Origin of the sequence: Janthinobacterium sp. HH106, assembly GCF_001758725.1 — a bacterium.
Taxonomy (GTDB): Bacteria; Pseudomonadota; Gammaproteobacteria; order Burkholderiales; family Burkholderiaceae_D; genus Janthinobacterium.
Map to the genome: position 1 here is coordinate 1 of NZ_LRIC01000003.1, position 57,671 is coordinate 57,671.

47 protein-coding genes (1 of these 47 running past the window's edge) are annotated in these 57,671 nt (G+C 63.0%); 21 read left to right on the top strand and 26 right to left on the bottom strand.

Annotation, left to right across the window (positions count from 1 at the left end; all coding sequences use genetic code 11):
* The coding region (locus tag JAB8_RS03640; protein WP_139142929.1) for a PAS domain-containing protein at positions 1-2,212 on the bottom strand (2,212 nt) is incomplete at its 3' end.
* On the opposite strand from JAB8_RS03640, the gene JAB8_RS03645 reads away from it, so the two are divergent.
* A complete protein-coding gene (locus JAB8_RS03645; protein WP_070218162.1) occupies positions 2,211-2,420 on the top strand; it encodes a hypothetical protein in 210 nt (69 codons plus the stop codon). The two genes, JAB8_RS03640 and JAB8_RS03645, sit on opposite strands and share 2 nt — an antisense overlap.
* 307 nt (positions 2,421-2,727) lie before the next feature.
* On the top strand, positions 2,728-4,959 hold the full coding sequence (locus tag JAB8_RS03650; RefSeq protein WP_070288569.1) for a TonB-dependent receptor: 2,232 nt from the start codon (positions 2,728-2,730) through the stop codon (positions 4,957-4,959).
* A gap of 192 nt (positions 4,960-5,151) precedes the next feature.
* Here the strand turns inward: JAB8_RS03650 and gluQRS are convergent, their stop codons facing one another.
* From gluQRS to JAB8_RS03685, 9 genes are all read right to left on the bottom strand, one after another.
* Positions 5,152-6,081: a tRNA glutamyl-Q(34) synthetase GluQRS gene (gluQRS, locus tag JAB8_RS03655; protein ID WP_070288570.1), complete on the bottom strand. Its 930-nt coding sequence runs from the start codon at positions 6,079-6,081 to the stop codon at positions 5,152-5,154.
* A gap of 126 nt (positions 6,082-6,207) precedes the next feature.
* The gene (locus tag JAB8_RS28820) at positions 6,208-7,059 is read right to left on the bottom strand and encodes a hypothetical protein (protein ID WP_139142930.1); all 852 of its coding nucleotides are present in this window, start codon (positions 7,057-7,059) and stop codon (positions 6,208-6,210) included.
* Positions 7,060-7,172: 113 nt separating this feature from the next.
* Positions 7,173-7,661, bottom strand: a complete 489-nt coding sequence (locus JAB8_RS28825; RefSeq protein WP_139142931.1) for a hypothetical protein — start codon at positions 7,659-7,661, stop codon at positions 7,173-7,175.
* Positions 7,658-12,667 carry an RHS repeat-associated core domain-containing protein gene (locus JAB8_RS03660; protein WP_070288571.1) on the bottom strand — a complete coding sequence of 1,670 codons (5,010 nt, stop codon included), beginning with the start codon at positions 12,665-12,667 and terminating at the stop codon, positions 7,658-7,660. The genes JAB8_RS28825 and JAB8_RS03660 overlap by 4 nt, the downstream gene beginning before the upstream one ends.
* Entirely contained in the window at positions 12,657-13,961 is a 1,305-nt protein-coding gene (locus JAB8_RS03665; RefSeq protein ID WP_070288572.1) for a DUF2169 domain-containing protein, read from the bottom strand. Before JAB8_RS03665 ends, JAB8_RS03660 begins: the two co-directional genes overlap by 11 nt.
* 2 nt (positions 13,962-13,963) lie before the next feature.
* Positions 13,964-16,105 carry a type VI secretion system tip protein TssI/VgrG gene (gene tssI, locus JAB8_RS03670; protein ID WP_070288573.1) on the bottom strand — a complete coding sequence of 714 codons (2,142 nt, stop codon included), beginning with the start codon at positions 16,103-16,105 and terminating at the stop codon, positions 13,964-13,966.
* Positions 16,106-16,183: 78 nt separating this feature from the next.
* On the bottom strand, positions 16,184-17,224 hold the full coding sequence (tssG, locus tag JAB8_RS03675; protein WP_070288574.1) for a type VI secretion system baseplate subunit TssG: 1,041 nt from the start codon (positions 17,222-17,224) through the stop codon (positions 16,184-16,186).
* Positions 17,188-19,029, bottom strand: coding sequence for a type VI secretion system baseplate subunit TssF (tssF, locus tag JAB8_RS03680; protein WP_070288575.1), 1,842 nt, complete (start codon positions 19,027-19,029; stop codon positions 17,188-17,190). Before tssF ends, tssG begins: the two co-directional genes overlap by 37 nt.
* Before the next feature lie 78 nt (positions 19,030-19,107).
* Entirely contained in the window at positions 19,108-19,947 is an 840-nt protein-coding gene (locus tag JAB8_RS03685) for an outer envelope protein (RefSeq protein WP_227742111.1), read from the bottom strand.
* 424 nt (positions 19,948-20,371) lie between these two features.
* On the opposite strand from JAB8_RS03685, the gene JAB8_RS03690 reads away from it, so the two are divergent.
* The 6 genes from JAB8_RS03690 to JAB8_RS03715 all read left to right on the top strand — a co-directional run bounded on the left by JAB8_RS03690 (position 20,372) and on the right by JAB8_RS03715 (position 27,702).
* On the top strand, positions 20,372-21,886 hold the full coding sequence (locus JAB8_RS03690) for an ABC transporter ATP-binding protein (protein WP_070288576.1): 1,515 nt from the start codon (positions 20,372-20,374) through the stop codon (positions 21,884-21,886).
* Positions 21,879-22,955, top strand: a complete 1,077-nt coding sequence (locus JAB8_RS03695; protein ID WP_070288577.1) for an ABC transporter permease — start codon at positions 21,879-21,881, stop codon at positions 22,953-22,955. Before JAB8_RS03690 ends, JAB8_RS03695 begins: the two co-directional genes overlap by 8 nt.
* The gene (locus JAB8_RS03700) at positions 22,948-23,877 is read left to right on the top strand and encodes an ABC transporter permease (RefSeq protein ID WP_070288578.1); all 930 of its coding nucleotides are present in this window, start codon (positions 22,948-22,950) and stop codon (positions 23,875-23,877) included. The genes JAB8_RS03695 and JAB8_RS03700 overlap by 8 nt, the downstream gene beginning before the upstream one ends.
* Before the next feature lie 21 nt (positions 23,878-23,898).
* A complete protein-coding gene (locus JAB8_RS03705) occupies positions 23,899-24,984 on the top strand; it encodes a BMP family ABC transporter substrate-binding protein (protein ID WP_070218150.1) in 1,086 nt (361 codons plus the stop codon).
* A 120-nt stretch (positions 24,985-25,104) separates the two neighbouring features.
* Complete coding sequence (locus tag JAB8_RS03710; protein WP_070218149.1) at positions 25,105-25,941, top strand: HDOD domain-containing protein; 837 nt, start codon at positions 25,105-25,107, stop codon at positions 25,939-25,941.
* 135 nt (positions 25,942-26,076) lie between these two features.
* Entirely contained in the window at positions 26,077-27,702 is a 1,626-nt protein-coding gene (locus JAB8_RS03715) for a M28 family peptidase (RefSeq protein ID WP_070288579.1), read from the top strand.
* A gap of 162 nt (positions 27,703-27,864) precedes the next feature.
* Here JAB8_RS03715 and JAB8_RS03720 read toward each other — a convergent pair whose 3' ends face one another.
* Both JAB8_RS03720 and JAB8_RS03725 read right to left on the bottom strand, forming a co-directional pair.
* Positions 27,865-29,079 (bottom strand): MFS transporter, encoded by a 1,215-nt coding sequence (locus JAB8_RS03720; protein WP_070288580.1) that lies wholly within the window; start codon positions 29,077-29,079, stop codon positions 27,865-27,867.
* A 171-nt stretch (positions 29,080-29,250) separates the two neighbouring features.
* Positions 29,251-30,249 carry an LLM class flavin-dependent oxidoreductase gene (locus JAB8_RS03725; protein WP_070288581.1) on the bottom strand — a complete coding sequence of 333 codons (999 nt, stop codon included), beginning with the start codon at positions 30,247-30,249 and terminating at the stop codon, positions 29,251-29,253.
* 261 nt (positions 30,250-30,510) lie between these two features.
* Here JAB8_RS03725 and galT point away from each other — a divergent pair, with 261 nt between their 5' ends.
* From galT to JAB8_RS03750, 6 genes are all read left to right on the top strand, one after another.
* Complete coding sequence (gene galT, locus JAB8_RS03730) at positions 30,511-31,614, top strand: galactose-1-phosphate uridylyltransferase (RefSeq protein WP_070288582.1); 1,104 nt, start codon at positions 30,511-30,513, stop codon at positions 31,612-31,614.
* A complete protein-coding gene (locus JAB8_RS03735; protein WP_070218144.1) occupies positions 31,611-32,717 on the top strand; it encodes a M24 family metallopeptidase in 1,107 nt (368 codons plus the stop codon). The genes galT and JAB8_RS03735 overlap by 4 nt, the downstream gene beginning before the upstream one ends.
* Complete coding sequence (galK, locus tag JAB8_RS03740) at positions 32,714-33,781, top strand: galactokinase (RefSeq protein WP_070288583.1); 1,068 nt, start codon at positions 32,714-32,716, stop codon at positions 33,779-33,781. Before JAB8_RS03735 ends, galK begins: the two co-directional genes overlap by 4 nt.
* 66 nt (positions 33,782-33,847) lie before the next feature.
* Positions 33,848-35,695, top strand: a complete 1,848-nt coding sequence (locus JAB8_RS03745) for a glycoside hydrolase family 2 TIM barrel-domain containing protein (RefSeq protein WP_343216096.1) — start codon at positions 33,848-33,850, stop codon at positions 35,693-35,695.
* A 54-nt stretch (positions 35,696-35,749) separates the two neighbouring features.
* On the top strand, positions 35,750-36,214 hold the full coding sequence (locus JAB8_RS29670; RefSeq protein ID WP_217494196.1) for a hypothetical protein: 465 nt from the start codon (positions 35,750-35,752) through the stop codon (positions 36,212-36,214).
* The gene (locus tag JAB8_RS03750) at positions 36,145-39,555 is read left to right on the top strand and encodes an NAD(P)-binding protein (protein ID WP_254679440.1); all 3,411 of its coding nucleotides are present in this window, start codon (positions 36,145-36,147) and stop codon (positions 39,553-39,555) included. Before JAB8_RS29670 ends, JAB8_RS03750 begins: the two co-directional genes overlap by 70 nt.
* A gap of 306 nt (positions 39,556-39,861) precedes the next feature.
* On the opposite strand, the gene JAB8_RS03755 is transcribed toward JAB8_RS03750, so the two are convergent.
* A complete protein-coding gene (locus JAB8_RS03755; RefSeq protein ID WP_139142932.1) occupies positions 39,862-40,377 on the bottom strand; it encodes a hypothetical protein in 516 nt (171 codons plus the stop codon).
* Between the two features lie 264 nt (positions 40,378-40,641).
* Between JAB8_RS03755 and JAB8_RS03760 the strand changes: the two genes are divergently transcribed.
* Positions 40,642-40,941, top strand: coding sequence for a hypothetical protein (locus tag JAB8_RS03760; RefSeq protein WP_070218140.1), 300 nt, complete (start codon positions 40,642-40,644; stop codon positions 40,939-40,941).
* On the opposite strand, the gene JAB8_RS03765 is transcribed toward JAB8_RS03760, so the two are convergent.
* The 5 genes from JAB8_RS03765 to JAB8_RS03785 all read right to left on the bottom strand — a co-directional run bounded on the left by JAB8_RS03765 (position 40,942) and on the right by JAB8_RS03785 (position 44,704).
* Positions 40,942-41,355 (bottom strand): VanZ family protein, encoded by a 414-nt coding sequence (locus tag JAB8_RS03765; RefSeq protein WP_070288585.1) that lies wholly within the window; start codon positions 41,353-41,355, stop codon positions 40,942-40,944. It abuts the gene before it with no gap.
* A gap of 542 nt (positions 41,356-41,897) precedes the next feature.
* Entirely contained in the window at positions 41,898-42,662 is a 765-nt protein-coding gene (locus JAB8_RS03770) for an SDR family oxidoreductase (protein WP_035825332.1), read from the bottom strand.
* 71 nt (positions 42,663-42,733) lie between these two features.
* Positions 42,734-43,255: a TPM domain-containing protein gene (locus JAB8_RS03775; RefSeq protein ID WP_070218138.1), complete on the bottom strand. Its 522-nt coding sequence runs from the start codon at positions 43,253-43,255 to the stop codon at positions 42,734-42,736.
* Positions 43,255-44,088 (bottom strand): TPM domain-containing protein, encoded by an 834-nt coding sequence (locus tag JAB8_RS29415; protein WP_070288586.1) that lies wholly within the window; start codon positions 44,086-44,088, stop codon positions 43,255-43,257. Before JAB8_RS29415 ends, JAB8_RS03775 begins: the two co-directional genes overlap by 1 nt.
* A 1-nt stretch (position 44,089) precedes the next feature.
* On the bottom strand, positions 44,090-44,704 hold the full coding sequence (locus tag JAB8_RS03785; RefSeq protein WP_070221362.1) for a LemA family protein: 615 nt from the start codon (positions 44,702-44,704) through the stop codon (positions 44,090-44,092).
* 157 nt (positions 44,705-44,861) lie between these two features.
* Here JAB8_RS03785 and pyrF point away from each other — a divergent pair, with 157 nt between their 5' ends.
* Positions 44,862-45,686, top strand: a complete 825-nt coding sequence (gene pyrF / locus JAB8_RS03790) for an orotidine-5'-phosphate decarboxylase (RefSeq protein ID WP_070221363.1) — start codon at positions 44,862-44,864, stop codon at positions 45,684-45,686.
* A 408-nt stretch (positions 45,687-46,094) separates the two neighbouring features.
* On the opposite strand, the gene sbcB is transcribed toward pyrF, so the two are convergent.
* Positions 46,095-47,543: an exodeoxyribonuclease I gene (gene sbcB / locus JAB8_RS03795; protein WP_070288587.1), complete on the bottom strand. Its 1,449-nt coding sequence runs from the start codon at positions 47,541-47,543 to the stop codon at positions 46,095-46,097.
* 158 nt (positions 47,544-47,701) lie between these two features.
* Here sbcB and JAB8_RS03800 point away from each other — a divergent pair, with 158 nt between their 5' ends.
* Positions 47,702-48,331 (top strand): DUF5610 domain-containing protein, encoded by a 630-nt coding sequence (locus JAB8_RS03800; RefSeq protein ID WP_227742112.1) that lies wholly within the window; start codon positions 47,702-47,704, stop codon positions 48,329-48,331.
* Position 48,332: 1 nt separating this feature from the next.
* Here the strand turns inward: JAB8_RS03800 and JAB8_RS03805 are convergent, their stop codons facing one another.
* The 5 genes from JAB8_RS03805 to JAB8_RS03825 form a co-directional block, all read right to left on the bottom strand.
* Positions 48,333-49,298, bottom strand: a complete 966-nt coding sequence (locus JAB8_RS03805; protein ID WP_070288588.1) for a GGDEF domain-containing protein — start codon at positions 49,296-49,298, stop codon at positions 48,333-48,335.
* Between the two features lie 261 nt (positions 49,299-49,559).
* Positions 49,560-49,937, bottom strand: a complete 378-nt coding sequence (locus JAB8_RS03810) for an HPF/RaiA family ribosome-associated protein (protein ID WP_070221366.1) — start codon at positions 49,935-49,937, stop codon at positions 49,560-49,562.
* Positions 49,938-50,138: 201 nt separating this feature from the next.
* Complete coding sequence (locus JAB8_RS03815; RefSeq protein WP_070221367.1) at positions 50,139-50,804, bottom strand: DUF1345 domain-containing protein; 666 nt, start codon at positions 50,802-50,804, stop codon at positions 50,139-50,141.
* A gap of 38 nt (positions 50,805-50,842) precedes the next feature.
* Positions 50,843-52,114: an MFS transporter gene (locus tag JAB8_RS03820; RefSeq protein ID WP_070288589.1), complete on the bottom strand. Its 1,272-nt coding sequence runs from the start codon at positions 52,112-52,114 to the stop codon at positions 50,843-50,845.
* A gap of 78 nt (positions 52,115-52,192) precedes the next feature.
* Positions 52,193-53,218, bottom strand: a complete 1,026-nt coding sequence (locus JAB8_RS03825) for a CDP-6-deoxy-delta-3,4-glucoseen reductase (RefSeq protein ID WP_070221369.1) — start codon at positions 53,216-53,218, stop codon at positions 52,193-52,195.
* A gap of 12 nt (positions 53,219-53,230) precedes the next feature.
* On the opposite strand from JAB8_RS03825, the gene JAB8_RS03830 reads away from it, so the two are divergent.
* The 4 genes from JAB8_RS03830 to JAB8_RS03845 all read left to right on the top strand — a co-directional run bounded on the left by JAB8_RS03830 (position 53,231) and on the right by JAB8_RS03845 (position 55,449).
* On the top strand, positions 53,231-54,148 hold the full coding sequence (locus JAB8_RS03830; protein WP_070221370.1) for an SDR family oxidoreductase: 918 nt from the start codon (positions 53,231-53,233) through the stop codon (positions 54,146-54,148).
* Between the two features lie 83 nt (positions 54,149-54,231).
* The gene (locus tag JAB8_RS03835) at positions 54,232-54,492 is read left to right on the top strand and encodes a hypothetical protein (RefSeq protein WP_070221371.1); all 261 of its coding nucleotides are present in this window, start codon (positions 54,232-54,234) and stop codon (positions 54,490-54,492) included.
* A gap of 205 nt (positions 54,493-54,697) precedes the next feature.
* Positions 54,698-54,967: a hypothetical protein gene (locus tag JAB8_RS03840; protein WP_070288590.1), complete on the top strand. Its 270-nt coding sequence runs from the start codon at positions 54,698-54,700 to the stop codon at positions 54,965-54,967.
* Between the two features lie 242 nt (positions 54,968-55,209).
* Positions 55,210-55,449, top strand: coding sequence for a hypothetical protein (locus JAB8_RS03845; RefSeq protein WP_029496207.1), 240 nt, complete (start codon positions 55,210-55,212; stop codon positions 55,447-55,449).
* An 87-nt stretch (positions 55,450-55,536) separates the two neighbouring features.
* Here the strand turns inward: JAB8_RS03845 and JAB8_RS03850 are convergent, their stop codons facing one another.
* Together JAB8_RS03850 and JAB8_RS03855 are read right to left on the bottom strand one after the other, a co-directional pair.
* On the bottom strand, positions 55,537-56,376 hold the full coding sequence (locus JAB8_RS03850) for a hypothetical protein (protein WP_343216097.1): 840 nt from the start codon (positions 56,374-56,376) through the stop codon (positions 55,537-55,539).
* Between the two features lie 61 nt (positions 56,377-56,437).
* Positions 56,438-57,671: the 3' portion of a CHASE domain-containing protein gene (locus tag JAB8_RS03855; protein WP_240453548.1), read on the bottom strand. It continues 614 nt past the right edge of the window; 1,234 of the gene's 1,848 nt are visible here — the last part of the coding sequence; the start codon falls outside the window, past its right edge; it ends in the stop codon at positions 56,438-56,440.

Below are 57,671 nucleotides of genomic sequence, written 5' to 3' on the forward strand. Positions count from 1 at the left end.
CGGTAAACGTGCTGCCCAGGCCGGCGCCGGGACTGGCCGCCGTGGCGCTGCCGCCATGCAACTCGGCCAGGCGCCGCACCAGCGACAGGCCGATGCCCAGCCCGCCCTGGGCGCGGCCCATGTTTTGTCCCACCTGGGTAAACATGTCGAAGACGGTGGCGATCGACTCGGCGGGGATGCCCACGCCGCTGTCTTCCACCTCGATCAAGACCTCGTTGCCGTCGCGTACCGCGCGCAAGGCGATGTGGCCGCCGGCGGGCGTGTACTTGGCGGCATTGTTGAGTAAGTTGCCCAGCACTTGCGCCAGCCGCGTGGGGTCGGCCTCGAGCGGCAACGCCTGCTCGTCGAGCTTCACCTGCAACTGGTGATGGTTCGCTTCGATCAGCGGCATGCTCGTTTCCACGGCGCTGGCGATGATGGTTTTCAAGTCTGCGCGTTCGAGCTTGAGCTCGATCTGGCCCCGCGTGATGCGCGCCACGTCCAGCAAGTCGTTGACCAGGTGCACCATCTGATTGACTTGCCGCTCCATCACGTCGCGCACGCGCGCCACGGTGGCGGGCTTGTCGGCGGCCAGGCGCATGATTTGCAAGCCGTTGCGGATCGGCGCGAGCGGGTTGCGCAGTTCGTGCGCCAGGGTGGCGAGGAATTCCGTCTTGCGCCGGTCCATCTCGGACAGGTTGTCGGCCAGCTGGCGCAGCTGCTGTTCCGAGCGCTTGCGCTCGCTGATGTCGCTGAACAGCACCGTCAGCAGGCGGCTGCCGGGGCCGCCGAGGCGCGCCGCAAAAACTTCGAACCAGCGTTCCATGGCCACGGCTTCGTTTTCGTAGCGCACGGGCTCGCCCGTCTTGACGACCTGGTCGTACAGGTCGAACCAGTGCTGGTCATGGTCGGGCACGAAGCTGCGGATGGTCTTGCCGATGGCATTGTCGAGGCCCGACTGCTTGACGAAGGCGGCGTTGCCTTCCAGGTAGCGGAAGTCCACGGGGCGGCCCTGCTCGTCGTACAGCATTTCAATGACGCAAAAGGCCTGGTCCATCAGCTCGATCAGGGTGCGGTAGCGTTCCTCGCTGCGCCGTAGCGCATCTTCCACCTGTTTCTGGCGCGTGATGTCGAGCAGCACGCCGGGCAATTGCAAGGGGGTGCCATCGGGCGCATATTCCGCGCGGCCCCGCGCGATGACCGAGCGGTACTGGCCATCGCCGGCAGCGACGCGGTAGCTGGCCTCGAACGGCGCGTGCGCGTGCAGCGCCTGGGCAATTTGAGCGCTGACTTGCTCGCGGTCATCGGGATGGATGATGTCCAGGTAGCGCGCCAACGGCGCCGCCGTGGTCGCATCGGCATTGACGGGGAACAGGCGCGCCATATTGCTGTCGGCCGTCACGCGGTCGGCAACGATGTCCCAGTTCCAGGTGGCCACTTCGCCGGCCGCCAGGGTCAGGCGCAGGGTTTCCTCGTTCTGCTTGCTGGCCGTCAGGTCGAGCGAGATGCCGGACAGGGCGATCACATTGCCGGCGCCGTCGCTGGCGCAGGTGCCGCGCATGTGCGCCCAGTGCAGTGCGCCATCTGGCCAGCGCACGCGGATATCGATCTCGAAATCGCTGGCGCTGGCAATGGCTGCATGCACCACCGCTTGCCATTGCTGCAGATCGCCGTCGAGCATGGCACCCGTCAGCTGCGCATAATCGATGTGGCTGTCAGGCGGCAGGCCCAGATTGGCCTTGAACGCATCGGAGCCGGCCATACTGCCGCTGCCCAGGTCGATCTCCCACGTGCCCATGCGGCCACCCTGCATGGCCAGGCGCAGCCGCTGTTCCGTCTGCCGCTGCTGCGTCACGTCGCAATGCGAGCCCAGCCATTCAACGATGCTGCCGTCGGGCGCCAGCACGGGCAGCATGCGCACGAGCATGTTGCGGTAGCTGCCGCTGACGTGGCGCAGCCGGTATTCCGCCTCGAACACGGTCGTCAGATGCGACGGCATGACGTAAGGCAAGTTGCGGTCGTCCGGATGCAGGGCATTGAGCCAGCCGCGGCCCCGCAGTTCGGCTTCCGTCTGGCCCGTGAAGGCGCGCCAGGACGGCTGGTCGGTATCGAACTGGCCGAAGGTTTTCGTGCTCCAGACGATGTCGCAATGGGCGCCCAGCAGCCTATGCGCGGCCTGCGCGGCGGCGGGGGAGGAAATGATGTCGTGGCTGTGCTGGCTCGGTTCTGGCATGGATAAGGTCGGCAATGGTGCGGCGCGCCGCCGCTGCACTGGGATGGGGCAGCACGGCAAGGTCAAGTATGGCGATATTACAGTCAAATACCGGCCGGAGCCTGTCTTGCAGGCAGCATTTCGCCGCCGCGGCGCAATGGCGGCGCCAGGGCCGGAAAATGGGCAAAACAGCAAGCTCCTGAGCGTATTGTGGCTGAATAACCACTAGTCAGGCTTTTATGTTGGTGAATAAATATTTTACATAACAATATTCTTGCAGCGCATAAGCCGCTTGAATTAAATTGGCGCCTTACTTAAAAGTTGGTGTTCATCAGACATCCGAGAGATGCGGCCGGAACCGCTGTCAACTTGAGTGACAGCCAGGACAGAGCCAGTGACGCCGAGAGCGGGGGAACATCCGCTCGCGCTGCTGCACCGTGATGGTGCAAACGATCGTCCAGCGCCGTAGATAACCCGGAGACAGGTTGCAAGAAAGACAGATTTCGCAATTCTTTTTTAAACTTCTGGGAAACCACATGATCAAGATGTCCAAGATGCACAAGCGTTTGTGCGCCAAAAGCGCTGCTATGCTGGCACTGTCCGCTGCCTTGCCTATCGGCTCGGCTTATGCTGATGAAGTCGCTGCTGATACGACCCCTGCCGCCAGCCAGCTGGAAACCGTGACCGTGACGGCACAGCGCCGCAAGGAAAATATCCGCGACGTGCCCGTCTCCGTGTCGCTGCTGCGCGACGAGAAGCTCGACGTGCTCGTGTCCAGCGGCCAGGATATCCGCGTGCTGGCCGGCAAAGTGCCGAGCCTGAACGTGGAATCGTCGAATGGCCGCACCTTCCCCCGCTTCTACATCCGCGGCTATGGCAATACCGACTTCAACATCTTTGCATCGCAACCTGTTTCCCTGATTTACGACGATGTCGTGCAAGAAAATCCCATCCTCAAGGGCTATCCGATTTTCGACGTGGCTGGCGTGGAAGTACTGCGCGGCCCGCAAGGCACCTTATTCGGCCGCAATACGCCGGCCGGCGTGGTCAAGTTCGAATCCGTCAAGCCGAAGCTGGACAAGGTTGAAGGCTATTACAACGTTTCCGCCGCCACGCACAACACGACCAACTTCGACGGCGCCGTCAACGTGCCGCTGAGCAAAGAATGGGCGCTGCGCTTCTCGACCCTGCGCCAGCACCGCGACGATTACGTCGACAACACATTTACGGGCCAGAAAAACGCGCTGGACGGCTACAACGAACATGCTGAACGCGTGCAATTGCTGTACGCACCGAACACCACGTTCAACGCCCTGTTCAATGTGCACCAGCGCAACACCACGGGCAGCGCGCGCGTTTTCTACGCCAACCTGATCAAGCAGGGCACGAACGACATCGTCGACGGTTTCGACCCGAACAAGTCGTTCACGAATGCGCCGAATTTCCAGCGTCTGCGCACCAACGGCGCCAGCGCCCGCCTGAGCTGGGATCTGGACGGCGTCAAGTTGTACTCGATCACCGGCTTTGAACAGGTCGGCAGTTACGTGTCGCATGGCGACATCGACGGCGGCACGCCGACGGGCCCCGGCTTCATTCCTTTCCAGGTTGAAACGGCCGGCGGCATCACCAGCGTGAAACAATACTCGCAGGAATTCCGCGCCGAATCGAAAAATGCCGGTCCGCTGAACTGGCAGGCAGGCGTGTACTACTTCAACGAAGATGCCAACGGTTTCACCGACAACTTCGATACCAGCACGCACGTGCTGACCACGCACCTGGCCAGCCGCCAGAAGAACTCGGCCTGGGCCACGTTCGGTTCCGTCAACTACGCCGTCAACGATGACTTCATGCTGCGCGCCGGTTTGCGCTACACCAAGGACAAGAAGGATTTCAACACGGTGGAAGCGACCAACATCGTGCAGGTCAACCCGACCAGCGCCGATGTCAGCAAAGCCAAGGTCAATTGGGACTTGAGCGGTACCTATAAATACAACAAGGACGTGAACTTCTACGCCCGTATCGCCACTGGTTTCCGCGCGCCAAGTATCGCCCCGGCCAGCACCAGCGTGCCTGTCACCGTGGCCGATGCGGAAACGATTACCTCGTACGAAGCCGGTATCAAGGCCGATTTGTTCAACCGCCGCGCCCGCGTCGCGTTCAGCGTGTATGACTACCAGGTGAAAAACCAGCAACTGACGGTGGTGGGCGGCACGTCGAACATCACGCGCCTGATCAATGCAGCCAAGACGAACGGCCGCGGCGCCGAGCTGGAACTGGAAGGCTTTGTCACGCCGAGCCTGAAGATGTCGCTGGGCGGCAGCTACAACTTCACGGAAATCAAGGACCCGAGCCTGTCGATCGCCACCTGCGCACAAACGCGTTGCACCGTGACGGACCCGCTGACCACCGGCAACCGTGCCATCATCGACGGCAATCCATTGCCGCAAGCGCCGAAGTGGACGATCACCGCCACGGGCCGCTATTCGATCCCGATGGAAAACGGCGAATTCTTCGTCTTCACGGACTGGGCTTACCGCAGCAAGATCAACTTCTTCCTGTACGAGGCAACCGAGTTCACCGGCAAGCCAATGGTCGAAGGCGGCTTGCGCGTGGGTTATACCTGGGATGCCGGCAAGTATGAAGTGGCTGCGTTTGGCCGCAACATCACCGACACCCAGCGTATCACGGGCGCCATCGACTTCAATAACCGCACGGGCTTCATCAATGAGCCGCGTCAATTTGGGGTGCAATTCAAAGGCAACTTCTAAGAACACATAAGCAAACCTGCTGCGCGTCATGATTTGCGGCCTGCGATGCTCACTGTGCTAAAGCACAGCTGCGCTTCTCGGCCGCAACTCACCGCCGCTCGCTACGGTTTTCTTAAGTGTTCGGTTCCAGGCGCCGGCCATGTGCTGGCGCCTGCATTGCTACCCGCCCGGCTCGCGCCGCGGCGGGTTTTTTTATGCGTGCACGGGAAGGCGCGCCAGCCGCTGCGCCCAGGCGGGCACGGCTTGCCGCCAGAAGTCTTCTACGTCGTCGGCGCGCACGTCGAGACCGAGGAAGCGGGCCGCCGGCAGCAGCGCCGACGCCAGCAGTTCGGCCGCATCGATGCCCATATCGAAGGCGAGGGCGCCTGTCTGTTTCGACAGTTTCTCGCCGCTGTCATTGGTGACGACAGGCACGTGCAAGAAGCCGGGATGAGGCAAGCCCAGCACATCCTGCAGATACAGCTGGCGCGGCGTGGAGTCGAGCAAGTCCGCCCCGCGCACCACCTGCGTGACCCCCTGCGCGCCATCGTCGACCAAGACGGCCAGCTGATATGCCCAAAAACCGTCGCCGCGCAGCACGATGAAGTCACCCACTTCGCTGGCAAGGTCTTGCCGCTGCGGACCCGCCCAGCGGTCCGTAAAGCCGTACACGGCTTGCGGCCCCTGCGGCACGCGCAGCCGCCAGGCCCGCGCCGCCTTGCCCGGCGCCAAGCCATGGCGGCAGGTACCCGGATACACGGCGGCGCCAATCTTTGGTCCGCCCGCCTGCAGCACCGAATCCTGAATCTCCTTGCGCGAACAGCCGCACGCATATACAAGGCCATCGTCCTGCAACTGCTTCAGCGCCGCCTCGTACAGCGGCAGCCTGCGGCTCTGCCATGTCGCCTCGCCATCCCAGTGCATGCCGCAGCGCCGCAGGCTGGCCAGGATACCCAGATCGGCGCCCTCGACGTTGCGGTCGTAGTCCAGATCCTCGATACGCAACAGCCACGTGCCCTGATGCACCTTGGCATCGAGATAACTGGCCATGGCGGCAACAAGCGAGCCCATGTGCAGGGGACCGGAGGGGGAGGGGGCGAAGCGGCCAATGTAGGGAGCGGTGGGGGAGTTCGGAGACGGCATGCTGTGAGTGTAGGCGGTGGTGACAGGCACTGATGGTTTATTGCGTAGGATCGGTAGCTTGGCGACAGCGGCAAGTATCGTGCAGGGCGATGGGCAAGTCAAATCCTGGGTTGTTCCAGGTGCTGCCTAATTGATAATCAAGTGTGTAACGTTATCTTCAACATATGAAATTTCTTCATTGCAGTAATGCGGGTCATTCAGCTCTCGGAAATGTAAATCCTTGTCGAATTTCTTCGTTCTGAACTTGTTACTCAGCAGTGCTACAACGCTCCCCTCATCTGGCCAGTTTGAAGAATATATTGCTATCAATGCATTTTCAAAAGAAATTTCATTGTAAAGACAGATTTTTAATCTTCGAGGTAGCTTCTTCAATAAATTCAGCCATTGTATCTCACTTGTTTTTGGGAAAAAAGTATCACTATTTTTTATGGATTCCATTATTCGTTGCTGCACTTTTATCGATTTATCTATATTGATATGTGATTCACAATTATCATTCATTTTCAATCGGATGGGTGATTTTCTGGCTATTTTGTACTGCAAGATTATGCATGATGAGGATGTTTTTATGTCATGTTGTACGATAACGCTTCCCCACGGAAATTGAAATATTATTTCTGATAACCCTTTCATTTTTCCGGGAATGCCAGACTTTCTTTGAATTTTTTTGACTAACGATGATTCACTCACGCCGTTGCCTACAGAATTATTTTCAAAGTAATGCATTATTACGTAATCTATTTCGGGGAAATTTTTTTTTACAATAATCAACTCGACAACGTAATCGCCTACCCATCCATTGATATCAAAAATATACATTCCAGCCCCTGTTGTTGTGGGTTTGGTGTGGAATGTATTGATAATGCTATTTATGAAATCGTTTGCTGGAGTTTTTTTCGATAATGCAATCTCTCCATTGACGAGCAGTAATCCATCAATGAAATCAAAAATATAGCCTGGGATTTCAAATTTTTTCATGCGTAATTTCGAATGATCTATCTTGGTATGAGTTATTGCAATGCTCAATACGGTTCGTAGAGGTAAGTATTGTTTTCATCGCTGAATTGCTAAATATTTTAAAATGTAAAATTTCATTTTAATTTATCTTTGATGGCCTGATTTTCACAATTCCAGGATATTCCAATTGAGGTCATAGCTGATTGAATAGATGCTGAAGCTGAGATGTTGCCCCATGAGAAATTAAATGCAGAAAAAGTTTTTTTTATCTCGTCAGGATGTTTGTTGAATACTTTGGTAAGTAATTTTTCTAGGCGTTTTTTGTCGGCTATTAACTGGTTTTCTGTTATGTTATATCCATATTTTTTTGTGTTTCCTCCATCCCAAGCTAGCCAAACACTCTTCATGCAATAATTTTCGAAAATAAAATTTATGCCAAATTCAAATTCATTCAAACTTCCGCACGTAGATAAATTATGCACGTAAGTGTTTGTTTCATTATTTTCTATTTTAATGTTATTTTCTTTTGAAATTTTAATAAATTCAATTTCATTAAGTGGTGAAATAATGATGTCATCCAATAGGAGATAACCATTTTTTGTATCAAAGGATATTTTTTTCATTTTTTTAAAGAAATTATTTTTCCGGTGTCAATTAAGTTTCTTTTGTCTCTATTTTCTAAAAATAATTGTTGCGCACCCCCTGGTCCAAATTTTGGATTGTTTCTTGATATTCCCTCTGCCATGCAGGTATCTTCTTTTAATACGTAGACATGAAGTTTTGTGCGCATGGGGCGAACCCCTTTATGGTTAGAGTTATCAGCATGTGCGACCTGTACCGCATCGTTGAATTTTCTAGCTTCACCATTTGCTAAGACTGCATCCGCCTTGGAGAAGTAATTTCCCGGTGCAGGTCCATGTGGATATAAAGTAAATAACACGGTTCCCTTTTTCACGACAACATTACTATATGTATCTTGACCTAAATATGGGAAATTAAGAGGTCCTTGCCAGTTTTTTGCTTCACTAGCCGGATCACGACCTGTACATGCATTACAAATCGGATTTTTAGGGCAATTTTTGGCGTTTTTCGCCAGCCCCAATGGATCAATCCACAAGATCGGATTTGGCGCGTATTGATAGCTGTTCAGTCCACCAAGCAAGCCAACTGGATCTTGCGTCACATACCTGGCTATATCCGGATCATAGTACCTATAGCGGTTGTAAAACAGCCCCGTTTCCCCATCTTCATACTGCCCCTGAAACCGCAGCGGCTGCTTGATTTCTCCCTCGACGTGCAGCAAGCGTCCCCATGCCTTGTAGCGTCCGCTCCAGACCACGTTCCCTTGCGCATCCGTCAGTTCGCGCGGCGTGCCCAGGTGGTCGCAGTGGTAGTAGGTGATACGGTCGTGCGCTACCGCGCCGTCGGCTGCCGCCAAGGTATGCTGCCATGCCGAGGCATGCAGCGCTTCACTGTCCGCCTGGTCTTGCGCAATTGCCGCTTGCAGTTCGGCATCGTGCCGGGTGGCGGGTAAATCCCACTGCGCCACGCGTGGCAGATGTACGGCGCTTGCCTGGCGGCAGGCTGGCGAAGCGATCCTGGCCAGCGGCACGAAGCTGTCCGGCTCGTACAGATATGTGACCGTCTCTTCGTGTCCAAGTTCCTGCGCCAGCGTGTCGCCGTCCCAGACGAAGAAGGTGGTGGCAGCGCTCGTGCGGGCGGGCTGGTCTTTGCTGATGTCTTGCTGCTTGCTCCAGCGTGCTTCTTCTACCCGCTTGGCGATGCGACGGCTGAAGGCGTCATAAAAGTAGCGGGCGCGGTGGTGCGACTGGCGCTCCATCCTGGTGGCGTGGCTGAGGCGGTTTTCGGCGTCGTAGTGCAGTTCCAGGTCGCTCCAGGTCGACTCCCTGCCTGGAGGATGGAAGCGCTTGCCGGTGGCGTTGCCTTGCTCGTCGTAATCGTAGTCGGTATCGCCATAGTTGTTCACGACGTTGCCGGGCGCGGGAGCCTTGTCGAGCAGATTGCCTGCGGGGTCGAAGGCGAAGCGTTCTGCCAGGCCCGGCTGCACGGCGGCCAGCAGCTGGCCGACGGGATCGTAGGTATAGCTGAGTTTGCCAAGCGGGCCGACAGCGGTGGCGCCTGTCTGAAAAATGGTTGTCAGGTTGCCTTGCGCATCGTATTCGAAGCGGCGTTCGCGTACGGGGGCGGGTGCGTCGGCGCCGCGCGCCAGGGTCAGCTGGGTGAGCCGCGATTGCGGGTCGTACAGGCGCGTGGCGAGCAGGCCGCTGTTGCCCAGGGTGCGCTGTTTTTCGCGGTGCAGTTTGTCGCGCTCAACATCGACCACGGTCTGGCCTTGCCACAGCACGCCATGCCAGTGGCCGGAACCGTAGCGCAAAGTGTCGATGCGGCGGCCGTTCGGCATGACCGTCTGGATGCGGTTGCCCAGCTCATCATAGGCGTGCGTCATGACGAAACTGGCGTCCGGCGCGCGCGGGACGTTGGGCAGCCTGCCGGCGTCGGGCAGGGATTGCAGGAAATATGCGCTGCGCTCTTCGGTCAGCTGGCCCAGCGCATCGTGGAAGAAACGCTGTTCGGCTTGCGGCGCGGACACGCCCGTCAGCCGCCCCAGCGCATCGTAGGCGTAGCGCACCACGCCATCCGACGTGGTCTTGACTGATAACAAACCGAGCGCGTCGCGCAGCAGTTCCGTGCGTTGCTTGCCGCACTCGGTGGCGCTCAGGTTGCCGGCCTGGTCATAGCTGTATTGCGTGCGCTTGCCGTCGAAGCCCGTCTCCGACGTCAGCCAGCCTTCCGTGTGATACGCGAGCCGGTAGCTTTCGCCCTTGGCGTTGATCAATTCCGTCAGTTGCAGCGCGGCATCGTAGCGGTACTGCACCGTCTGGCCGATGGCGTCCGTGCGTTCCACGGGCAAGCCCTGGCCGTTGTAGCGGTAGCGCGTCTGCTGGCCGGCGCCATCCTCGTGCAAGACCAGATTGCCGTCCGCATCGTAGGCGTACTGTTCCCGGGTTTGATCGGGCGCCGTGAGGCGGATCAGGCGGCCCAGCGCGTCATACTCGTAGCGGGTGGCATGGCCCAGCGCATCGCGCGTCGTTTCCAGCCGTCCCAGCGCATCGTAGGCATATTCGCTGGTGTGGCCGGAGCAATCCGTATAGGCGGTCAGCCAGCCCTGGCGGTTGTACTGAAAATGCTTGCTGCCGCCCCTGGCGTCGACCAGTTCCACCAGCTGGCCGCGCTGGTCGTAGCGGTAGCGCGTGACGTGGCCCAGCGCATCGGTGATGCTGACGGGGCGGCCTGCCGCATCGTATTCGCGGCGTGTGATATTGCCCAGCGCATCCGTGAAGGCGACGGGCTGGTTCTGGCCGTCGTAGTCGATGTTGCTGCTGTGCCCCTTGGCATCGGTGCTGCGGGTCAGGTTGCCGGCCGCATCGTAGGCGTAGCGCGTGGCGGCGCCGTTGGCGTCGATATCGGCCAGCAGCATGCCATCGCGGTCCCATTCGCGCCGGCCCAGCGAGGCTGCCTTGCCGTCGGTGACGCGGCGCACTTCGGTGACCAGCCAGTTGGCGTCGAATGTGTATTCGAGGACGCCGCCGTTTTCCGTGACGCGGCTCGTGTCGTTGTCCACGTAATCGATGCGCGTGTGCTCGCTGCCATCCCGGGCGCGCGTGGCGATGGCGCGCGCCTGGTAGCTGTTGGCCAAGCTAACGGGATGGCGCTGCGCCAGTTCCTGTGCGCTCAATGGCGAGCCGCGCCAGCGGGCGCGCAGCGCGTCCAGGCTGATCCATTCCAGCTCGTACGTAAAACCCGTGTAGCTGCTGCACGACGTGAGCAGGTGGTGACGATAGCTGTAGCGGCGCGTGTCGCCCAAGGCATTCGACTGGCTGACCAGGTTGTAGCGGGGCGCGAAGGGCGGCTGGCTACCGTCCGTTTCGCTGGCATAGACGTAGCGGACATGGCAGAGCCGGCTGCCGTCCGCCAGCACTTCGTCAACCCGGCCGATGCTGCAGGACAGTTCTGTCTCGCCGCGCATGGCTTCGAGCACGCTGCCATCGTCGCTGCGCAGGCGCAGCAGTACTTCGCCCGGTTTGGCCTCCATGAAGCGGTCGATGCTGATGCCGCGTCCATCGCGCCCTTCGCTGCGCACGAGCGCAAAACGCTGCGTGGCAATCGGCGCGGACGGGGCCAGCATGGCGTTGACGCCGTCGTAGCCGTGCGGCAGCCAGCCGCCTTCAGCGCGCGCGTAGCGGTCGCTGCTGCCGTCGCGCCACAGCACGGTAAAGGAGTCGGCGCCGTCGCGCTTCAGCGTAAAACCTTCCTTGCGGCTATCGTGCTGCTGGCCCGCTTCCAGGCCAGGCAGGCGCAGGGCGCGGCCGCTGTCGTCGTGCAACACGATGCCGGCGTCGCTCAGCGACAGGCTGGTGGTGTAGGGCGTGGACCAGCGCGCGCCCAGCAAGCCCCAGTCTTCGCATTCGGCGCCGGAGCGGTAGCAGCGCGTCCAGGTGATGGGGATGCTGCGCTCGAGCGCGAAATCCGTCTGGTACAGGATTTCCTGGCCCGTACCGAAATGCACGGGCTTGCGGCCCTTGACGGGTTTTTTCGCGGGGCCGCTATCTTTCGGGCAGCAGTCGGAGGGCGGCTCCGATTTCGGTTCTTTCTTGCCACGGCTCTTGCCGTCGTCGCCGCCGTTTTTCGGGGGCGGTTTGTCGAATTTTTGGGGCGGCTTGTCCGGTTTCTTGCCGACCAGCTTGTCCTTGACCTTGTTGATCGTCGGCGCCGCCTTTTTGCCCAGGAACTTGCTCAGTATTTTTCCGCCTGGAACCTTGCTGAATACTGCCGCCTGCAATACGTTGCCGGCGATATTCATGCCGATGTCCGCGGCGGTATTGAGCAAGTCAGGTGTCTTGCCTGTCAATATGTAATCGGCCGCCTGGTCTAGCACCGTGGCAGAGGCTTCCAGTGCCGTTCCACTGGCAACGGTCGCCGTGCCGGCAACGGCGCCTGCTGCCGCCCCCGCTTCCATCGCGGCGGCAACGGGGGCGCCCACTCCCGTTGCCGCCACGCCAACGCCAGCCACGCCAAGCACGGCGCTGCCTGTCAGGACGGTCCCGCCCGCGTCCACCAGGTCTTCGGCGGCGTCATGCATTTTCTTCGAACCATGATCCTTGTAATCGTGTGCCGCCTCCCGTATCGCCGCCTTCAGGTCCTTGAGCACGGGCTTGGCCGCCTCCGCGCCCCGCTCATAAATCTTGCCCACGGTATTGCGCGAATTCATCCATACTTCGCGCCCCATCTGCACCAGGCTGGCGCCGTTGGCGCGATGGATGGGGCTGGCGACCTTGGTGTCGACCTGCTTGCCGACGGTGCCGCTCTTGATGCCGCCCGCCTTGCCGGCCGCGTCTCCCTTGACGGTGGGAATGGTGCTGCGCTGGTGCAGGATGACGGGTTCGCTGTGCGACTTGACGTTGGGCGAGGCGTTCTGCGCTTCCGAGAATTCACCGATGATGCTGTAGGGAATAGGCGGCGTGCTGGAGCCGACGGGCGTCTTGCAAATGTCGGGGCTGAGGCTGACGCAATAGAAGCGCGAGGCTTTGGTGACGGTTTCATTCGTCATCGTCTTTACCTTGTTCGGCCGCCTTGCCCAGTGCTTCCTGGGCCTGTTCCAGCAGTGCTATCCGTGCGATCTGCGCCGGCTCCATCACGTGCAGCAGGCGCGACTCTACCTGGCCCGCGTCGGCCGGCACGATGGCGCGCCACACCAGTTCCACGCTGGCCGCCTCAGGGTCGATCAGCACCGTATCGATGGCCAGGCGCCAGACGAGCAACTGGTCGTTCTTGTCCGCCAGCAGCAGGCACAGTACTTGTTGCGGCAAGGCGAAGCGCAGCACGGTGTTGCCGCGCGGGTCGATGCGGGCCGACGGATGGTCGTGGCGGCACAGATTGGTCAGCGTAAATTGTTCCAGTCCCGCCAGGTGCGGGCATTGCTGGTCGGGCGGCGTGCTGTTCCAGTACGCGAAATCGAAGTCTTCCGGTAACAAGGGGACTTCGTCGGCACCCCATGTGTCTTTTTCCACGATGTGTCCGGCCAGTGCGCGGCGCGGCAGCCAGCCACGGCCGATAACGGCCAGCCCCGCCGGCGCGGGCAGCTCTTTGCCGCCCGCGCCTTGCCAGAACTGGGCGGCCGTACATGGCTGCGACGGCTGCGTGATGCGCGGTGCTGGCACCTCATTGATCTGTTTCGCATCCAGGTACCAGTGCCGCGCAAAGCCGCGCCCCAGCGGATTGGCCTGGCAGGTATCATGCTTCGCCGCGTTGCAGTCGTCGGCCTCGATGCGGCATTGCCCGCCATACGCATAGGCATAGTGCAGCGGCAATTGCAGGAACGGTTCCGGCGTGGACAAGTGCCACGGATTGGGCCGAAGCAAGCCCGCCGTGGCGACGCGGGCGCAGCCTTGCGCCAGGCGGGTGAGGATGCTTTTCTTGCGGAAGGCGCGCTCGCCGCACACCTGCAAGGTCTTGTCGATCAGGGTCTTCTTTTTTGACTGTACTTTCAAATTGACGAGAAATTGCGGCATCGCCTGCCCGCGCGGCGCGTGCGCCACGCCATTGACGATCAGGTCGCAGCGCGGCTTGTAGGGCGCGAAGTCGCTCTCCTGCACGGTGCCCGCCTGCGTGTCGTCGTGCAGGTGCCGGTCTTCGGTGGCCAGCGGCGACTGGCGCGCCATGGGCAGCAGGCTGGCCACGCCGTCCGCGCCGCAGGGGCCGAGCGTGTAGCCCATGCGCGCCACCACTACGTGAAAGGCTGCGCCAAACTGGTCGACCATGTCGAACTGGCTGGCCGCGTGCGGCGTGCGGTTGTCGAACAGCAGGTTGGGAACGTTGAAATGGGCGGTGCCGGCGTCGTTCATCGTCAGCCCGGATTATTGTCGATGTCGTCGCCGTGGATCTGCACCTTGGACCTGCCGCGGATGATGATTTCATCGGCAACCAGTTCAATGCGTCCCGGCGTGATGGTGATGCTGGACGTACCTACCGTCATCGTGTGCGAATCGGCGGCCGTGAGTGTGCTGTCGGCGCCGACGATGACGCTTTTCGCCAGGCCGATCTGCTCCGCCTGCGCCAGCACCACGGTGGTGTTCATGGCGCCGATGACGGTGGTCTGGTAGGCGGCGCCGATGGTCAGCACCTTGGCCAGGCCGATCGTTTCGTCCTTGGCCAGGGTCACCCGTTCCGAGCGGTGGCCGTCGATCTGCACCTGCTCGTTGCCGCCCACGTGTTCGCGGCGGTTGTCGCCGATGTCGATGTGTTCGTCGTGGTCCACACGCTCCCTGCGGTTGTTGTGCACGGTGATGTCTTCATCGTGGTCCACCGTCTCCGTGCGGTCGCGCTTGACGTGCACGGTTTCATCGCGGTCGACGGTTTTGCGCCGGTCGTTGCCGACCCAGTGCGATTCGTCATGCTCGACTTCGATGCGCTGGTCCTTTTCCGCATGCAGCCACAGCTCTTCCGCATCCTTGCGGTCTTCGAAGCGCAGGGCGTTGGCGTGCGCGGCGGAACCTTTTTTTGACGAGCGGCTCAGCATGCCGCTTTGCGTCTTGTTGGCCGGTAGCTCCCATGGCGGCATGTTGCGCGCGTTGTAGACGCAGCCGATGATGATGGGCATGGCGACGTTACCGTCGAGAAATTGGACGGCCACTTCCATGCCCACCCGGGGCAGGCTGATGTGGCCGAAATTCGGGCCGGCCCAGTTCGATATCACCCGTATCCAGGGTGAACTCTTGTCGTCGAAGGTACCGAGTCGGTCCCAGTGGAATTGCACCTTTACCCGTCCGTAACCATCCGTGTGGATTTCCTCGCCGGGCGGCCCGACCACGGTGGCCGTCTGCACGCCGTAGATCTTCGGTTCGCGGCTATGGAAGTTGCGGCCGGGGCGCCAGGGGATGTCACGGGCGATGCAGGTGAATGTGTTGCTGTAGTGAGAGGTGGCGCCGTGTCCCTGCTGATAGTTGTTGCTGGCGTAGTGGTGCACGGACAGGATCAGGTATTCGCTGGCTGCGCTGTCGAAATGCCCGCCCAGGGTGAACCAGCGTCCCGGTTGCGCCGTGCGGTCGTTGCCTTGCGCCTCGAACAGCTGGCCCTGGGCATCGCGCTCTTCCATGCGGCGCTGGGCCAGCTGCTCGCCATCATCGATGTTTTTAAAACCGTAGCTGCCCGTGTTTTCATATACCTCCAGGGCGGGCACGGCGCCTTGCCGGTTCAGCGAGTCGCGGCTGGCGCGGGCGCTGCGCGGATTCTTGAAATTGAAGCTGGCTACCGTCATTTGGCTTGGGGCCATGCGCCGCACCGTGCTCCATTGATGCACGCCATCGTCTTCCAGGGAACCGGCCTGGTGCTGGAAGGGCATTTCGCTCAGATCGCCATCGATGGGCTTGCCGGTGGTGCTGTCGTCGGACAGCCACAAGGTGTGGCCGTCAACGCGGTGTTCGTAGCGGTAGTGCCATCCCAGCTGCTCCCAGTGGCGGTGCAGCAGGTTGTGGTCGCTCTCGTTGTGCTGGCATGTATAGGTGATGGCGGGGTCCAGGCCGCTGGCGGCCAGCTTGTAGTCGCGCATCAGGTAGTCATCGAAGACCTTGTCCGTCAGCGCTGCCACCGTCAAGCCGTGGAAGGCGACATTGTTTTGCCGCAAGTGCAGGTGCGACAGCCACGGTTCCAGCACCATTTCATAGAAAGCAAAACCGCCGTCCGTGCGCAGGAAGCGGAATTCGAACACATAGCCATTGAAGTAGCGCAAGCTGCCGTCTTCGCGCACCAGTTCGATGGTCACCATCTTGCCCATCACTTTGTCGAGGGCGATGGCGGCGTCGTCGGACAATACTTCCACCACATAGGAAAAATCGCGCGACAGGTTTTCGCTGGCGGCCAGGCTGTTGGCCAGGAACTGGACGCCGGCAGGGCCGTCGCCATGCGGAAAGTGCAGGCGCAGCAGGCGCTGGCCCTGCATGTCGCCCACTAATGCCGTCCATGCCGCCGTCGTATCGGGGAACTGGCTCATCGTGCATCGCTTCACGTTAGGAATCGTTGGCCGACTGTAGCAATAGCGAACACAAGCGTTTTTGCGCGGCAACAAGATTCAATCGTTGAGTGAGGGCATCAATTGCATTTCGTAATGCATGTCATCGCGGTGGCGCGGCGTTGTTGCATCGCCGAGGAAACTGTTGCGGCCGAGGCCAGCTTGCCCGGTGGCCGTCAACGCCATTCCCCGCACATCGCTGGCGCGCAGCACCAGCACGATGTCGTAGCGCACGAGCGGCTGACGGAACAGCGTCAGCATGTGCCGCAGCGCCGCGCTGGCCGGGGCGCGCGGCAGGAAGCCGGCGTGCTGTTCCGCGGTGAGCGGGCCGAGGCGCAGGCGCACGGCCAGGTCCGGGCGGCGGCAGCGCTCGCCGACGGTGGCGCGCTGGCCCAGCACGGCGTTTGCCATGCCCAGCGCCGTTTGTTCGCGCGGCGCCAGCACGTCCATGGCGCCCGTCGCCTCGTCGATATGGCAGGGCACGCCAAAGTGGTCGGCGAGGATGCGCGCCATGACGACGGACGAGATGTTGCGCTGCTGGAGCAAGCCGCTGTACAGGCCGGCGGCGGCCTCGTCCTGGCTCGGGCGGCATGCGGCCAGGGCCAGCAGGCGCGTCAGGAAGTCCCCGCTGTGGCCGGCTTGCTCGATGCGGTATTTTTGCCAGGCCTGGTAAAACAGGACGACGGCGCGGCTGGAAAACAGGTCGAGAAAAGCGCGCGGGCTATTCTCTCGTTCGCTGTACTGGTGCGCGGCAATGCGCTCCGAGTAGTGGCTGGGCAAGCTGCCCTGGCAACCGAGCAGGCCCATGAAGGTGGGCGTGATGTGGATATGGTGTACATGACCCGACAGCAGCGCCTGCAGCAAGGCATCGGCGTCGGCGATGCCGTTTGTCGTGAGCGTCTCGACCTGGCTGGCTGGAAAGCGCAGCGAGACGCTATTGTCGAAGCGCATGACCTTCGCCAGCGCCGCGTGTTCATCGATGCCGTGTTCGGCCAGCCAGGCCAGCAGCAGGCGCAGCACCTGGAAGCACTCGAAGCGCTGCGGCGCGTCGAGCAATTGCTGGATCACGCTGGCGTGGCGTCGGCGCTGCGTTCTGGGCATCGTAGGATTTCCTCGCCGCTGCGATGGGACAGCAGCGTCAGTTGGCTAAAGCAGTTGAGCTGGCTGTTCAGGGCGAAGTAGCGCTGCAGCACCTGCGCGAAGATGTACACGCTGCTGCCGACAAACGCTTGCTCGTCAATGCCCAGGCGGATGGCGATGCCGGGCATCAGGGTGGGAAACGGCACGGTTGGCATCCACGCGCGCGTGCTGCCGTGCTCGAGCGTGACGATGCCCTGGATCAGCCGTTGCGTGGTGGGCGAATGGGGCAGGTCGTACAGGCTCAGCATTTTCTGGAAGTCGCCCAGGCCAGCCTGCGTCAGGCTCGAGTAATTGAGCGACAGGTGCGCGATCAGGCGCCAGTGCGTGTCCGCCGGGAAACGCATGCTGGGCGTGGGCTTGCGCAGGAAGCGCGCGGGGATGCCGTCGGGCACGTCTTCGGCCAGCAGATCGCCGCCGGGCAAGCCGTAGTGCAGTTGCGTGGGCAAGTCGCGGTTGCTGCACAGCAGCTGCGTCGAGACGGTGGCGCAGGCGGCGCTGCCCGGCGAAAACTGCGGGTCGATCAGGCTCAGGCGCATTTCATGGCCGGGGCTGATGGCTGCCACGGCTTCGTCGCGACGCGCCAGCCAGTATTGGCCATGCTCAGTCCGAGAACCCTGCAGCGTGACATACAGCGGCAAGAAGGTGCTCAGACGCTCGCCGGCCTCGTCCTTGCGCACCAGGGTGACGGTCTCGATGCTGTGGATGTCGTAGGCAAACGCATGCGTGGCATCGGCCACCAGCGCGGAGTCGGGCTCCGTGTGCGTGAGGCGGATCGGCACGCCGGACTTGGCAAACAGGTTGACGACGGGCGTGCAGCCTGGCAGCAGGTTGTCGCGGCTGACGCCGGAGAGCAGGCGCGCCTCGTGGCTGTCGCTGCGCACGCCTTTGAGCGGCAGGTGCAAGGTGAACTGGCGGCACTGTTTCGGCAGCAAGGCGGCCAGCAGGGACCAGGCGACGTCGATGAAATGGAATTTTTCCGGGAAGGAGAAATACTCGGTCAGCAGGCGCAGGGCCGGGTGCGAGCGGGCGGAAACGGGGATCAGCGCATCGTCGTCGGCATAGCCGGCCGGCGCCAGCGGCATACCGTCGACGGCCAGCCACGGACTGTGTTCGTCCAGCGCTACATACGCGCCCGTGCTGCGCAGGAACAGGGCGTCGAGCAGGGCCGCGCGCACGGACGGTTCGCCATCGGCAAACAGGCGCAGGCTGGACAAGCCGGCCTGGTCCAGGCGGTAGTTGTCGCTGCTGCTGGTGAACTGAATGCTGAGCAGGGCGCTGGCACCGGCGGGCAGGCGCAGGCCGGGCGGCGCGTCGATGAGCGGCGAAAAATGCAGGCGAGAAATAGCCAGCGGCGCCAGGGTCACGTCATACGCGCTGGTGAATTTGCAGGCCACGCCCTGCACCGGCTGCGAGCGCAGCACGGTGCCGCGCGCCACATGTGCCACCTGGGCCAGCTGGCCGCCGCCCGGCGCTTCGTCGGCGGCGATGCGCACGATGGAGCACGAAGGAAAGGGCCGCAGATAGTGCGGGTACAGGCTGTCGAGCAGGGAATGGGTGAATTGCGGATAGGCGTCGTCGAGGCGCTTGGCGACCCTGGCCGTGAGCAGGGCGACGGACTGGATCAGGCGCTCGACGTGCGGGTCTTCGCACGTCTCGCCGGCGATCAGCAGGCGCCCGGCCGCCTTCGGATAGCGGCTGGAAAACTCGCGCGTGTACTGGCGGAACAGGCCCAGCTCACGCTCATAATACGGCAGCAGTTGTTCCACGGTCGCGCTCTCCGCCAGCAGGAAAGCTTCATGCTGGCATCAGGCGCGACGGTGGGTGTTGATGAGAAACAATGATTCTTAGAAATGGTATTCCGCGCGTATCATCGGCGTCTTCGCCGTCTGGCCCACGTTGCCCGTGGTGGCGGGCGAGTTGCCGAACTTGTTCTTCCAGTACTGGTATTCCAGGCCCACGCGGAAGGTGTTCTTGGCGCTGCCCAGGGCCGCGCCCACGTCGTACATCACTTGCATGTCGATATTTGTTTCCACGGCCGTGTCGCGCCCCACTTCATCCTTGCCTTTCGAATCGATGAGGTTGAAGAAACCTTCGAACGAGAACAGCGGCGACAAGGGGATGGCCCAGGCGCCCGTCAGCATGGCGTGCGTTTTATACGTGTAGCGGCCCGTCACTTGCGAGATGGGCGGGAAGGCGCCGCTGGGGGCATTGCTTTCGCGCAGCAACAGCAGGCTGGTGTTGAAGAAGCCGGGCACGTCCCACATCAGCGTGGGGCCGGCCACCAGCATGCGCTTGCGCGAGTTGTAGCCGACGTCATTCTTCGTGTTGACGTCGAAGCCCAGGGTCACGCCGACGCCGCGCACGGGGCCGAACTTGATGTCGCTGCCGCGCACCTTGCCGATGTCGATGGTGTTGCGGTACACCAGGTAGGCCTCTTGCGCGCCGGACGTTTTACCGAGTGCGCCGGGGTCCTTGCTGTCGGACATCAGGAAGTCCAGGTTGACGAAGTTGCTGCCGTATTTGTAGCCGCTGGCGTGCGTGATGGCAAAGATGTTTTTCTTGATGTCGTCCGGGTTGAACGGCTCACGGTAGTCATTGCCGGCGCGCCAGCTCAGCGCGGTATCGCTCCATTCGGCAGCCTGGGCGGTCGCGCCCACGCCCAGGGTGGTAGTGAGGCAGAGCAACAGACAAGGTAGGTTTTTTGGCACTTTCGGCTCCTGATGGCGGTGTTGGAAAACGGGAACTGGGATGGCTGGGCGCAGGGGGGAACCCACTGGCGCGCAGGTAGCGCTGCGGTGGGGCATTGCGCGCCGTTCAATCCATGATGCGAGAAGCGCCGCGCTGGGCGATATGTCTTATCTGCATACTTACTATCAGTTCTTGCATATAATCATCGCACCTTCTCAGCCTTGCGGGGCAAGGCGGCCGCTGTAAAGCTGATAATTTTTTTTAAAATTGTATACAGGTGTTGTTTTTTTGTGGAAATAGAAATGCGCGCCGCCACACCATCCCCCAAGCGCCGCGGATGCCGATAGGATAGAGACAAGAGCTTGAATTTTTCCACCGGCGATGATGCCGGCGACCCCGCAGCGAGGCACGAAAAAAACAATGACGGCACGCCTGGAATTACACGACATCAGCAAGCGCTATCCGGCCGTGGTGGCCAATGACGGCATCGACCTCACCGTCGCGCCCGGACAAATTCACGCCGTGCTCGGCGAGAACGGTGCCGGCAAATCGACCTTGATGAAAATCATCTACGGCGCTGTGCAGCCCGATCGCGGCCGCATCCTGTGGAATGGCCGCGAGGTCGAGATCGCCAACCCGTCGGCCGCGCGCGCGCTGGGCATCGCCATGGTGTTCCAGCACTTTTCCCTGTTCGATACCTTGACGGTCACGGAAAACATCGCCCTCGGTTTGCCCGCCGGCACCAACATGGCGGAGCTGGCCCAGCGCATCGAAGACACTGCGCGCCAGTACGGCCTGGACCTGGAACCGCAGCGCCACGTGCACACGCTATCCGTCGGTGAATGCCAGCGCGTGGAAATCGTGCGCGCCTTGCTGGCCAAGCCGCAACTGCTGATCCTCGATGAACCGACGTCCGTGCTGACGCCGGGCGCCGTGGAAAAACTGTTTGGCACTTTGCGCCAGCTGGCGGCCGAAGGTTGCAGCATCCTGTACATCAGCCACAAGCTCGACGAGATCCGCGCCCTGTGCCATACGTGCACCGTGGTGCGCGCCGGCAAGAACGCGGGCGTGTGCGACCCTTCGCAAGAGTCGGCGGCCAGCCTGTCGCGCATGATGATCGGCGCGGAGCCGCCCGCCGTCACGCGCGTCGCGCGCGCGCCCGGCGCGGCCATGCTGAGCGTGCGGCAGCTGGATTTGCCGAAGAGCCATCCGTTCGCCACGCAATTGATCGACATCCATTTCGACGTGTGCGCGGGAGAAATTGTCGGCATCGCTGGCGTGTCCGGCAATGGCCAGCAGGAATTGCTGGCTGCCCTGTCGGGCGAGGACCTGCGCGCGGCTCCGGCCAGCATCGTGCTGAACGGCACGCCTGCCGGGCGCTTGCCGCCGGGACGCCGGCGCGCCCTCGGCTTCGGCTTCGTGCCGGAAGAGCGGCTGGGACGCGGCGCCGTGCCCGACATGGGGCTGGCCGACAACGTCTTATTGAGCTTGCAGACCCCCGCCACCATCCGCCACGGCTTCCTGCGCCGTGGCGCGATTGCGCAGCGGGCGGCCGCCATCATCGCCCGCTTTCAGGTGAAGGCGGGCGGGCCGCAGGCGCTGGCGCGCAGCCTGTCGGGCGGCAACTTGCAGAAATACATAGTCGGACGCGAAGTCATGCGCGAACCCACGGTGCTGCTGGTGGCGCAGCCGACCTGGGGCGTGGACGTGGGCGCGGCCGCGCAAATTCGCGCCGAACTGCTGGCGCTGCGCGACGCTGGCTGTGCCTTGCTCATCGTGTCGGAGGAACTCGATGAGTTGTTCGAGATCAGCGACCGCCTGCTGGTGATGGCAAAAGGAAAGATTTCACCGTCGCTGGACGTGGGCGAAGCCAGCGTGGATCTCGTGGGGCAATGGATGAGCGGGCTGTGGCCGCAGGAGGCTGCCCATGGCTAAGTTTGCCTTGCGCCTGGAAGCCCGTCCTGCACCGTCGCGCCTGATGTCGTGGCTATCGCCCGTGCTGGCCGTGCTGCTGACCGTGCTGTGCGGCGCGCTGCTGTTTGTTGCGCTGGGACACGATCCGCTGGCGGGCCTGGCCGTGTTCTTTGTCGAACCCTTGCGCGACGCGCACGGCTGGTCCGAGCTGGGTCTCAAGGTGGCGCCTTTGCTGCTGATCGCCGTGGGTCTGGCCATCTGCTTTCGCGCCAACATCTATAACATCGGCGCGGAAGGCCAACTGACCCTGGGCGCCATCTGCGGCGGCGCGGCGGCCCTGTACCTCGATGACGGCGTGGGCAGCGCGGCCATCATCGGCGTGTCCCTGCTGGCCGGCATGGCGGGCGGCATGGCGTGGGCGGGCCTGGTGGCGTGGCTGCGCGACCGCTACAACGCCAGCGAAATCCTCGTCTCGCTGATGCTCGTCTACATTGCCCAATTGCTGCTCAGCTATCTCGTGTACGGCGTGCTGCGCGACCCGGAAGGATTCAATTTTCCCCAGTCGAAACTGCTGTCGGACGGCTTGCTGTTGCCGATGCTGATCAGCGACACGCGCTTGCACGTGGGCATCGTGTTTGCCTTGCTGGCCTCGCTGGGCGGCTGGCTGTATCTGTCGCGCAGCATTGCCGGCTTCCGCCTGCGCGTGGGCGGCATGGCGCCGGCCGCCGCCCGCTATGCGGGCTTTTCTTCGCGCAAGACCTTGTGGTCGTCCTTGCTGATCTGCGGCGCCCTGTCGGGCCTGGCGGGCGCGTGCGAAGTGCTGGGACCGATGGGGCAGCTCACGCCCACGGTCTCGCCCGGCTATGGCTTTGCCGCCATCATCGTCGCCTTCGTGGGGCGGCTGCATCCGGTCGGCGTGATTTTTTCCAGCTTCGTCATGGCCCTGTTCTATATCGGCGGAGAACTGGCGCAATCGCGCCTCGGCTTGCCCAGCGCCATCACGGGCGTGTTCCAGGGCATCCTGCTGTTTGCCTTGCTCGCCTGCGACGTGCTGATCCAATACAAACTGGGCTGGAGGAAACATGGATAACCTGGCCCTGACGATAGCGCCCTTGATTGCCGCCAGCATCAATGCGGGCACGCCGCTGATGCTCGCCGCCCTCGGTTTATTGGTGAATGAAAAGGCGGGCGTGGTGAACCTGGGCGCGGAAGGCATGATGCTGGTCTCGGCCATCACGGGCTTTGCCGTGGCCGTCAATACGGGCAGCCCCACTCTGGGCTTTCTGGCGGGGGCGGGCGCCAGCATGGTCCTGTCCGGCTTCTTTGCCTGGCTGACCGTGTGGCTGGGCACGAACCAGTACGCGACGGGCCTGGCCTTGTCTCTGTTCGGCGCGGGCGCGTCCACGTATATCGGCTTGAAGTACGTGGGCAACAGTCTGCACAATGGCCGCTTCGGCATCCCTTTATTGGAAGACATTCCCGTGCTGGGGCCGGCCCTGTTCCGCCAGCATCCGATGGTGTATCTGTCGCTCTTGCTGTGCGTGGCCATCGCCTGGTTTTTGTACCGCACGCGGGCAGGATTGGTGCTGCGCGCCGTGGGCGAGTCGCCAGCGTCCGCGCATGCGCTCGGCTATCCCGTGCGGCGTATCCGCCTGGCGGCCGTGCTGTTCGGCGGCGCCTGCTGCGGCCTGGCCGGCGCGTTTTTGTCGCTCGTGTACACGCCGCTGTGGGTCGAGGGCATGGTGGCGGGGCGCGGCTGGATCGCGCTCGCGCTGACCACGTTTGCCACCTGGCGTCCCGCGCGCGTGGTGGGCGGCGCCTACCTGTTCGGCGGCATCACGATATTGACGTTCCACGCGCAGGCGCTGGGCGTGCCCGTCGCCTCGCAACTGCTGTCGATGCTGCCGTATGTGGCAGCCATCGTCGTGCTCGTGCTCATTTCCAGCAATGCCAATTACATCAAGCTCAACATGCCCGCTTCGCTGGGGAAAAATTTCAATCCCGGAAATTAATCACTCACCACAAGGAAAACCATGTCCAAGAAATTACTGTGCGCCGCCGTTTGCAGTGCCACGCTGATGTCCGCCATGCCTGCCATGGCCGCCGCGCCGGCCGCCGCTCCACTGAATGTCGGTTTCGTGTATATCAGCCCCATCGGCGACGCGGGCTGGACCACCCAGCACGATCAGGCGCGCAAGGAAATGGAAAAGGCGCTGGGCAACAAGATCAGCACCAGGTTTGTGGAAAACGTGCCGGAGAGCGCCGATGCCGAGCGCGTGATCCGCGACCTGGCGCAAACGGGCAGCAAGCTGGTCATCACGACTTCGTTCGGCTACATGAATCCCACCTTGAAAGTGGCGAAACAATTTCCTAATGTGAAGTTCATCCATCTGACGGGATACAAGACGGCCGTCAACGTGGCCAACACGAATGCCCGTTTCTACGAAGGCCGCTATCTGGCTGGCGTATTGGCGGGAAAGATGAGCAAGACCCACGTGGCCGGCTACGTGGCGGCATTCCCCATCCCGGAAGTGTTGCAGGGAGTTAACGCCTTCACGCGCGGCATGCGTAGCGTCGATCCGAAGGCGGAAGTGAAAGTGGTGTGGGTCAATAGCTGGTTCGACCCGGGCAAGGAACGCGACGCGGCCATCACCCTGATCGGCCAGGGCGCCGACGTGGTCACCCACCACACGGACTCGACCGCTGTGGTGCAGGCGGCGGAAGAGAAGGGCAAGTATGCGATCGCCTACCACTCGGACATGAAAAAGTACGGGCCGAAGGCGCAGCTGGCCGCCGTCACCCACCATTGGGGCGACTACTACACGAAGCAGGCGCAGGCCGTGCTGGACGGCACGTGGAAGTCCAGCAGCACCTGGGGCGGCATCAAGGATGGCATGGTCAAGCTGGAAGGCATCAATGCGGCCGTGCCCGCCGACGTGAAACAGTTTGTATTGGCGCGCGAGAAAGACTTGGTTGCTGGTAAGCTCAATCCTTTCAGCGCGCCGATCAAGGATAACGATGGCAAGGTGCGCCTGGACAAAGGCGTGCTCGACGATGCGGCGCTGACGAAGATGGATTATTTTGTCGAAGGCGTGGCAGGGAAAGTTTCCGGAAAGTAATAGGGTTGCGTATAAACTTGCTGTAATATTGCCGGAAACGGGAGCAGGGCCGGGGATACATGCGCGTTCCCGGCCCACCCACACAGCAGAGCCTAATAGGCCCGTACCGGAGATTGACCCATGGACAGACTGGAAGTATTCAAGATTATCGCGTTGCAAGCGAGCAAGGGCGAGCTGACGTTCCCCGCCAACGTCAAGGCCACCTTGAAGCTGCAGGAAGCGCTGGACGACCCCGATTGCCATATCGAAGCGGCCGCCCGCATGGTCATGGCCGAGCCGCTGCTGTCGGCGCGGGTCGTGGCATTGGCCAACTCGGCCGCCTACAACCGTTCCGGCAATGAAATTGCCAATGTGCGCGCAGCCGTTTCGCGCCTGGGCTTTGCCACCTTGAAATCGATGGTGGCGTCCGTCATCGTGCGCCAGCTGGGCAGCCAGATCACGGACCCGCAATTGCGCGCCAAGGCGGCCAGGCTGTGGGAACATACGGCCCACGTGGCCGCGCTGAGCCAGGTGATCGCCCGGAAAGTCACGCACGTGGACGTGGAAACGGCCATGTTCGCCGCCATCGTGCACGAGGTGGGCGGCTTTTATCTGCTGTCGCGCGCCGAGGAATATCCGGGCCTGCTCGACGACAATACCGAAGACTGGATCGAATACGGCGAAAAGCTGATCGGCCGCGGCGTGCTGCGCCAGCTGCAAGTGCCCGACATGGTCTTGCAGGCCGTGGAAGGCATGTGGCACGGCGGCAGCACGTTCCCGCCCCGCACCTTGGGCGCGACCCTGGTGCTGGCCAACGATCTGTCGCCCGTCGGCTCGCCCCTGCACCCGCCGGAAAGCGCCGCGCGGCGCCAGGCGGCGGCGAAGATCGATTTCGGTATCGGCGGCAGCACCCTGCATACGATACTCGAGGAATCGGCCGAAGAGATCGAATCGCTGGCGGCCGCCTTGCTCGTGTAATTTACTCGGCCATGACATCCCCGCCTTGCCGCGGGGATTTTTTTCGTCCGCATTTTGCAGCGCCTGCCCCATGGCATACAATCGCCGGCCCGGCTATCCGCCGGACTGAATGTCTCCTCTTATCCAAAGGATCTTATGCAGAAGCTGTTTTCTTCCTTGGCCTTGACGGCGCTGGCGTTTTCCGCCCAGGCCGCTACCGGTTTGCCCGTGGTGCAGGAAGCGCCCTTGCGCGCCCACCTGGCCTTCCTGTCCAACGATTTGCTCGAAGGCCGGGGCACGGGCCAGCGCGGCGCCGACCTGACGGTGGCGTACCTGGAAACCCAGGCGCAGATGGCTGGACTGCAACCCGTGCGCGGCAACAGCTACCGCCAGAGCGTGCAGATCGCCGGCGTGAAGTCGCTGCCTGCCGAAAGCAGCCTGCAGGCCGTGGCCGGCGGCAAGCCCGTGCCGCTGGCGTTCGGCCCCGACTGGGTGTGGGCCACGGGCGACTCCGTTGCCGCGCACACCTTCGACGCACCGCTCGTGTTCGTCGGCTACGGCATCACGGCGCCGGAAGAGGGCTGGAACGATTTCAAGGGCGCCGATGTCAAAAACAAGATCGTCGTCATGATGGTCAACGACCCGCAGCCGACCGCGCTTGAGCCGAACCGCTTTGCCGGCAAGGCGCTGACCTATTACGGCCGCTGGACCTACAAATTCGAGGAAGCCAGGCGCCAGGGCGCGGCGGGCGTATTGTTGATCCACACGAAACCATCGGCCTCGTACGACTGGAGCGTCGTACAGAACAGCTGGAGCGGCAGCGAACGCTTCCAGTTGGCGGACCGCACGGCCGGCACCCCGCTGCAGGGCTGGATCGCGGAAGACGCGGCGCGCCGCTTGTTTGCTGCGGGCGGGCAAGATCTGGACGCCTTGCGCGTCAAAGCGGAAAACAAGGATTTCCAGGCCGTCGCCTTGAACGCCAAGCTGTCGGGCGAGATGAAGTCCATCGTGCGCAAGGTGGAGCAATTCAATATCGCGGGCATGGTGCCGGGCACCGACCCGACATTGAAAGATGAAGCCGTCATCTACAGCGGCCACTGGGATCATCTGGGCAAGCAGGGTAAGGATGACGAAAAAGCGGGCGACACCATCTACAACGGCGCCGTCGACAACGCTTCCGGCATTGCCGGCTTGCTGGCCATGGCGCAGGAAGCGGTGAAAAAGCCGGCGAAGCGCACGCAGATCTTCCTGTGGGTGGCGGCCGAAGAGCAGGGGCTATTGGGCAGCGCCGCCTACGCGGCCGATCCGCTGTGGCCGCTGGACAAGACGGCCGCCGCGCTGAACCTCGACAGCCTGAACTTCGTCGGCGCCACGCATGACATCGGCGCGCAGGGCAGCGAGCGCACGGAGCTGGGGGCGATGGCCGCCACGGTAGCGAAAGCCATGGGCATGCACATGGCTGCCGCGCGTCCCGACTTGGCCGGCGGCTATTTCCGCAGCGACCATTTCAGCTTTGCCAAGGCGGGCGTGCCCGCGTTTTCCATCAATGGCGGACGCGAGTACATCAAGGACGTGGCCGCGTCGAAAGCCAAGGCGGCCGCTTACGGCCCCCGCTACCATCAAGTCACCGATGAGTACGACGCCAGCTGGGATCTGTCCGGCATGACGCAGCAGGCGCAGTTCACCCTGAACCTGGGGCAAGCCGTGGCGAATACGGCCAGGATGCCGGCCTGGAAGGCGGGCGACGCGTTTGGCAAGGCGCGCGAGCAAGCCGCGAAATAAGACGTGGTCTGTGCAAACAACGTTGTCGGATTACGCGCGGCCTCGCCGCGCCTCGGCGGCCCCGCTAATCCGACCTACGCTTGTTCGCTTGGAGCAAGTGCGTAGGTCGGGTTAGCGCGCCAGCGCGTAACCCGACAACATTGTTGGCCCCGCAGCGCCGGATCAAGCCGCCCGTTCCAGCCTGCGCTGCGTATGCCGATACTTGCTCCACACGATCAGCAGCAACAGCGGCATGGCGCCGCCCACCATGCACAGGGCGGGCCAGCCGCCGGCGGCAAAGCTGGCGCTGGCCAGGGCCGAGCCAGCGGAGGCGCCGATGAAGCCGCCCGCGATGAAGACGGTGGTGACCCTGGCCCGCGCATGGGGCGCCAGTTTATAGATGATGGACTGGTGCGTCACTTGCAAACCCATCACGCCCATGTCCAGCAGCACGATACCGATCAACAGCAGCGCCAGCGAATGGGCGCCGAAGCCGATCAGGGCCCAGCCCGCGATCGAGGCGACGGCCAGCAGCCACGTGGCCTGGCGCGCATAGCCGCGGTCGGCCATGCGGCCCGCCGTGTTGGCGGCAAAGGCGCCCGTGGCGCCGGCCAGGCCGAACAGGCCGATCTGCATTTCCGAATAGTAGTACGGCGCGCCGCTGAGCAGGAAGGTCAGGCCCGTCCAGAACACGCTGAAGGTGCCCAGGCCCAGGCCCGAGAACAGGGCGCGCTGGCGCAGCAACGGTTCCTGGCGGATGATGTCGGCCAGGGAAGCCATCAGCTTGCCGTATTGCAGCGTGCCACGCGGCGCCTCGTTGGGCAGGATGCGGCGCAGCATGACGAGCAGGGCGGCCACGACGATGGCGGCCAGCACGTAGACGGTGCGCCAGCCACCGCTGATCTGCGACACGGTACCGGAGACGGTACGCGCGAGCAAGATGCCCAACAACAAGCCAGTCATGACGGTGCCCACCATGCGGCCCCGGCTGTGGTCGGGCGCATACGAAGCCACCATGGCCGTGACCACCATCAAGGCGCTGGCCGTGATCCCCATCAGGACGCTGGCGATGGCAAAGACGATGATGTTCTGACTGGTAGCGGCCAGCAGCAGGGCACCGATCTTGGCAATCAGCATCCACGTCAGCAACTGGCGGCGGTTCAGTACGTCACTGAGGGGGACCAAAAACACGATGCCCAGCACATAGCCGATCTGCGTGGCCGTGACCAGGTAGCCCGCTTGCGGCACGCTCACGCCAAACGAGGCGGCCAGCATGGACGTGAGCGGCTGCACATAGTACAGGCTGGCGACGAGCACGCCGGCGGACAGGGCGAACAACAGGATGCGGGTGGAGCTCAGCAGGGTGCTGGCGTCGACATTCGATGGTGCGGATTTCATGCGGTACAACTTTCTTGGAATGATGCTTTTGGATCAGCATGATAGCGGGGCTGCGCATTTCTTGCCGGGCGCGGCCGATTTTGTGACTGGACGCGAGCAAAAAAATCCCGGCGATCGTTGCCGACGGCCGGGAAAAGGGTATTTGGGGAAATACCGAGGAAGACAGTGAAGTTACTGCGCGCGCGCCAGCTCCGCATGCACTTGCGCCGTGATTTCATACGAGCGCAGCCGGTGCTGGTGCTCGAAGATCTGCGAGGTGATCATCAGTTCGTCGGCACCCGTTTCGGCGGTGAAGGCGGCCATTTTCGCCTTCACCGTGTCCGGCGCGCCGATGGCCGTGCAGGACAGGACGGAATCGAGCATGGCGCGTTCCTGCGGGCCCAGCTGTTCCAGGTAACCGGGCACGGGCGGTTGCAGACGCGACGGACGGCCCGTGCGCAGGTTGACGAAGGCTTGCTGCATCGACGTGGCGCGCAGGTGCGCCTCGGCATCCGTGTCGGCGGCAAAGACGTTAAAGCCCAGCATCACGTACGGTTTCGTCAATTGCTTCGACGGCTTGAAGTGTTCGCGGTAATAGGCCACGGCTTGCATCATCATTTGCGGCGCGAAGTGCGAGGCGAACGCATACGGCAAGCCCAGGTGGGCGGCCAGCTGGGCGCCGAACAGGCTGGACCCCAGTATCCACACGGGCACGTTCGCGCCCTTGCCGGGCACGGCCAGCACGCGCTGGCGCGGTTCGTCGGACATATAGTCGATCAATTCCAGCACGTCCTGCGGAAACTGTTCCGCGTCGGACTGCAGGTCGCGGCGCAGGGCGCGCGCCGTCGTCTGGTCGGAGCCGGGCGCGCGGCCCAGGCCCAGGTCGATGCGGCCCGGGTGCAGCGCTTCCAGCGTGCCGAACTGTTCCGCGATGACGAGCGGCGAGTGGTTCGGCAGCATCACGCCGCCCGCGCCCACGCGGATGGTCTTGGTGCCGGCCGCCACATGGGCGATGACGACGGCCGTGGCGGCGCTGGCGATACCGGGCATGCCGTGGTGTTCGGCCAGCCAGTAGCGGTTGTAGCCCCAGCGTTCGCCGTGCTGCGCCAGGTCCAGCGTGTTCTTGAACGACTGGCTGGCGTTGCTGCCTTCGGCGATGGGCGCGAGGTCGAGTATGGAAAATGGAATCATGGTAGCGATATCGGGACGTGGTGGAAAATCACAATGGACGATTTGTCTATCCCCTGACGACAACAGGGTCGGCCTTGAAAGCGGCAGGGATGACAGGCTGTGCACATGATAATGCGAATCGGGAATTTGCGTACTGATCGGTAAAAAACTCGTCACGACGGGAAACCGGTGTTGAGCAAACCTGGTCAATATTTGCAGACTGTGGAACTTTTGTTGCCAGTGCCAGTCTTAAGAATTCGTGTCTTAAGAATGCGAAACATCATGTATTGCAAGCAACTTGCCAAGCCCGACGGGCGCCAGCTGACCCTGTACAGCCGGCGTCCCATCGTCGTCGCCGGCGTTGCACCGAGTCCCTTCCCCGAGCCGCAGGAGGCCAATCCGCACTTGCGCTGGCATCCCTTGCGCGGCGAATGGGTGGCGTATGCGGCTTACCGCCAGGGCCGCCCCTTCCTGCCGCCGGCCCGGTACAACCCGCTGGCGCCCACGCGGGATCCCGCGCAGCCGACGGAATTGCCTGCCGGCGACTACGATATCGCCGTCTTCGACAACCGCTTTCCCACCCTGGCGCCGCATGCCCATGATCCGCCCGACTTGACGGTCGCCACGGCGCCCGCCCGCGGCCATTGCGAAGTGGTGGTGTTCGCGCAGGATGCCGGCGCCTCGCTGGGCACGCTGGCGCCCGGCCACATCGCCTTGTTGCTGCAGGTGTGGGGGGAGCGCACGGCACAGCTGGCCAGCCGGCCAGGCATCGCGTACGTGCTGCCGTTCGAGAACCGCGGCGCGGAAGTGGGCGTGACCCTGCACCATCCGCATGGCCAGATCTATGCCTACCCCTTTGTGCCGCCCGTGCCGGCGCGCATGCTGGAGCAGGAACACGCATATTTCGCCAGCCATGGCCAGGCCCTGCTGGTGGACATGGCGCGGCGCGAAGCCGATGGCGGCGCGCGCCTGCTGTACCTGGGACCGGAGGCGATCGCCTTTGTGCCCGCCTGCGCCCGCTATCCGTATGAAGCGTGGGTGATGCCGCTGCAGCAGACGGACAGCTTCGCGGCCTTGTCGGCATTGCAGCGCGACGACCTGGCGCGCGCCCTCAAGACCGTGCTGCTGAAATACGACGGCTTGTGGCAGCGCGCCATGCCTTATCTGATGGCCTGGTACCAGGCGCCGCCGGACGGCCGCGCGCATCCGGAAACGCAGCTGCACGCACAGTTTTATCCGCCGTACCGCACGCGCGAACGGCTCAAATATCTGGCCGGCACCGAGCTGGCCGCCGGCATGTACGCCATGGATGCCCTGCCCGAGGAATCGGCGCGGCAGCTGCAGCAAGTGCGCGTGGCATGGGAAATGGCAGAGGAAATCGCATGAACTGGAATGTCGAACTGGAAATTGCGCACAAACTGGCGCAGATGCGTGGCTGGCTGGAACAGGAAAAGGCCGGCGCGTTGCGCCTGCGCGGCGTGGACTGGTTCGCCTGGGCCACGGCCGGCGCGTCGGGCAGCACCTGCCAGACGGCCGAGTGCGGCTGTGCCGAGGTGCTCGTCACGCGCGATGCGGCCTACATCCTGACCGATGCGGCCGAGGCGCAGCGGCTGCGCCAGGAAGAGGTGCGCGGCTGCTGGACCTGGCAAGTGACGCCGTGGATGCAACCCCGGCTGGCCGAATTGCGCGAGCATTTCGTGCAGCATGCGGCGCAGGGGAGGCCCGTGCTGTGCGACCGGCCCGGCCTGCACGAGCGCTGCCTGCCCGTCGCCCTGCGCGAGGAGCGCCTGCCCTTGCTGGCGCCGGAACAGGCGCGCTACCGCGAAGTGGGGCGGCTGGCCTCCGCTGCCGCCAGCGAGGCGCTGCGCGCCGCGCGGCCCGATTGGAGCGAGCAGGAGCTGGCCGGCGCCTGCGCCCGCGCCCTGTGGTCGCGCGGCCTGCATGCCGTGTACGTGCTGGCGGCCGGCGCCGAGCGCTTCGAGCGCTACCGGCGCGCGCCGCCCGCTGCGTCGCCGCTGGGCGAACGGGCCGTGCTGGCGCTGTGCGCGCAAGGTTTCGGCCTGTGCGCCAGCCTGAGCCGCCAGCGCCGTTTCCGTCCCGCGCGCGACGGCATCGGCGAAGCCGACGCGGCCATCCTGGCGCTCGAAGCGGTGGCGCTCGATGCCTGCGTGGCGGGGCATGCGCTGAGCATGGTGTATCACGCGCTCGATAGCGCCTATGCCTATGCGGGCCAGCCCGATACGGTGCAGGAATTCCGGCAGGGCGGCATCGCCGGCTACCGCGCGCCCGAGGTGGCCGCCGGCGCGCATACGGAAATCGCCCTGAAGGACGGCATGGCCGTGGCCTTCCATCCCAGCCTGCCCGGCAGCATGGTGGAAGACACTTTCCTGCTCAGCGGCGGGCGCCTGCACAACCTGACTTGCGATCCCGACTGGCCGGCGGCAACGGTGCAGGGACGGCGGCGTCCGCTGACCCTGGAAGTGCAATGATCACCCCCGACGCGTATTTCGGCGCCGTCCCCGTGGTGGCGGCCTCGGCGCCCGGACGGGTCAACCTGCTGGGCGAGCATACGGACTACAACGATGGCTACATGCTGCCGTGCGCCACGCCGCAGCGCACGCGGGTGATGCTGGCGCTGGCCGCCGACGGGCACCACCAGTTCTATTCCGCCACCCTTGACGAACTCGTGCGTTTCGAGCGCCAGAGCGCCGCACCGCCCGGCTTTGGCCGCTACCTGGAAGGCTGCATACGCCTGCTCGAGGAGCGCGGCGTCGCGGTGCCGGCCGTGCGCGGCCATATCGATTCGGACGTGCCGCCGGGCGCCGGCCTGTCGAGCAGCGCCGCGCTGGAGATCGCCATGCTGCGCGCGCTGCGCCAGTTGCTGGGACTGCAGATCGATGACGTGTCGCTGGCGCTGATGGGGCAGCAGGCGGAAATCCGCTACGCGCAGGTCAATTGCGGCGTGATGGACCAGATGGCATGCAGCCTGGCCGACGAACATCACATGCTGCTGCTCGACGCACGCACCCTGCGCCATGAGCTGCTGGCGCTGCCCCATGACAGCGAGGTGCTGGTCATCGACAGCGGCGTGCCGCGCACTCTGGCCGGCAGCGCCTACAACGTGCGGCGCGCCGAGTGCGAACACGCGGCGCGCCTGCTGGGCGTGGCGGCACTGCGCGACGTGCGCGAGCCGTCCGTGGTGGAAGGCTTGCCCGAGCCGTACCGCCGCCGCGCGCGCCACGTGGTCAGCGAAAACCTGCGCGTGCTGCAGGCTTGCGGCCAGCATGGTCCCGTGCGCTTCGGCCAGCTGATGGCGCAGTCGCACGCCAGCCTGCGCGACGATTACGAGGTGTCGCTGCCGGTGCTCGATGCGCTGGTGGCGCTGCTGTCGGCACAGTCGGCCGTGTACGGCGCGCGCCTGACGGGCGCCGGTTTTGGCGGCGCTTGCGTGGCCCTGTGCCGCAAGCAATGCGCGGCCAGCGCGGGGCGTACGGTGGTACAGCGCTTTAACGCTTTGGGACGCCACGCACGCATGCTGGTTCCGCTCGACTGAGCATGGTTTGATCCTGCTCATGCATCACCGCCCAAGCCCCATACGGCGGAACTTGCCCCATGCCGCATGCATCCAATTGGCATGCTCGATGACCATCTCTCCCCACCCCATACGGATGACGGCCTGGCCGGTACTGCCCTGCCTGGCGCGGGCGGCTTTGCCTATCCCCGCCCGCAGATGGTGCGCGAGAACTGGCAATCGCTGAACGGCGCCTGGCGTTTCACCTTCGACAATGAACGGCGCTACCGCCTGCCCGACGGCGGCATCGGCTGGACGCACGAGATCATCGTGCCGTTTCCGCCGGAATCGCAGGCCAGCGGCGTGGGCGACCGCGGTTTTCACCGCGTGTGCTGGTATCAGCGCGACTTCCTGCTGCAGCCGGGCGGACCCTGCGTGCTGCTGCATTTCGGCGCCGTCGACTACCATGCCAAGGTCTGGCTGAACGGTCACGTGGTGGCCGAGCATGAGGGAGGCCACACGCCGTTTGTCGCCAACATTAGCCACGCCCTGCTGGCCGACGGGCCGCAGGTGCTGACGGTGCGCGTCGAGGACGATCCGCACGACCTGGCCAAGCCGCGCGGCAAGCAGGACTGGCAACTGCTGCCCCATTCCATCTGGTATCCGCGCACCACGGGCATCTGGCAAAGCGTGTGGATCGAGCGCGTGGCCACCACCTATATCGGCAAGCTGCGCTGGACGCCCGTGTTCGAGGGCTATGAAATCGGCTGCGACGTGTTCGCCATGGGCGAGCTGCACGACGATCTCATCGTGGGCGTGCGCATCTGGCATGGCGACAACCTGCTGGCCGACGACCAGTACAAGCTGATAGAAAACGAAGCGAGCCGCAAGATCGCCCTGTCCGATCCCGGCATTGACGATTCGCGCAACGAACTGCTGTGGAGCCCGGAGCGGCCCATCCTGCTCGATGCCGAAGTCACGCTGCGGCATGGCGACGCCTTGCTCGACACGGTCAGGTCGTACACGGCGCTGCGTTCGGTGGCGATCAACCGCGACCGCTTCATGCTCAATGGCCGGCCGTATCCGCTGCGCCTGGTGCTGGACCAGGGTTACTGGCCCGACACCCTGCTGGCGGCGCCTTCCGATGCGGCCTTGCGGCACGACGTGGAACTGGCCAAGGCCATGGGTTTCAACGGCGTGCGCAAGCACCAGAAGATCGAGGACCCGCGCTACCTGTATTGGGCCGACCGCCTGGGCTTGCTGGTGTGGGAAGAAATGCCGTCCACTTACCGTTTTTCCGGCAAGGCCATCACGCGCATGGTGCGCGAATGGACGGACGTGATCGAACGCGACTACAGCCACCCGTGCATTCTCGTCTGGGTGCCGTTCAACGAATCGTGGGGCGTGCCCAACCTGACGGCCATCCAGGCCCACCGCAACGCCGTCGAGGCGCTGTACCACCTGACGCGCACGCTCGATCCCACGCGGCCCGTGATCGGCAACGACGGCTGGGAAGCGTCGGCCACCGACATCCTCGGCATCCACGATTACGACTGCGATCCGGAACGCCTGCAGGCGCGCTATGCGATCAGCGATTCGGCCCGCACCACCTTGTTCGACCAGCGCCGCCCGGGCGGACGCATCCTCACGCTCGACGGTTTTCCGCACCGGGGCCAGCCCATCGTCCTCACGGAATTTGGCGGCATCGCCTTTGACCGGGAGCAGGGGGAAACCGATACCTGGGGCTATGCGCGCGTGGGGAACGAGGCGGCCTTCCTCGACCTGTACCGGCGCCTGATGACGGTCGTCAATACGGCGCAAATGTTCAGCGGCTTTTGCTACACGCAGTTCGCCGACACGTTCCAGGAAACCAATGGCCTGCTGACGGCGGACCGAACGCCGAAGGCCGCGCTGGAACTGCTCAGCGCGGCCACCCGCAATATCCGGCTCAATTGAACGCAAGCCGGGCCTGACAAGTTTCATCTGGTCCCTACATTAACAGGAGCAGGCATGGCCGATACCGATGGCGCGGCAGCGCCGTTTTTGACTTACTGGCAGGCGGGCTACGAGGGCGCCGACCACGTCACGCACGGCGGCCAGGCGTTGGACATGAACCGCGCCACGGGCCACCTGGACAGGGTGCGCGAAGACTATCTGCTGCTGCGCCAGTTCGGCATCCGCAGCGTGCGCGAAAGCATAGGCTGGCGCCTGGCCGAACGCGATGGCCGTTTCGATTTTTCCTGCATCGAGGAGCGCGCCGCCGTGGCGCGGGAACTGGGGCTGCAGGTCAACTGGACCTTCTGCCACTACGGCTGGCCGCCCGACGTCGACCTGTTCTCGCCGGACTTGCCCGCTACTGCAGGGCGGCGGCGCAGTTTCTCGCGCCCTATGCGGGCAGCAAGCCCGTGTATTCGCCCGTCAACGAAATCTCGTTTACCAGCTGGGGTTTGTCGGTGCACATGTTCCAGTGCCTGAACATGCAGCGGCCGGACGCGGGTCATGAAGGCAAGCGGCAGCTGGTGCGCGCCACCGTGGCCGGCTGCGACGCCATCCGCGCCGTCAGCCCGCATGCGCGTTTCCTGCAATGCGATCCCCTGATCCACGTGATCGCGCCGCCGGGACGGCCGGACTGGGTCGACCAGGCCGCCGCCTGGCGCGCTTCGCAGTTCGAGGCCTGGGATATGCTGTGCGGCCGCCGGGCGCCGGAATTGGGCGGCGCGCCGCGCTACCTGGACTTGATCGGCCTGAACTACTACCACAGCAACCAGTGGGAAAGCGGCAGCAACCTGCGCCTGTGGTGGCACCTGGGCGAGCCGCGCCGCATGCCCCTGTACCAGCTATTGCTGGAAGTGGGGCGGCGCTATGGGCGGCCGCTGCTGCTGGCGGAAACGAGCCACGTGGGCAGCGGGCGCGGCGCCTGGATACGCGACGTGGCCGCCGAGGCGGCGCTGGCCGTCCAGCACGGCGCGGATCTGCGCGGCATCTGCATCTATCCCGTCATCGACCGCCCCGACTGGGACGATGCCAGCCACTGGCACCGCAGCGGCTTGTGGGATGTCAGCCTGGAAGAGGCGGGAGGGGAGCGGCTGCGGCGCATCCTTTCGCCGCCTTACGCGGCGGCACTACGGCAGGCCCAGCGCCTGACCGCACACCTTTGTTCAACGTTTGCCCCGGCGGGGCAGAAAGGAACTGACATGCGAACCATTATCGTCTTTTCACACCTGCGCTGGAATTTCGTGTATCAGCGGCCGCAACAGCTGCTGTCGCGGCTGGCGCAGTTCTACCGCGTGGTCTTCATCGAGGAGCCGGTCTGGCACGACGGGCCGGGCACGCTGGAGCTGTCCACCCCGGCGCCGAACGTGACCGTGTGCCAGCCCCGCACGGCCGTGCGGGCGCCCGGTTTTCACGACGACCAGCTGGCCGTGCTGCAACCGCTGCTGGCCCAGATCACGCCCGCCGACGACCCCATCGTCTGGTTCTATACGCCGATGGCGCTGCCGCTGCTGCCGGCCCTGCACGCGGGCCTGGTGGTGTATGACTGCATGGATGAACTGGCCGCATTCAAAAATGCTCCGCGACAATTACTGCAGCGCGAAACGGCCCTGCTGGCGCGCGCCGAACTGGTGTTCGCGGGCGGCCCCAGCCTGTTCGAGGCGAAACGCACGCGCCATGCGAACGTCCATTGCTTCGCCAGCAGCGTCGATACCGTGCACTTCGAACAGGCGCTGGACCGCCACAACGGCCATCCCGCGCAAGCGGAGATCGGACGTCCCAGGCTGGGCTATTACGGCGTGATCGACGAGCGTTTCGAGCCTGCCCTGGTGGCGGCGCTGGCCGATGCCCATCCCGACTGGCAAATCGTGCTCGTCGGCCCCATCCTCAAGATCGACCCGGCCAGCCTGCCGCAGCGGCAAAATATCCATTACCTGGGCCAGCAGCCGTACCAGGCGCTGCCGCACTTCCTGGCCGGCTGGGACGTGTGCCTGCTGCCCTTCGCCCGGAACGAGGCGACCCGCTTCATCAGTCCTACCAAGGTGCTCGAATACATGGCGGCGCAGTTGCCCATCGTTAGCACCTCGATCACCGACGTGGCCGTGCCGTATGGCGGCATCGTGGCCATCGCCGACACGCCCGATGCCTTTGTTGCCGCCTGCGAGGCGGCGCTGGCCGCGACGCCGGAGCAGCGTGCTGCCATGGCCGCCGGCATGCGCGCCATCGTCGATGCCACCTCCTGGGATGCCACGGTGGAACAGATGCGCCACTTGCTCGACACGACGCCGCCGGCGCAGGGGGCCCGCCAGGCGGCGCCCGCCGTCAACACGGCACAGGCTGCCGCACCGGGCGCCGGCGTCAACCTCCTGCATCCGCCCGGTGCGCCGCAAGCCGTGGCCTGCGCCATCATCGGTGCGGGTCCGACGGGCTTGAGCGCCGCCTATCACCTGGGCGCCGATACCTTGTTGCTGGACAAAAATGCTGTGGTGGGCGGCTGGTGCCGCTCCATCGTCGACCGCGGTTTTACTTTCGACCATGCGGGCCACATCATGTTTTCCAACGATGACTATGTGCTCGACATGTACCGCACCTTGCTGGGCACCAACCTGCACTGGCAAAACCGCGAAGCCTGGGTGTACAGCAAGCAGGTCTACACGCGCTATCCTTTCCAGGGCGCGCTGTACGGCTTGCCGCCGGCCGTCATCAAGGAATGCATCATGGGAGCCATCGAGGCGCGCTACGGCAAGGCGCCTGCCGTGTCGGGCCATGCGGCGGCGGGGGCCTGCGCCGTGGAAGACTGCTGCGCCGACGGCGGCACGGGGCTGGAACAGGCGCACGATGCCGTGGCGGCACCGCCCCAGGCGGGGCTCAATTTCGAGCAGTTCATCCATCAGGTATGGGGCAGCGGCATCGCCCGCCATTTCGCCATTCCCTACAACAAGAAATTATGGACTGTACCGCTGGCCGAGATGGAAACGTCGTGGCTGGGCGGGCGGGTACCGTTGCCGAACCTGGAAGACATCATCGAGGGCGCGCTCGAACCGGTGGCCAGGCCGATGGGCCCGAATGCCCGCTTCGGCTATCCCTTGCGCGGTGGTTTCCAGGCATTGATGTCGGGCTTCCTGCCGCATCTGCAAGGCCAGCTGGAGCTCAACGCCGAGGTGGTGCAGATCCTGCCGCGCCAGCATGTAATCGTGCTGGCCGACGGCCGCCGCTTCCGCTACCAGCACTTGCTGAGCACCATGCCCTTGCCGGAACTGGTGCGCCTGAGCGGCGAGCAGGCGCCGCAGCAGGTACGGGCGGCGGCGCACGCCTTGCGGCATATTTCCGTGCGCTGCGTCAACCTGGGCGTGGCACGTGAAAACATCAGCGAGAAACACTGGATTTACTACCCGGAAGAGACGATATTCCACCGCATTTTCCTGCAAGGTAACGCCAGCCCCCACTGCAATGCGCCGGGCGGCTTTGGCTTGACGTGCGAGATCAGTTATTCGCCCTGGAAACCGTTGCCGCTGGATGGGCAAGCCCTGATCGACCGTTGCATGGCCGATTGCATCGCCGTGGGCTTGCTGCGCGACGACGACCGGCTGCTGGCTGCCAACCAGGTGGACATGCCTTACGCCTATGTCGTGTACGACCACGCGCGGGCCGCCAATGTGGCGCTGGTGAAGGCCTGGCTGGCCACGCAGGATATCGTGCTGGCGGGGCGCTACAGCGAATGGGAATACTACAATTCCGACCATGCCTTCCTGGCCGGGAAAAAAGCGGCGGAACAGATCGCCGGGCTGGCGGCCAGCCGGCGCAAGGTGAGCATGGTGGAATAGGCGCTTGCGCCGGGGGAGCCTGGAACGGCGCTCCCGGCGCAGGATGGATAGGCAAATAGGGAAAAGGCGCAAACAGGGAAAAGGCGCAAATGGGGAAAGGCAGGGAAAGGCGTAGACAAGAAAAGGCAACACGCAACAGGCGCAACACGCAACAGGCAACAGGCAAGGCAGATGAAATTCAACAGGCAAGGCAGATGAAATATCTGCCTTGCCTGTGTCAGCACGCTGGCGGCGCGGTGTCGCGTTGGCGTTCAGCGTCCGGGAACGCCAGCCCCGGACGCTATCGCGCATGGCGACGCGGTATGCCTAGTAGCGCTGCAGCAAGCCGTTGACCACCTTGACGTGATCGCCGATCTGGTAGCTGGGCTGGGAGTTTTGCATGAGGGTTTGTGTGCTGCCGTCGTCCAGGCGCAGGGTGACCCGGTACTGCGTATTGCCCGAGGTGCTGCCCGCTGTGCCGGAACTGCCGGATTGCATGTCGCCGCTGCGCTGATCCATTCCGCGCGGCATTGGCTCGATCGACTGTACCGTGGCAGAGGCGATGCTGACACCCGTCTGGCTGCCGTCCATGTTCATGGCGTTATTGGCCGAGGAGGTACGCGTGTCGGCGCTGCCGGTGCCGGCATTGCTCATCGTGCTGCTGGTGCTGGTGCTGGTCCCGGTCCCGGTTCCGGTCGAAGTGCTGCCCGTCCCGGCCGTATTGCTGTAGCTTTCACCGCTGCGGCCATTCGTACTGCTCATGCCGGTGTTGTTCGGATTCGAATTGCAGGCGGCCAGCGTACACAGCAGGCCGGCCAGCGCCATGGTTTTTTTTGCTCTCATCTTGTTCTCCTCTTGGTCTGACAAAGTGGTAACCCGGTTTTCAGGGTGTGGCGGAGGTCAGCGTCAATGGCGCATGCCAGGCATGGCCGTAACTACTGCTAGTAAGAGAGCAGGGAAGGAAAGATGTTCGATCCTTGTTATTTCACATTGAGATACATCAAGCGCTTCAATTGTCGAGCTTGGTATAAAAGACATTCTTGTGCGAATGTGCACAGCGTCAGCGCTGTCCCGCTGTCCTTCCCGCTGCTTATCTCAGGAGAATAAATGGCTTCCGATTCCACTAGCGTCAAGCTGATCAATGAGTTGGTGATTGCGGTGTATGGTGCGCCGGGCACGGCGAACGATATGCGCGCCCGCCATGCGCTGACCCAGGCCCTGCATGCCTTGACGAGGTTGTCACGGTCGGAGCAGTTGATGGAAATGCGGCGCGATGCGGCGCGCGCGGCGGGAGCGCACGGCCGGCGCGAGATGCACGCGGCCTTGCGCCGCATCGCCGGCCGGGCCGCGGCCGGGCAAGGCCAGTTGCCCCTGGCGCTGAGCGCCGGCGATGGCGCGGCGCCCTGATCAGCCGCGCGCCTTCTTCAGCGCGGCGGCGGCCATGCCGGGCCAGAGGAAGTACAGCGGCAGTACCACGGCCGTGGCGGCCGTGATATCGACCACCCAGTCGCTGACGGCGCCATGGCGGTAAGGCAGGAAACTCTGGATGAATTCGTCCAGCGCGCCCATGGCTGCCACCATCAGCACCGACAGCAGCGCCCGGCGGGCCATGCCGCCGGCCGTGCCGCTGAACAGGATCAGGGCCAGCACGCCATAGCCAAACGAGTGCAGCACGCCGCCCGATGCATATTGGCCCACGTCCGCGCGCACGCCGGGGATGTCGCCGATCAAAATCACCAGCACATACAACAGCAGGGCCGTGCGGTAGCGCAGGCGTTCGTAGCGGTCGGCAAAACAAAGTTCGGACAAGGCTGCAGGCATGATGCGTCAGGATGGGTGGAAAGGCAGTCACAATATCATGGGCGTGGCGTGGCACCGTGTTTTTGCGCAAGAGCTTGCCGGACAGGAAAAAAAAAGGCCCGCGGGGGCGCGGGCCAAAAACCCAAATGAAAGGGTCAAGAGTTGAGAGTTGCTCGGTACTTACCCTGTCGCGCGCCTTGCCGGCGCCCGCCACGGTCATGAAAGGGGAGTGGTGTGCCATGGCGGCACACCTGTCTGTAGTCAGGCATATCGGTTGCCTGTACAGCAGATGAAGCAAGTATAGGGGGCGAAAATGACGGGCTGATGACACGCCGCAACATTTTTTTGCGGCAGACAGAATGAACGGGTAGATTGTGAGAAATGGCAAGAATGGCCATGTTGCAGCAGCAATAGCAAAAAAAAAGCCCGCTGGTGAAAGCGGGCTTAAAACTATTTTCTTGGAGGAGAATAGTGGAGACAGGTGCATTATGCTGCGTCGCACGATATGTGTCTAATGATCTTTTTAGATATGCATTATTCTTTTTTGATATAACTCGCCTGTTTCACTCTTTCACGGCCACCGTGTAGTTGAGCGCCATGCGTCCGCCATCGACATAGATGGTCTGGCCCGTCATGTAGGTGGCGTCGTCGCTGGCCAGGAAGGCGGCGATGCCGGCCACTTCTTCCGGCTCGCCGCAGCGGCCCAGCGGCGTGCGCGACAAAATCGTGTGGCGCGCCTGCGGGCTCGACAGCACCGCCTGCTTGGCCAGTTCCGTCAGGATGGTGCCTGGCCCGATGCCGTTCACGCGCACGCCGTGCGGCGCCAGGTTCAGGGCCATGACCTTGGTCAGCTGGTTGATGGCGCCTTTCGACACCACATACGGCACCTGGTTCGGGATCGCCAGCTCCGCATTCACGCTGGACATATTGATGATGCAGCCGCTGTTGCGCTTGACCATCTCGCGCGCCACGGCCTGGCCGCACAGGAACATCGATTTCAGGTTGATGCGCATGACCCGGTCGAAATCGTCTTCGCAGACGTCGAGGAAATCGGCCGCATGCGTGACGCCCGCATTGTTGACGAGGATATCGATGTGCCCGAACTGCGCCAGGGTTTCTTTCAGCATGGCATCGACGTCCGCTTTCTGGCTGACGTCGGCGCAAAAGAAGCGTGCCTGCGGGCCGAGGGCGGCGGCCGCCTGCGCGCCTTCTTCCTTGATGTCGACCAGCATCACTTGCGCCCCTTCGGCGATCAGGCGGGTGGCGCAAGCCAGGCCGATGCCTTGCGTGGCGCCCGTGACGATGGCGGTTTTATTGACTAATTTCATGTGTGCTCCTCGGCGGGTGGGGGCGCCGCCATGCTGCGGGGCCATGGCGGATTGTAATCCCTGGGCAGGAATCAGAGGAGGATGGGTTCGTTCGGCAACTGGTTGCCGCGCGTCCCATTGGCGGGGAAGTGGCTTTGCAGCAAGGTATTCAGCTGCTGCAAGGCATCGAGCGTGCTGTCGTGGTAATTGCCGTCCTTGAACCCTTTGGTCATGGTGCGGCACACGGCTTCCCACTGCTCCGGCGTCACGCGCCGGCCCACGTTGCGGTCGGCCACGATATCGACCTGGTGTTCGGCCAGGTTGATATAGATCAGCACGCCAACATTGTCTTCCGTATCCCACACGCCATATTGGGCGAACAGTTCGCGCGCCCGCTCGCGGTTGCTCACGCCGTGATAGGCCATGCCCGGCGTCAGGGCCGCTTCGACGATCAGGCGCACTTCGGCCCGGTGCATCGTTTCACCATCGGCAATCGCCGTTTCGATGGCTTTCAGGGTGCGCTCAGGAAAGGCTTGGCGCGCCGTCGCCGGCGTGCCCCGCAAATGTTTCAGGGCCCGTCCGCAGCGCTGTCCGAATGTCAGTTGTTTCGTCATTACCAATCTCCCGAGGCGCCGCCGCCGTCAAAACCGCCGCCGCCGCCACCGAAACCACCGCCGCCACCGCCACCGCCAAAACCACCGCCACCGCCGCCGAAGCCGCCACCGCGGTTGTTCAGCGCCTGGCTCAAGATGCTGCCCAGCACGACGCCCGTGGCGCCGCTGGACCAGTTGCTGCCGCGCTGCAGCCGGTTCGGCCCGCCGCGCGAGCGGAACACGGTCACGAGCACAAGAAAGCCGAAGAACAGCAGCGGCAGCCAGAAGGTCATGCCGCCCGCTTCCACGGTCGCCGGGGCCTGTTTTTGCGCCGGTGCGGGGAATTGCTCCTGGTTCAGCAGGGTAGCGATGGCGCCAATGCCGGCCACCAGGCCGCCGTAATAGTCGTTTTGCTTGAAATGGGGGGCGATGACGTCTTGCAGGATGCGTTTCGATTGCGCATCGGTCAGCACGCCCTGCACGCCACGGCCCGCCTCGATGCGCAGGCGGCGCAAGGACGATGGGTTGTCCTTCGCCACCATCAGCAGCACGCCGTCATCGACGCCCTTGCGGCCCAGCTTCCAGGCATCCGTCACGCGGATGCTGTATTGCTCGATGGCTTCCGGTTCCGTGCTCTTGACCAGCAGCACGGCGATCTGGCTGCCCGTCTTGGCTTCGTAGTCGGCCAGCACGCCTTCCAGCGCCGCTTTCTGCTTGTCATCGAGCATGCCGGCGTTGTCCGTCACTCGCGCGGCCAGCGGCGGCACGGGCTGCAAGCCCTGCGCGCTGGCGGGCAAGGCTGTCCACAGCAGCAGCGCCGTCGCCAGCGCCGCCAGATAAGACCAGGCTTTCATCTTATTTGCCGAAGTTGACGGTCGGCGCGGTCGAAATGGCTTTTTCGTTTTCCACCGTGAACGAAGGCTTGACCTTGTAGCCGAAGATCATCGCCGTCAGGTTGTTCGGGAAGCTGCGCGCATGCACGTTGTAATCTTGCACGGCGGCGATGTAACGCTGGCGCGCCACGGTGATGCGGTTTTCCGTGCCTTCCAGCTGCGACTGCAGGTCGCGGAAGCTGGTGTCGGCTTTCAGATCAGGATATTTCTCGGACACCACCATCAGGCGCGACAGGGCCGACGACAGCTGCCCCTGCACCTGCTGGAATTTTTCGAAGGCGGCCGGGTCGTTCAGCACTTCGGGCGTGATCTGGAAACTGGTGGCGGCGGCGCGCGCCTTGGTCACCGCTTCCAGGGTTTCGCGCTCGTGCGTGGCATAGCCCTTGACGGTGTTGACCAGGTTGGGGATCAGGTCGGCGCGGCGCTGGTACTGGTTGACTACTTCGCCCCAGGCGGCCTTGGTGGCTTCGTCCTTGCTCTGGAAGTCGTTGTAGCCGCAGCCCGTCAGGATGCCGGCCAGGACGGTGACGCTCAGGGCCAGGCGCAGCCATTTGGTGAATTGATTGGTGATTTGCATGATGGGTTCCGTGCAGAGTAAAGGAGGTGGGGCAAATATACCTGAAACGGCCCGCCATGTCGGTTTAATAAGCGCCGGCCGCCGCCTCAGCCTGCCTTCCCTGGCCAGCGCCGCGTTACAATACGGGGTTTGCAACTGAATATAGAGAAGGTGTGCCGTGAATTTCATCAATAAATTATCCGCCGCATGGACGGCCAATAATTCCCTGCTGTGCGTGGGACTGGACCCCGACCTGGCGAAACTGCCGGCGGACCTGCGCGACTTGCCCGATGGAATCACCACCTTTTGCACGCGCATCATCGATGCCACGGCCGACCTGGCCTGCGCCTTCAAGCCGCAGATCGCCTATTTTGCCGCGCTGGGCGCGGAAAAGCAGCTGGAAGACATCTGCCGCTACGTGCGCGAAAATTACCCGCACATCCCGCTGATCCTCGACGCGAAACGGGGCGACATCGGCGCCACAGCCACGCAATACGCGCGCGAAGCGTTCGAACGCTACGGCGCTGACGCCGTCACCGTGAACCCCTACATGGGCGAGGACTCGCTCGATCCCTACCTGGCGTGGAAAGACCGCGGCGTGATCATCCTGTGCCGCACTTCGAACCCGGGCGGCTCGGACCTGCAATTCCTCGACACGGACGGCGAACCGCTGTACCAGCGCGTGGCGCGCCTGGTGGCCGAGAAATGGAACAAGAATGGCCAGTGCGCGCTCGTCGTCGGCGCCACCTTCCCTGAAGAGCTGGCGCAAGTGCGCGCCATCGTGGGCGACATGCCGCTGCTGGTGCCCGGCATCGGCGCCCAGGGCGGCGACATCGCCGCCACCGTCGGCGCTGGCCAGACGGCGAACGGCATGGGCATGATGATCAGCTCCTCGCGCGCCATCATCTACGCCACGCCGCAGGACGGCGAAGACTGGGCCGACGCGGCGCGCCGCGTGGCGATCGAAACGCGCGATGCGATCAATCAACACCGCGCAGCGTAGGTCGGATTAGCGGCGACGCCGCGTAATCCGACACTACCACGCTCGGGCCAACAATGTTGTCGGATTACGCTCTACGAGCTAATCCGACCTACGGCCGTATTGGTGGTTCAATGAGTAGGTCGGATTAGCGGCGTAGCCGCGTAATCCGACAATATCGGTAACGTCAACAATGTTGTCGGATTAGCGGGGCCTTGCCCCGCTAATCCGACCTACCCGGCTGGGCCGACGCGGCGCGCCGCGTGGCGATCGAAACGCGCGATGCGATCAATCAACACCGCGCAGCGTAGGTCGGATTAGCGGCGACGCCGCGTAATCCGACACCACCACGCTCGGGCCAACAATGTTGTCGGATTACGCTCTACGAGCTAATCCGACCTACGGCTAATCCGACCTACCCGGCCTGGTCCTTCAGTCGCGCATGGGCGCCACCATCTCCGCGTAATCGTACAGCTCGCCCAGAATCTCTTCCCCCCGCTCATCGACCGACTCCGACAGCACGTCGATTTCCGTAAACAGCATCTCGATGGTGCGGGCGCCGCCGTCGCCGTCGAATAATCGGGCGGCGCGGTGCTGTTCCCAGCGCAGGCTTTCCGCCTCGCTCAGGGTTTGCGGGAAATTGCGGGCACGGTAGCGGAACAGCAATTCCTGCAGGCGCTCGTCGGCAAACGAGGGGCGGGCCGTGGCCAGCTTGGCCGGCGTTTCGCGGCGCAAGGATTCGAGCAGGCGGCGGTCGTCGTTGCTGACGAAACCGTTGTACAAATCCTCATCCACGTCCAGCGCGGCAGCCGCACCCGGGCGCTGGAACACTTCGGCCCAGATGGCGTCCATGTTCGGCGCCGCGGCGGCCAGCTGGGCGTTGATCTTCGCCGCATCCACGTCGATGCCCCATTGCGCGGCCATGGCCGGCGACAAGGTCTTTAAATTGCCGACCAGCATGGGCGACTTGTTCAGGTGCACGCTTTTCACGGGCAGGCGCGTCATCCCTTCGGGCATGGCTTCCTTGCGCGTGAACAAACGCGTGCGGATGGTGTCGGCGTCCAGTTCGAACAGTTCGCGCGGGTCGTAGGCGCAATCCCAGACGAGGATCTCGTTCTTGTTGCTCGGGTGCGTGGCCAGCGGCCAGACGACGCCCAGGCAACCGCGTTCGGCCGGGAACATGCCCGACACGTGCAGGAAAGGCTGGCGCTCGCCGGCGGCCAGGTGCATGCCCATTTCGCTGGCGACCCGGTCCTTCTTGTGCAGGGCCAGGCAGAATTCGAACAGTTTCGGCTGCTTTTCGCGGATCAATCGCGCCAGGGCGATGGTGGCGCGCACGTCGGACAGCGCATCATGCGCCGCTTCGTGGACGAGGCCATTGGCCTTGCTCAAGTGTTCCAGTTTGAAACTGGTCTGGCCATCGTCGCGCTTCGGCCATTGAATACCTTCCGGGCGCAGCGCGTGCGTCATGCGCACCACGTCGAGGATGTCCCAGCGGCCGCAATGGTTCTTCCATTCGCGCGCATACGGGTCGATCAGGTTGCGCCAGAACAGGAAGCGCGTGACTTCATCGTCGAAACGGATGGTGTTGTAGCCGACGCCGATGGTGCCCGGTTCCGAAAAGGCCGCTTCGATGGTGGCGGCGAACTGGTGTTCGGGCACGCCCAGCTGCAGACATTGCTGCGGCGTGATGCCCGTGATCAGGCACGATTGCGGATCGGGCAGGAAATCATTTGCAGGCTGGCAATACAGCATGATCGGTTCGCCGATCTCGTTGAGTTCGGCATCCGTGCGGATCGCGGCGAACTGGGCCGGACGGTCGCGGCGCGGCTGGGCGCCAAAGGTTTCGTAGTCGTGCCAAAGAAAGGTCTGGTTAGTCATTGATGGTCGTAACTTAATGTTGCTGAATGGGTTATCCGGGCCGCTAAAAACTAGCCGCCGCTTCAGTTTTCTGAAAACCTGCCGATACTACACGAGAGGATGGTCATCATCGCGTTTCCCGCATGGTGGCATACATTGTCCGTTCAAGGAGGTCTATCGTGTCAATTCCCATCGCCGCAGGCGGCAATTCCACCCCTTCCGTGACTTCCGTCAGTCCGGGCGTTGCCGGCAAGGACGATAAAGTCCAGCAAAAGGACGGCGTCAACGCTGAAATGAGCGTGAATGACCGCAGCAAGCTGCAATTGAACGCGTCCATCATGCAGGCGTCGCTGAACGTGTCCATCGGTTCCGAGAACGAACCGCTGGCGCTGCTGTACAAGACGGCCATCACCAACATCAATGAAGCGCTGAAAGGCCAGTATGGCGACGATGCGATCCAGAACGCGGCGTCGCAGGACAACAGCGCCGAAGCGACGGCGAGCCGCATCGTCTCGCTGTCGACGGGGTTTTTTGACGCGTTCAAGAAACAGAACCCAGGCATGGATGACGATACGGCGCTGACCAAGTTCATGGACACCATCAGCGGCGGCATGGAAAAAGGCTTCAAGGAAGCGCGCGACATCCTGGGCGGCTTGAAAGTGCTGAACGGCGATATCGCCGGCAATATCGACAAGACGTATGAGCTGGTGCAGAAGGGCTATGCGGATTTCATTGCCGCGCACAGCAGCAAGAAGGATGATGCGGCCAAGCCGGATGCTGCCAAGCCGGCCGACAGCAAGGCTGCCTGAGCTACAGCATGACCTGGTTGCGGCCGCCGGCCTTCGCACGATACAAAGCTGCGTCGGCCGCCGCGATCAGCGCTTCGTCGTCCTGTCCGGCCGCCAGGCTGGCCACGCCGAAGGAACCCGTGATGTGCGGCAGCGCGCTGCGCATATCGGCGAAGATGACGGCTTGCTGCATGCGTTCGCACAAGCGTTCGGCGACCCGCAAGGCCACGTTTTCGCTGGTATCGGGCAAGATCACCATCATTTCCTCGCCACCATAGCGCACGGCAAAATCCGTGGGCCGCAGGGCCGCGCCCAGCACTTGCGCGGCAATGCGCAGCGCCTGGTCGCCCGCCTGGTGGCCGTGCGTGTCGTTGAAACGCTTGAAATGGTCGAGGTCTATCATCACCAGCGACATCGGCGAGCCGCTGGCGTGGGCCGTGACTATCATGGTCGGCAATAAATCGGTGAGCCAGGCGCGGTTGTACAAGCCCGTCAGGCTGTCGACCATCGACATCTGGCGGTAGAACTCGCCCAGCTTCTGCCGGCGGCGCAGCAGGGCGTTGGCGGCGCGGATGCGGAAAGACAGCAGCCGCAGCAGGTTGCGTGCCAGGCCGTTCGATTGTTCGATCAATTCCCAGACGACGGCCGCGTCGATCACCAGCAAGTCAGTTTCTTCCAGGGCGGAAATGGCGGCCAGGTTGCTCGCTTCATCGAGCACCGATTGTTCGCCCACGCTTTCGCCGGGCAAGACCTTGCTGACGGTGCCGTCATCCATGCCCGTGTGGATGTCGGCGGCCACAGCCAGCGAACCGCGCAGGACGATATACAGGCTGGTGCCCTGTGTGTCGGCAATGGCTTCGCCCGCTTCGAGGCGCATGACGGGGCAGGGCGCCAGCATGGCGGCCGTCTGGCTATCCGCCCCATCGCGAAATAGCTGTAAATCGCCGATGTTGCAGCCTGAAGCGCCGAAGTTGCCGATCTGTTCCACAATCACACTTTCAAAAAGCCGGCACGCGCGAGCAGGGAGCCGGTAGCTTCATGATAGCGTAAAGCGGCCTTGGCTGTAACGGCAAAGGCTTGCTTGGTGTCACTTTCTGTGGGAAATACGACAATTATTTCATTGCCGTGTTAATAAGTTGAAATGCTTGCTGTTCTACTATGGATGTTGTCGCGCAGGAAGGTGGCTCCAGATGTGCAAAGGCAGCCTTGAACGGCTGCCTCAGTCTCTGGAAATCCTGCAGGAGGGGAGTTACTCGGCGGTTTCTTCCGCTTCGGCCGTATCGATCACGGCATTCTTGCCGGTGGCGTGGCGCTTGCTGTCTTGCAGGCGGCCCAGGGCGCTATCGATGGCGCGTTTCAGTTTGTCGGTGGCGCCGGCAACGGATTGATGCACGGTGGCGTTCTGTTCGGTCACGGCAATCGGTTGATAGCCAGCAACGCGTGCTTCCATGACGCAGCGGATATCGTCGGCGCCGCCTTTCGGGCCATTCGTGTCGCTGATATGGACTTCGATGCGGGTCAGGTTGTCGCGGAAGCGGCTCAGTGCGCTTTCAAGTACGGATTGCACATGTTCGTTCAGTCCAGCGGTGTTGGCGATGGTGCTGTCGGTATGAATATTGATTTGCATATGCTTACTCCTGTCAATTCAAAAAAAACCCATCTCAGGCGTGCTGCGGCCTGGTTGCTGCCTCATGCACATGACGTCTGTGCATGGAACTTATCTTACTCCTCTTTCCAGTATTTCAAGAGGGTGCGCACGATTAATATGAGCTTAACCCTACACCCAGGTCAAGTTTCCTCGCGGAATCTTTTCAAGCCGGCGCCAGCTTTATCCATTGATGAGGCCGGCCGCGATATTGATCGACAGCCCCAGCACGACCAGGTTGAAGAAAAAGCTCAGCACGGATTGTCCCAGCACGATCTGCCGCATCAGCCGCGTCTGTACTGAAACGTCCGACGTTTGCACGGCCACGGCGATGGTGAAGGCGAAATACAGAAAATCCCAGTAATCGGGGTTTTGCTCGTCGTCGGGAAACTTCAGGGGGCGTACTGCGGGGTCGGCCTGGTAATACAGGTGGGCATAGTGGAAGCAGAACAGGGTGCCGACGAGGAACCAGGAACCGACCAGTGTCAGGATCGTCAAGCCGTAATGCAGCGCGCGCTCGTCGGGCGCCATGTCTTTCATCGAAGACAGTTGCGAGACGATGGCCACCAGGCTCATCACGGATGCGACGGACAGGGCCGACAGCACCGTGGTGGCCCGCTCATCCTGGCGCGCCGCCATCACCTTGACCTTGTGATGGTTGGCGCGCATCATCATCCAGGCCATCGTCGCCAGGTAGAACCAGACGGCGACATTCCACGCCGTCAGCAAACGCGTCATCTGTTGCCAGGAAGAGGGCAACAGCAGGCCGACCGCCACGCCGATGGCCGTGGCCATGCTCAGGTGGGGGCGGCTGCGGATGAAGCCGTGCAAGGGAAGCGTGATTTTCATGGTGCAAGTTCGTCAGTGGCAATAGCGCATCTTAGCCTTTAGTTTGCGGTCGCGGTGGGCGTCCTGGCGGCCGCTTCCTTTTCGTGGTGGGGGAAGCGGTCCATGCGCGACAGCACGGGGAACAGCACGGCCCACACGCCCGTCACGGCCAGGGTGGCGGCGCCCCCGAAGAGCACGGCGCGCGCCAGGCCGAACCAGCCGGCCGTCAAGCCCGATTCGAATTCGCCCAGCTCGTTCGAGGCGCCGATGAAGACGGCGTTGACGGCGCTGACACGGCCGCGAATCTCGTCCGGCGTCTCGAACTGCACCAGCAGGTGGCGAATGTAGACGCTGACCATGTCGCCGGCGCCCATCAGGAACAGCGCCGCCAGGGCCAGCGGGAAATAGCTGGTGCTGCCCAGCACCAGGGTGCCCAGGCCGAAGACGGCCACACCGCCGAACATCCAGGCGCCCACCCGGCGCGTGATGGGAAAGAGGGCCAGCGCGATCGAGCACAGGGCGGCGCCGGCGCCGGGCGCCGTGCGCAGCAGGCCCAGTCCGCTGGGGCCGATATGCAGCACGTCGTGCGCGAGCGCCGGCAGCAGGGCCGTGGCGCCGCCGAACAGCACGGCGAACAGGTCGAGCGAAATGGCGCCCAGCACGATGGGTTTCGACCAGACGAAGCGCAAGCCTTCGAGCAAGGTATGCCAGCTGACGGGCTCGCGCTTGACCACTTGCGGCGCCGGCGTGGTGGCGCGCATCAGCAGCACGGACAGCACCAGCAAGGCCGACGAGATCAGATACACGACCTTGGGGCCGAAGTAATACAGCAGGCCGCCCAAGGTCGGTCCCAGGATGATGGCCACGTGCGAGCTCGACGAACTGAGTGCGAGGGCGCGGCTGAAGTGTTGCGTGGGCACCATGTTGACCAGCACGGCTTGCGTGGCCGGCATCATGAAGGCGCGCGCGCTGCCGAACAGCACCAGCACGGCGAACACGGGCCAGACGATGGAAATATTGCTTAACGTAAACGCCAGCAGGGCCAGCGCGCAGGCGAGCTGCGCCGTCAGGCACCAGGCGATGATGTTGCGGCGGTTGTAGCGGTCGGCCACGTGGCCGGCCGGCAAAATCAAGACGAGGAAGGGGGCGAACTGCGCCAGGCCGATCAGGCCCAGGTCGAACAGGCTGCCCGTGATCTGGTACACCTGCCAGCCGATGGCCACGCTTTGCATCTGCACGGCCACCGTGCCCAGCACGCGGGCGGACAGGTAACAGGCGAAGTTGCGGTGACGCAGGATACTGAAGCCGTTGCCGGCGGAAGCGAGAGACATGACATTTCCAGGAAACAGCGGGATGGGGCGGATGACGGCAGCGGATGCCGCGCCAGCAGCACCCCGCTGTCTGGATGCTTACTTGGCCAGGTCGGCTTCCGTGGTGAACGCGTCGGCGTAGAACTCGTCGGCTGGCAGCCGGCACAATTGCACGAAATCGCGGTGGGCCGCATCGACCATCACGGGCGCGCCGCAGGCATACACCTGATACGCGGACATGTCGGGCAAGTCGGCGATGACGGCCTGGTGCACGAAGCCCGTGCGGCCGCGCCATTCGTCTTCCGGCAAGGCTTCCGAGACGACGGGCACATAGGTGAACTGCGGCAAGTCGGCGGCCCACTGGCGGCACAGCGCGTCCATGTACAGGTCGTGCGGACGGCGGCCGCCCCAGTACAGGGTGATCGGGCGCGTGGAGCGCTCGCTGATCATGTGCTCGACGATGGCTTTCAGCGGGGCAAAGCCCGTGCCCGAGGCCAGCAGCACGACGGGCTTGTCGGAGTCTTCGCGCAGGAAGAAGGTGCCCATCGGGCCTTCGAAGCGCAGGATGTCGCGCTCCTTCATCGTGCCGAACACCTGGTCGGTGAACAGGCCGCCCGGCAGGTGGCGGATGTGCAGGGTTACGGGACCGCCTTCGGCGGGTGCGCTGGCCATGCTGTAGCTGCGGCGTTTGTTGTCACGCAGCATGATTTCGATATACTGTCCGGCGCGGTAGTTGAGGCGCTCGCTGGCCGGCAACTGCAGGGTCAGCACGACGACGTCGGGGGCGACCTTCTCGATGGTGGTCACGCGCGACGGCATTTTCTTGATCGGGTAGTCGCTGCTGCCCGCCACTTCGCGCGCTTCGATGACGAGGTCGGCTTCCGTGGTGGCGCAGCAGAACAGGGAAAAGCCGGCAGCTTCCTCTTCCGGCGTCAGGGCGCGCTGCTGGTGCGCCTTGTGCTGGACGGTGCCGGCAAGCACTTTGCCCTTGCACGAGCCGCAGGCGCCATTTTTACAGCCATACGGCAAGCCCACGCCGGCGCGTATCGCCGCCGCCAGCACGGTTTCGTCCGCTTCGCAGCTGAACTGGTGGCCGCTGGGCTGAACAGTAACTTGAAAAGTCATACAATCCTTGAGATGAAAAATATGTTAATGCACTCTTTGCGCAAGCCGGTGGGCCTGCCGCGCCTGCTGATCCTCGGTTGCGGCGACGTCGGCATGCGGCTGCTGCCCCTGCTGCGCGCGCGTTTTCGCGTCTTTGCCGTCACCAGCCAGCCGGCCCGCTGCGCGCAGCTGCGCGCGGCCGGCGCCGTGCCCATCGTGGCCAATCTCGACGACCGCGCCAGCCTGAAACGGCTGGCGGGACTGGCGCCGTACGTGGTGCACCTGGCGCCGCCCCTGTCGTCGGGCTTGCTGGACCGGCGCACGCGCAATCTGGCCGCCATTTTACCCGAGCATGCCCGCATGGTGTATGTGAGTACCAGCGGCGTGTACGGCGATTGCGGCGGCGCCTGGGTCGATGAAACGCGGCCTGTGGCGCCCGCCAATGCGCGCGCGAAGCGGCGCGTCGACGCCGAACAGGTCTTGCGTGGCTGGGGCGCGCGCCGCGGCGCCACGGTGGCCATCCTGCGCGTGCCGGGCATCTATGCGGAAGACCGCCTGCCCCTGAAACGTTTGCGCGAAGGCACGCCGGCCCTGGCCGCGGATGACGACGTGTACACCAACCATATCCATGCCGATGACCTGGCGCGCATCATCGAACGGGCCTTGTGGCATGGCAAGCCGGGACGCGTGTATCACGCCAGCGATGACAGCGAACTCAAAATGGCCGAGTATTTCGATGCCGTGGCCGATACGTTTGGGCTGCCGCGCCCGCCGCGCCTGCCCCGTGCCGAGCTGCGGCAAGTGGTCACGCCGATGCTGCTGTCGTTCATGTCCGAATCGCGCCGCCTGCACAATACGCGCATCAAGCGCGAGCTGGGCGTGCGCCTGCGCTACGCGCGCGTGGCCGATGCCTTGCAGGCGCTGGCAGCCGGCGGGGGCCGCATCGGGTAAAATGGCCGGTTATCTGCGCACTTTGCTGGGCCGGCGCGCAGCGCGCCGTTCCCGCGTTGCGCCACTCACTTAAGGAAGACAGCATGAGCACCCTCACTTACGAAGCATACCTGGACGAGGTCACCACCGTCCTGACGGAATTGTACGACCTCGATGACGATGCCGCCATCAAGCTGGTCGTGGCGGCGCAGGACGCCGAATTTTTTGTCCCGCACGATGCGCATGAGGAAATGCGTACCGTGGAGCAAGCCAAGAAAGATGCGGTCGCCCTGTTCGAGCGCAAGCAGAACCGTCAGCAAACGCAGGAAAAACAACAACAGCGCGTGCGTCAGCAAAAGAAATAAAAATGGCGTGCTGTGCCTCTGGCCGTCAGGTCGCGGGGCAGCAAGGGCTGCGGCGCAACGCCGGGACCGTGCCATTTGATGCAGCGCAAACGTGTCATGGCGCGCTGGCGATATGGTGAGCAATGTCGTCACGCGTCCGGGCTCTTGTGGCGGGCTCGGCATCTACAATTAGCGCGACGCTGTTTCCCGTCAGCAGGAGCGAGCCATGCGAGCTACGAGTCACCCCAGCAAGGAGCAGGTCCGCGCGTATATGCGCCGGCGCGAACGTGCGCTGCAACCGCCGCCGCCGCCCGATGAAATTCGCCGGCAACTGGCCTGGTGCCGCATCGACGATTTTTCATGCAACTGCCTTTTGGCCACCCCGGCCGGCGTGGCCGCGCAAGGCTGGCATTTATCGACGGAAATCGCTCGCCTGGGCGCCCTCATGGCGATTGCCTGGCTCATGCGCAGCGGCGTTCCTCATTGTAAAAATTGATGACTTGCAGCAAATTTTTCCGATTTGGGTTATCCTCTAGCACATTCCAAGTGCGTCAATTCTCTTCAATTATCACAATTTTGCTTTAAGTTACGCAAAAATCAACAATAGCGTGTATTATATTGTTTGTGGCGTAAAAGCCGCATAAGTGATGGCGCTTTTTAGTGTGTTTACCCTGAATTATAGCGAAAGAGGCATTCGGCTTCTTTTTGCTCTAATACAACAAGTACGGATTTTTGATCATGTCTCTCAAACAAATTACTTCTTTGCCTACCTACAACCCGAATCGCGTCCTCGATGCGATCATCGACAAGCTGCAACTGAAAAACGATGCCGCCTTGTCGCGAGCTCTGGAAGTGGCGCCACCTGTTATCAGCAAGATTCGTCACAACACCTTGCCGATCGGCGCCACGATCCTCATCCGCATGCATGAAATCAGCGATTTCAGCATTCGTGAACTGCGCGAGTTGATGGCTGCCTAAGAGCGCCTGACAGACGGCAAACTGAGAGGTGCCGTCTGGGTAAGTCAGGCTTGCCGCGTGCGGCAGCCACATCTGTTTTCCGCCGTTCTATTGCGGGTCGCGGTTCAGTACCGGACGATCGACATAGAAGCGCCCCATTTCCAGGCCAGTCGAAGACGATTTGACCACCGCTGCGGTCAGAGAGGCCGGCGCGCTGGAAAACGCGGTGCTGGCAGCGCCCGTCGCGCGGCCCGAATACGCCGTCGCCTGCACGGCCGCACTGGAAAACGCCGTCTGCACGGCCCGGCCCGAGTAAGCGGTGGCCTGTACCGCGGCACTGGAAAATGCTGTTTGTACCGCGCGTCCCGAATACGCTGCCTGTACCGCACGTCCCGAATACGCCGCCTGTACGGCGCGCCCCGAATACGCCGTTTCTGCGCGGATGTAATCTTCCCCGAACGTCTGCTCATACAACTGCTTCATGCGCTCGCCCACGCGATGGTGCGCCGCTTCGTCGTCTTCGCCGCGCAAGCCGATGTACGGAAAGTGATGGAGGAAGTAACCGAACACCTGCTCGCAGTCCGCCGCATATTTCAGGGTGTCGAGGATGTGGTAGTGCCAGAAAGTATCGACATCCATCAGTGGCGCCGTTTCTTCCTCCGGAAACTGTTTCATCAGGATCAGGAAGCGGCGGTATTCGAATTCCACGGCATTTGCCTTTTCCAGGCTCCATCCTTCGCCTGACTCCCGGTGCATCAGCTTGACCTTGATCGCGTCCAAATTCAAATCGGCAATTGCTTTGAAACTGTCGTTCGTATCCATGAATGTCCTTTTGTAAAGAGCGTTGTGGGAAATACGGTGAAACAAGGGAAGGCGGCGGGTGTGTACTCCTGGCAAGTAGTCGAGGAATGCCTGCCCATGGCGGGCGGGCGCTGAGTTGTTCAACATCAATATTGCATCTAATTACGAAATATGCAAGCTGAGCTTGCTTCATGCGGGCGGGCGCCGATCAACTGCTGGCCCGGCTTTCTTCCTGGTAGGGAAACGCGGTGGCGTCCGCGCCCAGCGGCACGCTCACGTGTACGCTCATGCCGGCGCCGGGGCTGCTTTCGATGTAGAAAGTGCCGCCTAGCAACTTGATGCGTTCCTCGATGCCCACCAGGCCAAACGAGCCCAGCTTGTTGCGCCCGTCGATGGCCGCGCCCACGCCGTTGTCGCTGATGCTCATCGATACCGTATCGCGGCACTTTTCCAGCTTGACCTGCACGCGGCTGGCATTCGCATGCTGGGAAATATTGCTGAGCGACTCTTGCAGGATACGGAACAGGGCCGTCGCGCACTGGTCGCTGAGGCAAATGTCGCCATGGCTTTCATGCACTTCGCAGGCGATGCCCGTGCGCTGGCGAAATTGCGCCACCTGCCATTCGACGGCCGCATTCACGCCCAGGTCCAGCACGGTAGGGCGCAAGTCGTTGATGATCTGTCGCACGCTCTTGATGGTGGCGTCGATCTGCTCCAGGGTCGAGCGGGCGCGCGCGTTCAGGCGCGGGTGGCGGCGCTGCGTGCGCGAGGCCAGCATGTCCGCATCGATGCGCAGCACCAGCAGGTTTTGTCCCAGGTCGTCGTGGATTTCGCGCGCGATGCGCTTGCGCTCTTCTTCCTTGATCTGGTCGGCGTGGGCCGCCAGCCGGCGCAGTTTCTGGTGCGACAGCTGCAGGCGGATCTGGCTGGCGCGCAATTCCTCCGTCATGCCCGTCGCCATCTGGATGGCGCGCCGGCGCGACGACGCCAGCGTGTGGAACAGCATGTACAGCAGCATGGCGCTGGCAAAGCCGATCAGCAGGGCCAGCCATGGCAAGAAGGCGTCGAAGCGCGTATACAGGTCGCTCTTGCGCACGCTGAACAGCGCTTGCCAGACGCGGCCATTGTGTTCAATCAGCATCGTGCTGCTCAGGTAGCGGCCCGAACTGCCGGGCAGCCACCACGGCGCATGCATGCCCGCCGTCGTGCTGTCGAAGATGGGACGCATGTCGTGCGGCAAGTTCAGTGCTTCGCGCGCCTGGGGGCCGATATCGAACAGGGTCAGGCGCACGTTACGCACCGGCATGTCGGCCAGCGCGCTGCGCATCATTGTCACCAGGTCGTAGCCGATGCCGACGGAACCCTGGTAAGCGGCGCGCCGCTGCTCCACCGTATCGACCGGCATGCCGTAGCGGTACACGGGCAGGCGCATGGCCATGCCT

What these genes read in the sequence shown, in the direction of transcription:
- JAB8_RS03645 (WP_070218162.1), top strand. Translation starts at nt 2,211, where the DNA reads ATGGATAAGGTCGGCAATGGTGCGGCGCGCCGCCGCTGCACTGGGATG.
- JAB8_RS03650 (WP_070288569.1), top strand. Translation starts at nt 2,728, where the DNA reads ATGATCAAGATGTCCAAGATGCACAAGCGTTTGTGCGCCAAAAGCGCT.
- gluQRS (WP_070288570.1), bottom strand. Translation starts at nt 6,081, where the DNA reads ATGCCGTCTCCGAACTCCCCCACCGCTCCCTACATTGGCCGCTTCGCC.
- JAB8_RS28820 (WP_139142930.1), bottom strand. Translation starts at nt 7,059, where the DNA reads ATGAAAAAATTTGAAATCCCAGGCTATATTTTTGATTTCATTGATGGA.
- JAB8_RS28825 (WP_139142931.1), bottom strand. Translation starts at nt 7,661, where the DNA reads ATGAAAAAAATATCCTTTGATACAAAAAATGGTTATCTCCTATTGGAT.
- JAB8_RS03660 (WP_070288571.1), bottom strand. Translation starts at nt 12,667, where the DNA reads ATGACGAATGAAACCGTCACCAAAGCCTCGCGCTTCTATTGCGTCAGC.
- JAB8_RS03665 (WP_070288572.1), bottom strand. Translation starts at nt 13,961, where the DNA reads ATGAACGACGCCGGCACCGCCCATTTCAACGTTCCCAACCTGCTGTTC.
- tssI (WP_070288573.1), bottom strand. Translation starts at nt 16,105, where the DNA reads ATGAGCCAGTTCCCCGATACGACGGCGGCATGGACGGCATTAGTGGGC.
- tssG (WP_070288574.1), bottom strand. Translation starts at nt 17,224, where the DNA reads ATGCCCAGAACGCAGCGCCGACGCCACGCCAGCGTGATCCAGCAATTG.
- JAB8_RS03690 (WP_070288576.1), top strand. Translation starts at nt 20,372, where the DNA reads ATGACGGCACGCCTGGAATTACACGACATCAGCAAGCGCTATCCGGCC.
- JAB8_RS03695 (WP_070288577.1), top strand. Translation starts at nt 21,879, where the DNA reads ATGGCTAAGTTTGCCTTGCGCCTGGAAGCCCGTCCTGCACCGTCGCGC.
- JAB8_RS03700 (WP_070288578.1), top strand. Translation starts at nt 22,948, where the DNA reads ATGGATAACCTGGCCCTGACGATAGCGCCCTTGATTGCCGCCAGCATC.
- JAB8_RS03705 (WP_070218150.1), top strand. Translation starts at nt 23,899, where the DNA reads ATGTCCAAGAAATTACTGTGCGCCGCCGTTTGCAGTGCCACGCTGATG.
- JAB8_RS03710 (WP_070218149.1), top strand. Translation starts at nt 25,105, where the DNA reads ATGGACAGACTGGAAGTATTCAAGATTATCGCGTTGCAAGCGAGCAAG.
- JAB8_RS03715 (WP_070288579.1), top strand. Translation starts at nt 26,077, where the DNA reads ATGCAGAAGCTGTTTTCTTCCTTGGCCTTGACGGCGCTGGCGTTTTCC.
- JAB8_RS03720 (WP_070288580.1), bottom strand. Translation starts at nt 29,079, where the DNA reads ATGAAATCCGCACCATCGAATGTCGACGCCAGCACCCTGCTGAGCTCC.
- JAB8_RS03725 (WP_070288581.1), bottom strand. Translation starts at nt 30,249, where the DNA reads ATGATTCCATTTTCCATACTCGACCTCGCGCCCATCGCCGAAGGCAGC.
- galT (WP_070288582.1), top strand. Translation starts at nt 30,511, where the DNA reads ATGTATTGCAAGCAACTTGCCAAGCCCGACGGGCGCCAGCTGACCCTG.
- JAB8_RS03735 (WP_070218144.1), top strand. Translation starts at nt 31,611, where the DNA reads ATGAACTGGAATGTCGAACTGGAAATTGCGCACAAACTGGCGCAGATG.
- galK (WP_070288583.1), top strand. Translation starts at nt 32,714, where the DNA reads ATGATCACCCCCGACGCGTATTTCGGCGCCGTCCCCGTGGTGGCGGCC.
- JAB8_RS03745 (WP_343216096.1), top strand. Translation starts at nt 33,848, where the DNA reads ATGCATCCAATTGGCATGCTCGATGACCATCTCTCCCCACCCCATACG.
- JAB8_RS29670 (WP_217494196.1), top strand. Translation starts at nt 35,750, where the DNA reads ATGGCCGATACCGATGGCGCGGCAGCGCCGTTTTTGACTTACTGGCAG.
- JAB8_RS03755 (WP_139142932.1), bottom strand. Translation starts at nt 40,377, where the DNA reads ATGAGAGCAAAAAAAACCATGGCGCTGGCCGGCCTGCTGTGTACGCTG.
- JAB8_RS03760 (WP_070218140.1), top strand. Translation starts at nt 40,642, where the DNA reads ATGGCTTCCGATTCCACTAGCGTCAAGCTGATCAATGAGTTGGTGATT.
- JAB8_RS03765 (WP_070288585.1), bottom strand. Translation starts at nt 41,355, where the DNA reads ATGCCTGCAGCCTTGTCCGAACTTTGTTTTGCCGACCGCTACGAACGC.
- JAB8_RS03770 (WP_035825332.1), bottom strand. Translation starts at nt 42,662, where the DNA reads ATGAAATTAGTCAATAAAACCGCCATCGTCACGGGCGCCACGCAAGGC.
- JAB8_RS03775 (WP_070218138.1), bottom strand. Translation starts at nt 43,255, where the DNA reads ATGACGAAACAACTGACATTCGGACAGCGCTGCGGACGGGCCCTGAAA.
- JAB8_RS29415 (WP_070288586.1), bottom strand. Translation starts at nt 44,088, where the DNA reads ATGAAAGCCTGGTCTTATCTGGCGGCGCTGGCGACGGCGCTGCTGCTG.
- JAB8_RS03785 (WP_070221362.1), bottom strand. Translation starts at nt 44,704, where the DNA reads ATGCAAATCACCAATCAATTCACCAAATGGCTGCGCCTGGCCCTGAGC.
- sbcB (WP_070288587.1), bottom strand. Translation starts at nt 47,543, where the DNA reads ATGACTAACCAGACCTTTCTTTGGCACGACTACGAAACCTTTGGCGCC.
- JAB8_RS03810 (WP_070221366.1), bottom strand. Translation starts at nt 49,937, where the DNA reads ATGCAAATCAATATTCATACCGACAGCACCATCGCCAACACCGCTGGA.
- JAB8_RS03815 (WP_070221367.1), bottom strand. Translation starts at nt 50,804, where the DNA reads ATGAAAATCACGCTTCCCTTGCACGGCTTCATCCGCAGCCGCCCCCAC.
- JAB8_RS03820 (WP_070288589.1), bottom strand. Translation starts at nt 52,114, where the DNA reads ATGTCTCTCGCTTCCGCCGGCAACGGCTTCAGTATCCTGCGTCACCGC.
- JAB8_RS03825 (WP_070221369.1), bottom strand. Translation starts at nt 53,218, where the DNA reads ATGACTTTTCAAGTTACTGTTCAGCCCAGCGGCCACCAGTTCAGCTGC.
- JAB8_RS03830 (WP_070221370.1), top strand. Translation starts at nt 53,231, where the DNA reads ATGAAAAATATGTTAATGCACTCTTTGCGCAAGCCGGTGGGCCTGCCG.
- JAB8_RS03835 (WP_070221371.1), top strand. Translation starts at nt 54,232, where the DNA reads ATGAGCACCCTCACTTACGAAGCATACCTGGACGAGGTCACCACCGTC.
- JAB8_RS03840 (WP_070288590.1), top strand. Translation starts at nt 54,698, where the DNA reads ATGCGAGCTACGAGTCACCCCAGCAAGGAGCAGGTCCGCGCGTATATG.
- JAB8_RS03845 (WP_029496207.1), top strand. Translation starts at nt 55,210, where the DNA reads ATGTCTCTCAAACAAATTACTTCTTTGCCTACCTACAACCCGAATCGC.
- JAB8_RS03850 (WP_343216097.1), bottom strand. Translation starts at nt 56,376, where the DNA reads ATGTTGAACAACTCAGCGCCCGCCCGCCATGGGCAGGCATTCCTCGAC.